The 50,668-nt window shown below is 64.6% G+C and carries 53 protein-coding genes, 2 tRNA genes and 3 pseudogenes; 18 read left to right on the top strand and 40 right to left on the bottom strand.

Going from position 1 to position 50,668, the window contains the following annotated elements; all coding sequences use genetic code 11:
- The first annotated feature begins 206 nt into the window (after positions 1-206).
- The 3 genes from trxB (at position 207) to FKZ61_RS21210 (ending at position 3,470) form a co-directional block, all read left to right on the top strand.
- Positions 207-1,244 (top strand): thioredoxin-disulfide reductase, encoded by a 1,038-nt coding sequence (gene trxB / locus FKZ61_RS21220; protein ID WP_229964345.1) that lies wholly within the window; start codon positions 207-209, stop codon positions 1,242-1,244.
- A 191-nt stretch (positions 1,245-1,435) separates the two neighbouring features.
- The gene (gene murJ / locus FKZ61_RS21215) at positions 1,436-3,055 is read left to right on the top strand and encodes a murein biosynthesis integral membrane protein MurJ (RefSeq protein WP_141612149.1); all 1,620 of its coding nucleotides are present in this window, start codon (positions 1,436-1,438) and stop codon (positions 3,053-3,055) included.
- A 133-nt stretch (positions 3,056-3,188) separates the two neighbouring features.
- The gene (locus FKZ61_RS21210) at positions 3,189-3,470 is read left to right on the top strand and encodes a hypothetical protein (RefSeq protein ID WP_141612148.1); all 282 of its coding nucleotides are present in this window, start codon (positions 3,189-3,191) and stop codon (positions 3,468-3,470) included.
- A 10-nt stretch (positions 3,471-3,480) separates the two neighbouring features.
- Here the strand turns inward: FKZ61_RS21210 and FKZ61_RS21205 are convergent, their stop codons facing one another.
- Positions 3,481-4,245, bottom strand: a complete 765-nt coding sequence (locus FKZ61_RS21205; protein ID WP_141612147.1) for a hypothetical protein — start codon at positions 4,243-4,245, stop codon at positions 3,481-3,483.
- Between the two features lie 426 nt (positions 4,246-4,671).
- On the opposite strand from FKZ61_RS21205, the gene FKZ61_RS21200 reads away from it, so the two are divergent.
- Positions 4,672-4,875 carry a hypothetical protein gene (locus tag FKZ61_RS21200; protein ID WP_141612146.1) on the top strand — a complete coding sequence of 68 codons (204 nt, stop codon included), beginning with the start codon at positions 4,672-4,674 and terminating at the stop codon, positions 4,873-4,875.
- Positions 4,876-4,892: 17 nt separating this feature from the next.
- Positions 4,893-5,924: a threonine ammonia-lyase gene (locus FKZ61_RS21195; RefSeq protein WP_141612145.1), complete on the top strand. Its 1,032-nt coding sequence runs from the start codon at positions 4,893-4,895 to the stop codon at positions 5,922-5,924.
- A gap of 139 nt (positions 5,925-6,063) precedes the next feature.
- Here the strand turns inward: FKZ61_RS21195 and FKZ61_RS21190 are convergent.
- The 7 genes from FKZ61_RS21190 to FKZ61_RS21160 all read right to left on the bottom strand — a co-directional run bounded on the left by FKZ61_RS21190 (position 6,064) and on the right by FKZ61_RS21160 (position 11,787).
- Positions 6,064-6,139: transfer RNA gene (locus FKZ61_RS21190), tRNA-Thr, on the bottom strand.
- Positions 6,140-6,259: 120 nt separating this feature from the next.
- A complete protein-coding gene (gene efp / locus FKZ61_RS21185; protein WP_141612144.1) occupies positions 6,260-6,823 on the bottom strand; it encodes an elongation factor P in 564 nt (187 codons plus the stop codon).
- Positions 6,824-6,989: 166 nt separating this feature from the next.
- Positions 6,990-7,571 (bottom strand): Holliday junction branch migration protein RuvA, encoded by a 582-nt coding sequence (gene ruvA / locus FKZ61_RS21180; RefSeq protein WP_141612143.1) that lies wholly within the window; start codon positions 7,569-7,571, stop codon positions 6,990-6,992.
- A 41-nt stretch (positions 7,572-7,612) separates the two neighbouring features.
- Entirely contained in the window at positions 7,613-8,371 is a 759-nt protein-coding gene (locus FKZ61_RS21175; protein WP_141612142.1) for a response regulator transcription factor, read from the bottom strand.
- Between the two features lie 167 nt (positions 8,372-8,538).
- Positions 8,539-9,102, bottom strand: coding sequence for a crossover junction endodeoxyribonuclease RuvC (gene ruvC / locus FKZ61_RS21170; RefSeq protein ID WP_141612141.1), 564 nt, complete (start codon positions 9,100-9,102; stop codon positions 8,539-8,541).
- Positions 9,103-9,121: 19 nt separating this feature from the next.
- On the bottom strand, positions 9,122-9,889 hold the full coding sequence (locus FKZ61_RS21165; RefSeq protein WP_141612140.1) for a YebC/PmpR family DNA-binding transcriptional regulator: 768 nt from the start codon (positions 9,887-9,889) through the stop codon (positions 9,122-9,124).
- Positions 9,890-10,080: 191 nt separating this feature from the next.
- A complete protein-coding gene (locus FKZ61_RS21160) occupies positions 10,081-11,787 on the bottom strand; it encodes a CTP synthase (protein ID WP_141612139.1) in 1,707 nt (568 codons plus the stop codon).
- A gap of 224 nt (positions 11,788-12,011) precedes the next feature.
- Here FKZ61_RS21160 and FKZ61_RS21155 point away from each other — a divergent pair, with 224 nt between their 5' ends.
- The 3 genes from FKZ61_RS21155 to FKZ61_RS21145 all read left to right on the top strand — a co-directional run bounded on the left by FKZ61_RS21155 (position 12,012) and on the right by FKZ61_RS21145 (position 15,182).
- Entirely contained in the window at positions 12,012-12,947 is a 936-nt protein-coding gene (locus tag FKZ61_RS21155) for a PHP domain-containing protein (protein WP_141612138.1), read from the top strand.
- Positions 12,948-13,045: 98 nt separating this feature from the next.
- Complete coding sequence (gene alr, locus FKZ61_RS21150) at positions 13,046-14,215, top strand: alanine racemase (RefSeq protein ID WP_141612137.1); 1,170 nt, start codon at positions 13,046-13,048, stop codon at positions 14,213-14,215.
- 238 nt (positions 14,216-14,453) lie between these two features.
- Positions 14,454-15,182, top strand: coding sequence for an endonuclease III domain-containing protein (locus tag FKZ61_RS21145; protein ID WP_141612136.1), 729 nt, complete (start codon positions 14,454-14,456; stop codon positions 15,180-15,182).
- Positions 15,183-15,287: 105 nt separating this feature from the next.
- Here the strand turns inward: FKZ61_RS21145 and rpsT are convergent, their stop codons facing one another.
- From rpsT to FKZ61_RS21120, 6 genes and pseudogenes are all read right to left on the bottom strand, one after another.
- Positions 15,288-15,551 carry a 30S ribosomal protein S20 gene (gene rpsT, locus FKZ61_RS21140; protein WP_141612135.1) on the bottom strand — a complete coding sequence of 88 codons (264 nt, stop codon included), beginning with the start codon at positions 15,549-15,551 and terminating at the stop codon, positions 15,288-15,290.
- 262 nt (positions 15,552-15,813) lie between these two features.
- Positions 15,814-16,365: a peroxiredoxin family protein gene (locus FKZ61_RS21135; RefSeq protein ID WP_170200110.1), complete on the bottom strand. Its 552-nt coding sequence runs from the start codon at positions 16,363-16,365 to the stop codon at positions 15,814-15,816.
- A gap of 80 nt (positions 16,366-16,445) precedes the next feature.
- The gene (locus FKZ61_RS21130; protein ID WP_141612133.1) at positions 16,446-16,997 is read right to left on the bottom strand and encodes a hypothetical protein; all 552 of its coding nucleotides are present in this window, start codon (positions 16,995-16,997) and stop codon (positions 16,446-16,448) included.
- Positions 16,998-17,113: 116 nt separating this feature from the next.
- A complete protein-coding gene (locus tag FKZ61_RS24130; RefSeq protein WP_268252104.1) occupies positions 17,114-17,542 on the bottom strand; it encodes a hypothetical protein in 429 nt (142 codons plus the stop codon).
- Positions 17,525-18,349, bottom strand: a pseudogene (locus FKZ61_RS24125) (FAD-dependent oxidoreductase); the annotation flags it as partial. The pseudogene FKZ61_RS24125 and the gene FKZ61_RS24130, both read right to left, overlap by 18 nt.
- Before the next feature lie 12 nt (positions 18,350-18,361).
- The gene (locus FKZ61_RS21120) at positions 18,362-18,496 is read right to left on the bottom strand and encodes an FAD-dependent oxidoreductase (protein WP_141612131.1); all 135 of its coding nucleotides are present in this window, start codon (positions 18,494-18,496) and stop codon (positions 18,362-18,364) included.
- A gap of 451 nt (positions 18,497-18,947) precedes the next feature.
- On the opposite strand from FKZ61_RS21120, the gene FKZ61_RS21115 reads away from it, so the two are divergent.
- Both FKZ61_RS21115 and FKZ61_RS21110 read left to right on the top strand, forming a co-directional pair.
- Positions 18,948-19,274 (top strand): metal-sensitive transcriptional regulator, encoded by a 327-nt coding sequence (locus tag FKZ61_RS21115; protein WP_141612130.1) that lies wholly within the window; start codon positions 18,948-18,950, stop codon positions 19,272-19,274.
- A gap of 607 nt (positions 19,275-19,881) precedes the next feature.
- Positions 19,882-20,757, top strand: a complete 876-nt coding sequence (locus FKZ61_RS21110; RefSeq protein WP_141612129.1) for a cytochrome c biogenesis CcdA family protein — start codon at positions 19,882-19,884, stop codon at positions 20,755-20,757.
- Between the two features lie 10 nt (positions 20,758-20,767).
- Here the strand turns inward: FKZ61_RS21110 and FKZ61_RS24350 are convergent, their stop codons facing one another.
- The 17 genes and pseudogenes from FKZ61_RS24350 to FKZ61_RS21025 form a co-directional block, all read right to left on the bottom strand.
- Positions 20,768-21,430 carry a DUF2085 domain-containing protein gene (locus FKZ61_RS24350; RefSeq protein ID WP_141612128.1) on the bottom strand — a complete coding sequence of 221 codons (663 nt, stop codon included), beginning with the start codon at positions 21,428-21,430 and terminating at the stop codon, positions 20,768-20,770.
- Positions 21,427-21,684: a glutaredoxin family protein gene (locus tag FKZ61_RS21100; RefSeq protein ID WP_170200109.1), complete on the bottom strand. Its 258-nt coding sequence runs from the start codon at positions 21,682-21,684 to the stop codon at positions 21,427-21,429. The genes FKZ61_RS24350 and FKZ61_RS21100 overlap by 4 nt, the downstream gene beginning before the upstream one ends.
- Positions 21,685-21,790: 106 nt before the next feature.
- Positions 21,791-21,886: pseudogene (locus FKZ61_RS24545) on the bottom strand (cytochrome c biogenesis protein CcdA); the annotation flags it as partial.
- A 135-nt stretch (positions 21,887-22,021) separates the two neighbouring features.
- Positions 22,022-22,318 (bottom strand): annotated as a pseudogene (locus tag FKZ61_RS24600) (cytochrome c biogenesis CcdA family protein); the annotation flags it as partial.
- Between the two features lie 579 nt (positions 22,319-22,897).
- Positions 22,898-23,050 carry a CcmD family protein gene (locus FKZ61_RS21085; protein ID WP_141612125.1) on the bottom strand — a complete coding sequence of 51 codons (153 nt, stop codon included), beginning with the start codon at positions 23,048-23,050 and terminating at the stop codon, positions 22,898-22,900.
- Positions 23,047-23,799, bottom strand: coding sequence for a cytochrome c biogenesis protein (locus FKZ61_RS21080; RefSeq protein WP_141612124.1), 753 nt, complete (start codon positions 23,797-23,799; stop codon positions 23,047-23,049). Before FKZ61_RS21080 ends, FKZ61_RS21085 begins: the two co-directional genes overlap by 4 nt.
- 3 nt (positions 23,800-23,802) lie before the next feature.
- Positions 23,803-24,576: a heme exporter protein CcmB gene (locus FKZ61_RS21075; protein ID WP_141612123.1), complete on the bottom strand. Its 774-nt coding sequence runs from the start codon at positions 24,574-24,576 to the stop codon at positions 23,803-23,805.
- Positions 24,573-25,325 carry an ABC transporter ATP-binding protein gene (locus FKZ61_RS21070; protein ID WP_141612122.1) on the bottom strand — a complete coding sequence of 251 codons (753 nt, stop codon included), beginning with the start codon at positions 25,323-25,325 and terminating at the stop codon, positions 24,573-24,575. The genes FKZ61_RS21075 and FKZ61_RS21070 overlap by 4 nt, the downstream gene beginning before the upstream one ends.
- Positions 25,294-25,665, bottom strand: coding sequence for a putative signal transducing protein (locus tag FKZ61_RS21065; protein ID WP_170200107.1), 372 nt, complete (start codon positions 25,663-25,665; stop codon positions 25,294-25,296). The genes FKZ61_RS21070 and FKZ61_RS21065 overlap by 32 nt, the downstream gene beginning before the upstream one ends.
- A 110-nt stretch (positions 25,666-25,775) precedes the next feature.
- Positions 25,776-26,417, bottom strand: coding sequence for a DUF4399 domain-containing protein (locus tag FKZ61_RS21060; protein ID WP_211358675.1), 642 nt, complete (start codon positions 26,415-26,417; stop codon positions 25,776-25,778).
- Between the two features lie 81 nt (positions 26,418-26,498).
- Positions 26,499-27,146, bottom strand: a complete 648-nt coding sequence (locus FKZ61_RS21055) for an MBL fold metallo-hydrolase (protein WP_141612120.1) — start codon at positions 27,144-27,146, stop codon at positions 26,499-26,501.
- Positions 27,143-27,601: a winged helix-turn-helix transcriptional regulator gene (locus FKZ61_RS21050; RefSeq protein ID WP_211358674.1), complete on the bottom strand. Its 459-nt coding sequence runs from the start codon at positions 27,599-27,601 to the stop codon at positions 27,143-27,145. The genes FKZ61_RS21055 and FKZ61_RS21050 overlap by 4 nt, the downstream gene beginning before the upstream one ends.
- A gap of 133 nt (positions 27,602-27,734) precedes the next feature.
- Entirely contained in the window at positions 27,735-30,026 is a 2,292-nt protein-coding gene (locus FKZ61_RS21045) for a glycosyltransferase family 39 protein (protein ID WP_170200105.1), read from the bottom strand.
- Positions 30,019-31,305, bottom strand: a complete 1,287-nt coding sequence (locus FKZ61_RS21040) for a cellulase family glycosylhydrolase (protein ID WP_170200103.1) — start codon at positions 31,303-31,305, stop codon at positions 30,019-30,021. Before FKZ61_RS21040 ends, FKZ61_RS21045 begins: the two co-directional genes overlap by 8 nt.
- Before the next feature lie 88 nt (positions 31,306-31,393).
- Entirely contained in the window at positions 31,394-32,326 is a 933-nt protein-coding gene (locus FKZ61_RS21035) for an SH3 domain-containing protein (RefSeq protein ID WP_229964344.1), read from the bottom strand.
- Between the two features lie 286 nt (positions 32,327-32,612).
- Positions 32,613-34,010 carry an ATP-binding protein gene (locus FKZ61_RS21030; protein WP_211358673.1) on the bottom strand — a complete coding sequence of 466 codons (1,398 nt, stop codon included), beginning with the start codon at positions 34,008-34,010 and terminating at the stop codon, positions 32,613-32,615.
- The gene (locus FKZ61_RS21025) at positions 33,982-34,749 is read right to left on the bottom strand and encodes a DnaD domain-containing protein (protein WP_141612116.1); all 768 of its coding nucleotides are present in this window, start codon (positions 34,747-34,749) and stop codon (positions 33,982-33,984) included. The genes FKZ61_RS21030 and FKZ61_RS21025 overlap by 29 nt, the downstream gene beginning before the upstream one ends.
- A gap of 437 nt (positions 34,750-35,186) precedes the next feature.
- On the opposite strand from FKZ61_RS21025, the gene infC reads away from it, so the two are divergent.
- The 7 genes from infC (at position 35,187) to FKZ61_RS20990 (ending at position 40,454) form a co-directional block, all read left to right on the top strand.
- A complete protein-coding gene (gene infC, locus FKZ61_RS21020) occupies positions 35,187-35,729 on the top strand; it encodes a translation initiation factor IF-3 (RefSeq protein WP_141612115.1) in 543 nt (180 codons plus the stop codon).
- Positions 35,730-36,053: 324 nt separating this feature from the next.
- Positions 36,054-36,263: a 50S ribosomal protein L35 gene (gene rpmI, locus FKZ61_RS21015; protein ID WP_141612114.1), complete on the top strand. Its 210-nt coding sequence runs from the start codon at positions 36,054-36,056 to the stop codon at positions 36,261-36,263.
- 122 nt (positions 36,264-36,385) lie between these two features.
- Positions 36,386-36,745: a 50S ribosomal protein L20 gene (rplT, locus tag FKZ61_RS21010; protein WP_141612113.1), complete on the top strand. Its 360-nt coding sequence runs from the start codon at positions 36,386-36,388 to the stop codon at positions 36,743-36,745.
- Between the two features lie 193 nt (positions 36,746-36,938).
- A complete protein-coding gene (locus FKZ61_RS21005) occupies positions 36,939-37,727 on the top strand; it encodes a TrmH family RNA methyltransferase (protein WP_141612112.1) in 789 nt (262 codons plus the stop codon).
- 134 nt (positions 37,728-37,861) lie between these two features.
- Positions 37,862-38,803 (top strand): helix-hairpin-helix domain-containing protein, encoded by a 942-nt coding sequence (locus FKZ61_RS21000; protein ID WP_141612111.1) that lies wholly within the window; start codon positions 37,862-37,864, stop codon positions 38,801-38,803.
- A 28-nt stretch (positions 38,804-38,831) separates the two neighbouring features.
- The gene (locus FKZ61_RS20995; protein ID WP_141612110.1) at positions 38,832-40,256 is read left to right on the top strand and encodes a hypothetical protein; all 1,425 of its coding nucleotides are present in this window, start codon (positions 38,832-38,834) and stop codon (positions 40,254-40,256) included.
- A 124-nt stretch (positions 40,257-40,380) separates the two neighbouring features.
- Positions 40,381-40,454: transfer RNA gene (locus FKZ61_RS20990), tRNA-Lys, on the top strand.
- Positions 40,455-40,642: 188 nt separating this feature from the next.
- Here the strand turns inward: FKZ61_RS20990 and FKZ61_RS20985 are convergent.
- The 7 genes from FKZ61_RS20985 to FKZ61_RS20955 all read right to left on the bottom strand — a co-directional run bounded on the left by FKZ61_RS20985 (position 40,643) and on the right by FKZ61_RS20955 (position 47,542).
- Positions 40,643-41,860 carry a YibE/F family protein gene (locus FKZ61_RS20985; protein WP_141612109.1) on the bottom strand — a complete coding sequence of 406 codons (1,218 nt, stop codon included), beginning with the start codon at positions 41,858-41,860 and terminating at the stop codon, positions 40,643-40,645.
- A 27-nt stretch (positions 41,861-41,887) separates the two neighbouring features.
- On the bottom strand, positions 41,888-42,553 hold the full coding sequence (locus tag FKZ61_RS20980; protein WP_211358672.1) for a class I SAM-dependent methyltransferase: 666 nt from the start codon (positions 42,551-42,553) through the stop codon (positions 41,888-41,890).
- Positions 42,554-42,592: 39 nt separating this feature from the next.
- Positions 42,593-43,561, bottom strand: a complete 969-nt coding sequence (locus FKZ61_RS20975) for a branched-chain amino acid ABC transporter permease (RefSeq protein WP_211358671.1) — start codon at positions 43,559-43,561, stop codon at positions 42,593-42,595.
- Complete coding sequence (locus tag FKZ61_RS20970; protein ID WP_141612108.1) at positions 43,558-44,469, bottom strand: branched-chain amino acid ABC transporter permease; 912 nt, start codon at positions 44,467-44,469, stop codon at positions 43,558-43,560. The genes FKZ61_RS20975 and FKZ61_RS20970 overlap by 4 nt, the downstream gene beginning before the upstream one ends.
- Positions 44,470-44,472: 3 nt before the next feature.
- Positions 44,473-45,132, bottom strand: coding sequence for an ABC transporter ATP-binding protein (locus FKZ61_RS20965; RefSeq protein WP_229964343.1), 660 nt, complete (start codon positions 45,130-45,132; stop codon positions 44,473-44,475).
- A 41-nt stretch (positions 45,133-45,173) separates the two neighbouring features.
- Positions 45,174-45,956, bottom strand: a complete 783-nt coding sequence (locus tag FKZ61_RS20960) for an ABC transporter ATP-binding protein (protein ID WP_211358670.1) — start codon at positions 45,954-45,956, stop codon at positions 45,174-45,176.
- 392 nt (positions 45,957-46,348) lie between these two features.
- Positions 46,349-47,542, bottom strand: coding sequence for a glycosyltransferase family 4 protein (locus FKZ61_RS20955; RefSeq protein WP_141612106.1), 1,194 nt, complete (start codon positions 47,540-47,542; stop codon positions 46,349-46,351).
- A gap of 362 nt (positions 47,543-47,904) precedes the next feature.
- Here FKZ61_RS20955 and FKZ61_RS20950 point away from each other — a divergent pair, with 362 nt between their 5' ends.
- Complete coding sequence (locus FKZ61_RS20950) at positions 47,905-49,155, top strand: NAD-dependent epimerase/dehydratase family protein (protein ID WP_141612105.1); 1,251 nt, start codon at positions 47,905-47,907, stop codon at positions 49,153-49,155.
- A gap of 137 nt (positions 49,156-49,292) precedes the next feature.
- On the opposite strand, the gene FKZ61_RS20945 is transcribed toward FKZ61_RS20950, so the two are convergent.
- A complete protein-coding gene (locus FKZ61_RS20945; RefSeq protein ID WP_141612104.1) occupies positions 49,293-49,961 on the bottom strand; it encodes a glycerol-3-phosphate acyltransferase in 669 nt (222 codons plus the stop codon).
- 92 nt (positions 49,962-50,053) lie between these two features.
- Complete coding sequence (gene tpx, locus FKZ61_RS20940) at positions 50,054-50,572, bottom strand: thiol peroxidase (protein ID WP_141612103.1); 519 nt, start codon at positions 50,570-50,572, stop codon at positions 50,054-50,056.
- Between the last annotated feature and the right edge of the window lie 96 nt (positions 50,573-50,668).

The raw sequence follows: 50,668 nt of genomic DNA, 5'->3' as shown, positions 1-50,668 counted from the left end.
CCTCTGGGCGCACTCCCTCTGGCGGAAACCATCGGCGAATTTCTGCCGGGATTTACTGAGCCCCGTGGCTGTGCCTTGAAACGCTCCTTACATTCCGCCCAGTTTGACGGGTGTATACTGCGGGCGTATAATCACTATAGATTTTATAGTGAAGGTTTTGCGGCCAGTTAGACACGTTCAGTCAAAAACGTTATGAGGAGCATTCAATGACTACGGTGCAGATGTCTGGAAACGGTGCCGGGAAAGGCGCCAGGCCCGAGGTGGAGAACGTCATCGTCGTGGGCAGCGGACCCGCCGGCTTCACCGCTGGCCTGTACGCGGCCCGGGCCAACCTGAACCCCCTCCTGATCACCGGCAACGATTATGGCGGTCAGGTCAGCCTCACCTATGAGGTGGAAAATTATCCGGGCTTCCCCGAGGGGGTGAGCGGCCCCGAGCTGGTGGAAAAGATGAAGCAACAGGCCGAAAAATTCGGCACCCAGATCGAGTTCGACTATGTGAACGAGATCGTGGTCGACCGCCATCCCTTCCTGGTGCGCACGGCCAACGGCCAGGAATACGCCACCAAGGCCCTCATCCTCTGCACAGGAGCCCGCCCCCGGTACCTGGAAGTGCCCGGCGAGAAGGAATACACCGGCAAGGGCGTCAGCTACTGCGCCACCTGCGACGGCTTCTTCTTCCGGGGGAAGGACGTGGTGGTGGTCGGCGGCGGCGACAGCGCGGTGGAGGAGGGCATCTTCCTGACCAAGTTCGCCAACCGGGTGCGCATCATCCATCGCCGGGACGAGCTGCGGGCCAGCAAGATCTTGCAGAACCGGGCCTTCCACAACGAGAAGATTGAGTTCGTCTGGAATACGGTGGTGACTGAAATCGTGGGCAAGGACGGCAAGGTAGTGGGGGTGAAGACCCGCAACACCGTGACCGGTGAGGAAGGTCAACTGGATACCGACGGCGTCTTCATCTTCATCGGTCACCTGCCCAACAACGAACTCTTCCACGGCAAGCTGGAGATGGACGAAGATGGCCACCTGGTGACGGACCACTTTATGCGAACCAACGTACCGGGCGTCTTTGCCGCCGGCGAAATCATGGACAAGGTCTATAAGCAGGTGGCCACCAGTGTGGGCCAGGGCTGTGCGGCAGCCATGCAGGCCGAGAAGTTCCTGGCCGAGCTGGAGGAGAACGGCTACCCGGGCTTTAAGGATCCCCGGGTCTTCCGCCAGCCGGTGCAGACGCCCGCCTGACCGGGCAACCCGCCCCCAAAACGACACGAAGCACGGCGCTCTGGTGGTTGAGCGCCGTGCTTTTTTGTGGGCCATTTGGCTAAGCCGCACTGGCCCGAGAAGGTCCCGGTCCCCCGCCCCCCCCGAATCAATGCTGCTGCCATCGACCTGTCGTTGCTCCCATCCCCGCCGGCCTGTGCTACAATGGCGCCATGTCTGCTGATGACCTGCTCATGGAAGAACCCGCCAGCCTGAGCACGCCCCAGGAGGGCCTGGCCCGCAGTGCCGGCCTGTTGTCCGTCGGCAATGCGGCCAGCCGCGTCCTGGGCCTGGTGCGGGAGATGGTGATCGCCTACTACTTTGGCGCCAGCGGCCAGGTCAGCGCCTTCCGGGTGGCCAGCCAGGTCCCCACCATGCTGTACGATTTCCTCATCGGCGGCATGCTCAGTGCAGCGCTGGTTCCCGTCCTGAGTGAATATGCCCGGCTACGCCGCCGCAGCGAGTTCTACGCCCTGGTCGGCGCCCTGATCAGCGTCTTTGCGGTGGTCCTGGCCGGGCTGGTACTGCTCCTGGAGCTGGCGGCCCCCTGGCTGGCCTGGCTGCTGGCGGCCGGCCTGGGGGAATGGGACCCGGCCCTGCTGACCCTGACCACCCGGCTGATCCGGCTGGCTGCACCGGCAGTCTGGCTCTTGAGCATGGCGGGCCTCTTCACCGGCATGCTCTACGCCCTCCAGCGCTTCACCTTCCCCGCCCTGGCCACGGCCATCTACAACCTGGGGATCGTGGCCATGGCGCCCCTGCTGGCGCCGCGCATTGGCATCTACGCGCTGGCCCTGGGCATGCTGGCGGGCGGCCTGGTGCAGCTTGCCCTGCTGGCCGGCGATCTGCGGCGGGCAGGCGTTCCCCTGCTGCCGGGGCGAAACTGGTATCACCCGGCCCTGGGCCGGATGTTGCGCCTCTACCTGCCCATTGCGGCCGGGCTGGTGGTCAGCCTGTTGCAGGTGGCCGTGGATCGGCGCCTGGCCAGCGGGACGGGCGCCCAGAGCATTGCCTGGATGAGCAACGCCACCACCCTCCAGCAGATGCCCCTGGGCCTGATCAGCGTGGCCATCTCCCTGGCCGCGCTCCCCCGCCTCAGCCAGCACTTTGCCGCCGGCGACGAAGCGGCCTATCGCCACACCCTGGGCCGGGGTCTGCGGATGGTCCTGCTCCTGATCGTGCCCGCGGCCGTGGGACTCTGGCTTTTGGGGGAGCCCCTGGCCCGCCTCCTCTTTGAGCGGAATCGCTTCACGCCGGAAGATACGCGGCAGGTGGTAGCTGCGCTGAACATCTACGTGGTGGGGATGCTCTTTGCCGCGGTGGATTTTCCCCTCAACTACGCGTTTTATGCCCGACACAACACCTGGCTGCCGGCGCTGGTGGGCGTGGCCAGCGTGGGCATCTACCTGGCCGTGGCCCTGAGCCTGGTGAATTGGGCCGGGTTCCTGGGGTTGGTCTGGGCGGACTCGGCCAAACAGGCGGGCCATGCCCTGATCATGGTGGCCCTGCTGGGCTGGCAGCTCCGGCGGTGGCCCAGGCGGCTGGCCCGCGATCTGGCCGGGATCTTGATGGCCGCCGGGGGGATGGCATTGGCCATGGCAGCGACCCTGGCGCTGCTCTCCCTGGCCCGGCCCTGGCAGCCGGTGGCGGACCTGCTGGCGCTGACGGTGGCCGGTGGAGTGGGCCTGGGAGTCTACGGGCTGCTGCTCCAGCGGCTGGGGATGGCCGAAGCCCAGGTGCTGTATGAGGCCGTAGTCCGGCGGGTGGTCGGCCGCCGGGGAGCCTGCCCGTGATGCCGGTGGATCCCTCCTGGACCTATCCCGGGGAGCCCGGCTGTTTGGTTCCCGCTGCCGGCAGCCTGTATAATACACTCCATCAATGGTCTCTATGGAATGAGATACTCAGGTCAGATTCAGGAGGACCAGCATGGCCACCAGCAAGAGGCGCGGTCGCAAGCGCAGCGTGAGCACGGCCCGACCCCGCAGCTACAGCCAGTATTATCAGAAGTCCGAAAAACGGGGCGAGGCCCAGGCCACGCCCACCCCGACCCCGGCCGCGGCGGTTGACACCGCCAAACGGTCCGAAAAAGGATCGGAAACGGTCAACTGGGCGGAAGAGTATCGCTTTGTGGCCCGGGATCTGCGGGAACTCGTGATTGTCTCGGTTGTCCTGTTCGCGGCCATGCTGGGCGTCGGCTACCTCCTGTAACGCCCCGGCCTCAGGCCGTCCGCCGCCGGGTGGGTTCGTGGCCACCCTCCACCGGTTCAGCCGCCAAAGGGGCAAAGATCAGGCGGATGGCGCCGTGCAGGATCCAGCAGAGCCAGAAGTTGCGGGTGTAGAAAAAGAGGATGGATGTGGTCAGCAGGATCACCCCATCCAGGAGCTTTTGGGAAGCCGACCATCGGCGCCAGAGGATCTCTGGCAGGACGAGCAGGGCTGCCAGCCAGATGGCCCAGTAGCCGGGTAGCTGGACTGGCGTGGGCCACCGTAACAGCAATTCCCACAGCCCCCCTCGCAGGAAGACCCGATAAAATTCCTCGTAGCCGCTGTCCAGGAAGGGCCTGCCCAGCCGATGCCATTCTCCCTGCCCGGCCGCTGCATCCTCCAGGGGGGTGGGTCGGCCCGAACGACTGGGCTGCCGCCCGTCGGATGGATGGCCGGCCTCCAGGGTAATGCGGGCGGCTACCAGCAGCACCCCCACCACGAAGATAAAGAGCAGGCCGAAGCCCAGGCTGGTCGCCCAGTCCAGTTCACTCAGGCCCATCAACCGGGGAGAGAGGCCCCCCAGCAACAGGCCAGCGTATGGGATCAGGAGGTGATGGGCCGGGCGGATCCAGCCACGCCAGCCGGGCGGAGAACGGCGCTCCAACCAGGGTAGGAACGGCAGGGTGGCCAGGGCAGCCAGCAGCCAGAAGGCCGACGCCTGGGGCTGGATGAACGCCAGGAGATCGGCGGCCCAGAACGACGAGGTCTGTTGCGGCACGCCTGGCAAGGATTCTGGGACAGACGTCAGGATCCACATGGCCTTGATTGTAACCGAAAAACGGTCAGAGGCAATTTATGGCGCTACTGCAAAAAGGCCAAATTCGAACGCTGCCCCACGCAGATGAACGCTGATTCGGTTTACTACTACAGTTTGGCGTAAATACCACGGCAGAAATTCCGGGTGCCCTCTGGGCGCACTACCTCTGGTGGAAACGTTCGGCGAAGCCGCGGGCCAGAGGCCCGATCGGCGAAGCCGCAGGCCAGAGGCCCGATCGGCGAAGCCGCAGGCCAGAGGCCCGATCGGCGAAGCCGCAGGCCAGAGGCCCGATCGGCGAAGCCGCAGGCCAGAGGCCTGATCGGCGAATTTCTGCCGGGATTTACTACAGCTTTCACCGAAGAACACAGATTTTCCAAGGTACCGACTATGAACATGCGGCGCTGGCTCCTGCTTCTGCTCATTTTGCTTCTGGTGCTGGTCTACAAACCGCGCGGCCTGTGGCAGGAATTCCGCCGCATCTACTCCCAGCGGGACACCGTGCTGAAGGTCCTGGTTTTCGTGATTGCCATCTACTTTTTATACGGCCTCTATTCCATGTACGAACGGGGCATGTTGCCCTGGTTCGAGTAGGGTGGAAGGAGACGACCATGGCGAATGTCCGCCAGGATTTACCCGCCGAAGCCGGGGACTTTCCCTGGCCGACCCTGGCCGCCATCCGGGCCACCCGAGCCCGGCTTGCCCCCTGGATCCTGGAAACACCTGTCTGGTCCTGGCGAGCCCGGGAGCTGGTGGAGGAGCTGGGGCCCGAGACCCGGGTCACGTTGAAGCTGGAGCTCTTTCAGCACACGGGCACCTTTAAACCTCGGGGCGCGCTGGCTGTCATGTTGGCCCTGGGGCCTTCCCAGCTGGCCCGGGGCGTCACCGCGGTCAGCGCCGGCAACCACGCCATCGCCGTCGCCTTTGCCGCCCGGCTTCTGGGCACCAGCGCCAAGGTGGTCATGCCCCGGACGGCCAATCCCTTTCGGGTGGAACGCTGCCGGGCCTACGGCGCGGAGGTGGTGCTGGCGGACGATGTGAAACAGGCCTTTGAGCGGGTTCAGGCCATTGAGGCGGAGGAGGGGCGCTTCTTCGTCCACCCCTTTGAGGGCCCCCTGACCGCCCTGGGGACGGGAACCCTGGGCCTGGAGCTGGCCACCCAGGTGCCCGATCTGGATGCAGTGATCATCCCCATCGGGGGTGGAGGCCTCTGCGGAGGGATGGCTGCCGCCATCAAACAGATGCGGCCCCACTGCCAGGTGTTCGGGGTGGAGCCCGAGGGGGCCGACACCATGCATCGGAGCTTTGCCGCCGGCGCTCCCCAGGCCATCGAACAGGTGCGCACCATCGCCGACAGCCTGGGCGCCCCCCACGCCGCGCCCTACAGCTTTCAGTTATGCCGGACCTTTGTGGATGACCTGGTGCTGGTGAGCGACGACGAGCTGCGTCGAGCCATGGATCTGCTCTACCGCTCCATGAAGCTGGCGGTGGAGCCAGCCGGTGCCGCGGCCACGGCCGCGCTCCTGGGGCCCCTGCGCGCCCGGCTGCAGGGGAAACACGTGGGGGTGTTGGTGTGTGGATCCAACATCGATCTGGCCACCTTCGCAGGGCTGGTGGGACCGGTCCACAGCGTCGAAAAATAACGAAAAGGTAACCCCATCCACCCGCTCATTCCCCCTTCCCCGGTGTGGAAGGGGGATGAACAGTCACACGAAAAAAGGGTAAAGAAAACGAAAAAGGGTTCGTGTTCGCTTTGGCGAGCGGACACGAACCCCTGCTTGTTGGAGCCGTTGATCGGACTCGAACCGATGACCTGCGCATTACGAGGGCGCTGCTCTACCGACTGAGCTACAACGGCATCCTCAGTGGTAAGTATACTCAATCGGGGGAAAACGATCAAATTTTTCCCCAACCATTGGCGACTGCAACAGGGGGGCGGCCCGGCGGGTCGCCCCCCTGTCGGCGCCAGGGCCGGTCGCTACTTCTGCACCCGGGTGACGTAGCTGCCGTCCCGGGTATCCACCCGGATGATGTCCCCCTCGTTCACGAACATGGGCACCTGCATGCGCAGCCCGGTCTCCAGCTCCACCTGCTTGGTGGGCGCGTTGGCCGTATCGCCGGCCACGGCTGCCTCCGCCCAGACCACCTTCAGGTCCACCGTGGTGGGCAGGCTCACCTCGATGGGTTCACCGTTGTAGGAGAGCAGGGTGACCACCTGGTTGTCCACCAGGTACTCCACAATCCCTTCCAGGGCTTCGGGCGGCAGGGCAATCTGCTCGAAGGTGTCGGTGTCCATGAAATAGTAGAACTGGCCGTCATTGTACAGGTATTGAACCTGCCGGCTGTCCAGCCGCACGTCCTGGACCCGGGCGCCGCTGTTGTAGGTCTTTTCCACGGTGGCGCCGGTACGCACGTTGCGCACCTTCAGGCGAATGGTGGCGCCGCCCCGAGCCATCTTGATGTGCTGATAATCCAGCACCCGCCAGAGCTGATTGTCTTCTTCGTAAATGTTTCCCCGACGCAGGGTTTGTACTTCTGCCATAAAGTTCCGTCCTGAATGTTTTTGGGTGAAATGCCCAACCAGAGGCACGCACCTGAATTTTTAACGACAAAGAAACCGGCCAAATTATATGTGCCGCCTGGAAGCCTGTCAAAGAAAAAGGCCACCAGACATTGCCCAGGCCGCGGCCAACCTGGGCCGGGACAGGTCAGGCGCTGAACTGGCTCAGGGCCAGGCGCAGCCGCTCCTCCACGCCGGTGGCTTCCTTGGGCAGGCGCTGCACGGCGCGTTGGGCCTCCACCACGCTGTAGCCCAGGGCGATGAGGGCCTCGATGACCTCCGCGTCCACATCGGCCACCGCGGCCAGGGCCTCCAGGCCGGCCTGGCTCTCCCGCACCTTGTCCTTGAGCTCCAGGATGATCTTTTCCGCCGTCCGTTTGCCGATGCCCGGCACTCGAGCGATGACAGCCGGCTCATTGTTGGCCAGGGCCAGCCGCAGGGCATCGGGGCTCAGGGCGCTCAGGGTGGAGAGGGCCACCTTGGGGCCCACGCCACTCACCCCCAGGAGCAGCTCGAAGATCTCCAGCTCCTCCTCGGTGGCAAAGCCGAAGAGGTTGAGGGCATCTTCCCGCACCTGCAGGTAGGTATGCAGGACGATGGTGGCTCCAGAGGCGGCCTGGGTACGGGTGGGCTCAGGCACAAAGATCTTGAGCCCCACCGCATTGGCCACCTCCACCACAAGATGGTCCTTGCCATGGGCGATGACGGTGCCCCGGATCAGGCGAATCATGGATCAAATGCGCTCCCGCTGCTCCTGAACGCCAGCTTCGTCTACGCCGGGTTGGACGTCGTCTCCGGCTTTGGGTGAAATTTGTACCCCACGCCGTGGACGGTGACCAGGTAGACCGGGTTGGACGGATCTTCCTCAATCTTTTCCCGCAGGCGCCGCACGGCCACTTCCACCAGGTTGGTGCTGCCCACCATGTCATACCCCCAGACCTGGCGGAAGAGCTCGCTCTTGCTCACCGCCCGGTTAGGCATTCCCATCATGTAGCGCAGCAGCCGATATTCGATAGGCGTCAATTGGACCCGTTGTCCCCGTACCAGAGCTTCGTGGGCGTCTGTGTTCAGCACGATGTCGCCCGTCTCCGGGCGGGACGCCACGGCACTGCGATCCTGCCAGTAGACCCGTCGCAAGATCGCCTCGATGCGTACCTGCACTTCCCGAAAGCTGAAAGGCTTGGTGATGTAATCATCCGCGCCCAGCCCAAACCCCCGCACCACGTCATCGGAGCGGTTCAGGGCGGTCAACATGACAACGGGCACATCCGACTGCTCCCGCAGCGCCCGGCAGACCTCGAAGCCGTCCATCCCTGGCATAATAATGTCTAATAACACCAAATCGATTGAATCCTCTGCAAAACGCTCCAGGGCCTGCCGGCCATTGGTGGCAGTGACCACCGTGTGGCCTATCTTTTCCAGGGAGATGCGCAACAGGTGGCAAAGGGCATCTTCGTCATCGACTACCAGGATCCGGACATGCTTTCGCTCTTGCGGGATCTCCGAAGAATAATTCTGTACATTGGTCATCGTTCTCTGCCGTTAAAAACCATCTCATAAACTCCATACCGTTTCGGCATATCCAGAGAACCGGCCTATGGGGTATAGTGCAATCATCAGTGGAGCCGGCGCATCCCATAGATTAGATGCCGCCAGAAAGAAACCCCAGGCGCCAGAAGTCCACGAATTGGGCGTCCTTACCCGGCCTGAGAGGAAAGGAGATCCTGATACCGGACCGTCTGCAGGTGACACAGGGCCACCGCCACGCCATCGGCGGCGTCGTCTGGCCGGGGGATCTGGGCCAGGCCCAACAGGCGTTGAACCATTTCCTGAATCTGTCGTTTCTCAGCGTTGCCATAGCCGGCAATGGCCTGCTTGATTTCCGCCGGCGTGTACTCGGACACCGGCAGTCCCCGCTTGGCGGCCGCCAGAAGGACTGCCCCGCGAGCCTGTCCCACGGAAATGGCGTTGGTCACGTTGCGGCCGAAGAAGAGCTTCTCCACCGCCATTTCGGTGGGCGAGAACTCATCCATCAGCCCATGGAGATCCTCGTAGATTTCCAGCAGGCGCAGATGCATGGGCTGGCCGGGCTGGGTGCGAATGACGCCACAGGCCAACAGGACCAGGTCGCCGTCGGGTGACTGGGCCACCACGCCGTAGCCCGTGGTGGCCGTGCCTGGGTCAATGCCCAGGGCCACCCGATCCCACTTCCCCTGGATCTCGTTGGCCTGCGCCGCTGCCTGTCGGGCCTTTGCCGCCATGGGGATGAAACCAACGGGGTCAGGCCAGCTGGGCCATGACTTCGTCGGTCAGCTCCAGGTTGTGGTAGACGTTGTTGACGTCGTCCAGCTCTTCCAGGGCTTCGATCAGGTTCAGGACCGTGGTCGCCTCGTCGGGCTCCAGGGCGATGGTGGTGTTGGGCCGCATGATGAGCTTGGACTCGTCGGGCTCGAAGCCCGCCTCGGTCAACGCCTGGCTGACCTGGGCCAGGTCGTTGCGCGCCGTGTAGACCTCCACCGCGTCCTCGCTGACGACTACGTCTTCAGCGCCTGCCTCCAGCGCGGCCATGAAGATAGCCTCTGGATCCAGGTCGCGCGGCTCACCGTCATCGGTCTGGCGGTTAAAAAGGATGTAGCCCACCTCTGTGAACTGCCAGGCCACGGATCCCGGTTCGCCCAGGTTGCCGTTGGCCCGGGTGAAGCAGCGGCGGACTTCAGCAATGGTGCGGTTGCGGTTGTCGGTCAGACAGTTGACCAGGATGGCGATACCGTGGGGACCGTACCCTTCGTAGGTCACCTCTTCGATGTCGTCCACCTCTTTTTCCAGCCCGGCCCCCCGGCGGATAGCCCGTTCGATGTTCTCCTTGGGCATGTTTTCCATGCGCGCCCGCTCCACCGCCAGGCGCAGGGTGAAGTTGGTGGCAGGATCCGCGCCGCTGCGGGCAGCTACCTGGATCTCCCGGGCCAGCTTGGTGAATAACTTGCCGCGCGCAGCGTCGTTGGCGCCTTTTTTGCGCTTAATGGTTGACCATTTGGAATGTCCAGACATACCTTTTTACACTCCTGTTTGCAAACGGCCTGTTCATCTGCCTTCATTATGGCACAGAAATGCCATGCCGCCAACTGCACCGGATCCCAGGGGTGTGCCCCCCATTTGGGGACTCACGGAAGAAGCGCCCCAGGGAAATCCGTTCCCATGCAGTGGCGGGTTACCCTGGGGATGCCCGGAACCGGGGGCAGCTATGAAGCAGGGGAAAAGGCATCCCCCCGAGCGGCGGCGGCTTCTTCCTGCCCATCTACCGGCTGATGTTCTGGGGTCCGATGATTTTCCGCGTAGCGCCGGGCCGCCTTGACCAACCCCAGGAACAGCGGGTGGGGACGGTTGGGCCGGCTTTTGAATTCGGGGTGGAACTGGCTGCCCACCATGAAGGGATGGTCGGCCAGCTCCGCGATCTCCACCAGGCGGCCATCGGGCGAGAGGCCGCTGAAGACCATGCCGTGGGCTTCCATGTCCGCCCGGTAGTGGTTGTTGAACTCGAAGCGGTGACGATGGCGCTCCTGGATCACGTGGCCGAAGCCCATGGCGGCGTAGGCTTCCGCGGCCCGGGTGCCAGGCTTGAGCTGGCAGGGGTAGATGCCGAGACGCATGGTGCCGCCCATATCGGCGATATCCCGCTGGTCCGGCATGAGGTCAATGATGGGGTATTCGGTGCTGAGGTCGAATTCGGTGCTGTTGGGCTCGTCGCTGTTGAACACGGCCCGGGCCAGCTCAATGCACATGACCTGCATGCCCAGGCAGAGGCCCAGGTAGGGGACCTGGTGCTCCCGGGCGTAGCGGGCGGCGACGATCTTGCCTTCAATGCCCCGGTACCCAAAGCCGCCGGGAACCACGATGCCATCCACCGTTTCCAGCAGCTCCAGGTTGCGCCCCTTTTCCAGATCCTCGGAGCTGATCCACTCAATGTGGACGTCGTAGCCGATGGCCAGGCCTGCATGGAGCAGTGCCTCCTTGACGCTCAGGTAGGCGTCCTCCAGCTCCACGTACTTGCCCACCAGGCCGATGCGCAGGCTGGGCTTGGGCCGCCGGATCTCCTGGACGAAGCGCTCCCAGTCGGCCAGGCCAGCCTGGGGATCCCGGGTGACGGTCAACTGCAGCTGCTGGACCAGCCAGTCGCCCAGGCCGGCTTTCTCCAGGCTGAGGGGGACGGCGTAGATGGTGTCTGCCGTAACCAGGGGGATGACCGCTTCCTGCTCCACGTCGCAAAAGAGGGCTACTTTGGCCAGCACATCTTCGTCCACCGGGTGGTCGCTGCGCAGCGCGATGACGTCCGGCTGGATGCCGATGCCCCGCAGCTCCCGCACACTGTGCTGGGTGGGCTTGGTCTTGAGTTCTTTGCTGGCGGCCAGGTAGGGGAGCCAGGTGACGTGGACGTAGAGGGTGTTGCGGCGGCCCACATCTTTGCGCATCTGGCGGATGGCCTCCAGGAAGGGCAGGCCCTCGATGTCGCCCACCGTACCGCCGATTTCCACCAGCACCACGTCGGGGTTGTTGGTGCGAGCCAACAGACCGATGCGCCGCTTGATCTCGTTGGTCACGTGGGGGATGACCTGGATGGTGCCGCCCAGGTAGTCGCCCCGCCGCTCCTGGTTGAGCACGTAGTTGTAGATCTGGCCGCTGGTGACGTTGCTCAGCTTGCTGGTGTTCTCGTCCACAAAGCGCTCGTAGTGGCCCAGGTCCAGGTCGGTCTCGGCGCCGTCCTCGGTGACGAAGACTTCGCCATGTTGGTACGGGGACATGGTGCCGGGGTCCACGTTGAGGTAGGGGTCGAGCTTCATGGTGGCGACCCGTAGCCCCCGGGCCTTGAGGATCCGCCCGATGGAGGCCACGGTCACGCCCTTGCCCAGGCCGGACAGGACGCCGCCGGTGACGAAGATATACTTGCTCATATGTGTCTCTGTGGTGGCCATAAAATTCCCTGTTTCTGCTTCAAGTATATCACGAACATCCCGATCCGGCGCCATGCAATTCCGTCTGGCCGTATCAACGGCAGCCATTTCCCCGTCAACTTCACCCATGGCGCCCGATTCGTGTATGATGCGGAAGCACAAAAGGCTATGCTAACACAAGGTGATGCGGAGCCGAAAAACTCGAGCACGAAAGGGTACGTACCATGTCGACACAGGGTGGCCCCACAGCCCCGTTTCCGGTGGATCTCCAGCTCCACAGCACCTGTTCCGACGGCACCGAGACGCCGACGGAGCTGGTACGCCACTGCGCCCGCCTGGGCATCCGCGTCATGGCCCTCACCGACCACGACAGCGTCCTGGGGGTGGAGGAGGCCCTGGCCGCCGGCCGGGAGCATGGGGTGACGGTGGTGCCCGCCATCGAATTCAGCACGGCCGGCGAAGCGGAGCGGGATTTCCTGGACATCAACATCCTGGCCTACGGCATTCGCCATCGGGATCCTGCGCTCCTGGACGCGCTGGAGCAGATCATCGCCAGCCGGGTGGAGCAGAAGATCCGCCAGATCGAACGCCTGCAGGCCTACGGTCTGAATGTTCCGGTGGATGAGGTGCTGGCCCTGGCCGGCGGCGTGCCCGGCCGGGTTCACATCGCCCGGGTCGCCCTGGCCCACCATCCGGAGCGCTTCCGCACCATCCAGGATGTCTTTGACCAGTTCCTCTCCGGCGACGCCGTCCATTCCACCTATGTGCCCCGGAGCTTCAGCCTGCGGGTGGAGGAGGCCATCGAGCTGGCCCACACGGCCGGCGGCGTGGCCGTCCTGGCCCACCCCGGCAGCTACACCCGGGTTCGGGATGTGGAATCGGTGATTCGGCGCCTGCATCAGGCCGGCCTGGATGGGCTGGAGATCCGCTATCCCTACGCCCAAAATCGGGGCCATCGAGGCGCCGATGAAGCCCAGGTGGCTGCCCTGATCGCGGGCTTTGATGCCCTGGCCGATGAGCTGGGCCTGCTCAAAACAGGCGGCAGCGACTACCACGGCACGACCAAGCCCGGCATCCAACCCGGCCAGGCCGGCCTGACCTGGGAGGAGTGGGTGGCGGTGCGTCCGTACCTGCTGCCGAAGGCGGGATTGGGGGATTAGGGAATTAGATGATTAGGGGATCTGGTTGGGAAATTGGGAACAAGTGAGTGTGAACGTAGATGGCAGAGAACATGAATGCAGCACGAGGAGAGCCTTTGATGCAGGGGAACGTACAGGTCAGCCGGTTCGGTGATGGCGTGGGGCGGCCCACATGGATCGAAATCCAGCGGGAGGCCCTGGTCGAAAATGTGCGCCAGATCCGCCGCCGCATTGGTCCGGAGCGCCTGCTCATGGCAGTGGTGAAGGCCAATGGGTACGGCCACGACGCCAGCCTGGTGGCCCCCATCTTCCTGGAGGCTGGCGCCGACCGCCTGGCCGTGGCCACCCTGGCCGAAGCCGTTCCCCTCCGCCAGGCCGGGGTGACCGCGCCCATCCTGATCCTGGGCTATACCCCGGCCTGGCAGGCGGAGGCAGCCGTGCGGCTGGAGCTGACCGCCACGGTGTATGACCTGGAGACGGCCCGCGCGCTGGACCAGGCCGCTGCCGCCCTGGGGCGCCGAATCCCAGTCCACGTCAAGGTGAACACCGGCATGAACCGCCTGGGGCTGTTACCGGAGGCAGTGCCGCCCTTCCTGGCCGCGCTGCAGATGTATCGACACCTGGACGTGGAGGGCATCTTCACCCATTTCGCCACGGCGGATGCCGAGGACAAAACCTTCGCCCACGAACAACTGGGGCGCTTTCAACGCCTGCTGGCCGAGTTGGAGGCGGCGGGGCTGCGCCCCCCCCTGGCCCACGCGGCCAACTCCGCCGCCACGTTGACCCTGCCCCAGGCGCATCTGGACATGGTGCGCTGCGGCATCGCGCTCTACGGACTGGATCCCGATGTGGACGAGTGTCCGCTGCCGCCGGGCTTCCGGCCGGCCCTGAGCTGGAAGGCCCAGGTGGCCCACGTTATGGCCCTCCAACCTGGCGATGGCGTGAGCTACGGCCACGAGTTCGTGGCCTCTCGCCCCATGGTGGCCGCGGTAATCCCCGTGGGCTATGCCGACGGCTTCCCCCGCGCGCCCCTCCACTGGCGCAACGTCCTCATCCACGGTGCCCCCGCGCCCATCCTGGGACGAGTCTGCATGGATCAGACCATCGTGGACGTGACCGACATCGTGGCCAGCGCTGGGCCCGTGCGCCAGGGGGACGAGGTGGTTCTGATCGGTCGCCAGGGCCGCCAGGAGCTCTCCGCCGAAGAAGTGGGTCGCCGTCTGGGCACCATCAACTACGACGTGGTCAGCCGGATCCTGGCCCGGGTCCCCCGGGTGTTGGTGGGTTGAGTGGATTGGCGCCACAGATTTCACAGTCACCCGCCCGTCGCCAGCCGTGAAAGAGCGCCGGTTTGCGGTAGGGGCGGCTCCCAGCCGTCCGATGGTGCCAGCCCCAGGCGGGTGAGGGGAGGGCGACGAAGCGCCGCTACGAGCGGCGCCTACGACGGGACGACCATTGTGGATCGCATCTGTAAATTGAAAAAGTGCAAAGATTGTGGATTCTTGAATTCAGGAGGCGAAGAGCCTGATGGATCGACAGGAGAAGGCGCGGCAGGTCTATGAGCGGCTGCGGGCAATCTACGGCGAGCGCACCTGGTCACCCCATGGGGACCCGGTGGACGAGCTCATCGGGACCATCCTCAGCGCCAACACCAACGACGTGAACAGCGGCCGCGCCTTTGACCGGCTCAAGGCCGCCTTCGGTGAAGATTGGGAGGCTGTCCGCACCGCGCCCCTGGAGGCCATCAAGGAGGCCATCCGGCCGGCGGGCATGTACAACCAGAAGGCGCCCAACATCGTGGCCACCCTGACCCGCATCAAGGAAGATTGGGGGGAGTATCGGCTGGATGCCCTGGCGGAGATGGACGTCAAAGAGGCCCTGGCCTATCTGACCAGCCTGCCAGGCGTGGGCCACAAGACGGCCAGCATCGTCCTGCTTTTCTGCTTTAACAAGCCGACCTTCCCAGTGGATACCCACGTTCAGCGCATCAGCCGGCGCCTGGGCATCAGTAGCCGCAAGGCCAGCGCCGAAAAGGTAAAGGCCGATTGGGAAGCCCTGCTGCCGCCGGAGACCTTCTACACCCTGCACCTCAACCTCATCCGGCATGGGCGGGAGATCTGCCATGCCCGGGAGCCCCGCTGCGAAATCTGCCCCCTCCAGGATCTGTGCGACTACTACAACCAGGAGGGCGATTGGGCTCCCACACCTCCCGGCCAACAGCCCCATTCTGGCCACAACAAAAAGCCACCGACCTGAGGGTACGGTGGCGGGAAAAAACAGCGCTCTGGATGATGGACGCCCACCCCAAAACCAGGATCTCCCTGGCTGGCAGAGGGTGGGCGGCGTAACCGCGCGGCTAGTTCAGGCCAGCGCCTTCTGCAGGGCCCGATAGAGGCGACTCTTGCGCCGGGCCGCGTTGTTGCGGTGGATGACGCCCTTGGCGGCGGCCCGATCCAGGGCCCGCTCGGCCAGGCGCACCAGCTCCGCCGCGTTGGGATCGCCGTTGGCAATGGCGAGGCGAGCCTTCTTCAAAGCCGTGCGAGTGCGGCCGCGTATCACCCGGTTGCGAGCTTCCCGCTTCAGACGCTGACGATTTCGTTTCTCGGCAGATTTAATATTGGCCATGCCAGATTTGCTCCCCAAACAGAACTTGAATGGCTCTCTATCTCCAGCCAGTTTCGATATGCACTATCTTTACAAATTTGTCTCGATCCACAGACTTTACAGATGAACACCGATTTTTATCCAGCCCTATCTGTGTAATCTGCGGCTGTAAATAGGCCCCATTGGCTGCAATCACAGCGTAACAGTATAACCGAGCCCGGATGATTTGTCGAATTTAGCCAGGGCCAAAGGCAGAACTGACCAACGCCCATTCCAGGCAGTTTTATAGCCACTTCAGAATTTCTGATTCAAGGGTCTCCAGTGGGGTCAGGGAATCGTCGGTGTAGGCGATTCGCCCGGCCCGGTCGATGATGATGGTGCTGTCCAGAGCCCGGACACCGTAGCGTTTCACCACCGCGAATTCGCTGTCGAAAGCCCAGGAATAGTCCGCGTCGTTCGCCATCTGGCGAAAACGCGCAAGCTCCTGGACCGGTCTGCCCGGCTCTACATTGATAGCAACCACCGTCAGCCCCTGGTCTTTGTACTGCCGATACAGTTGGTCGAGGGCTCGGGCTTCGAGCAGGCAGGAGCTACACCAGGAAGCCATGAAAAACATGACCACCACCTCGCCCCGGTGGTCGGCCAGGCGAAACTCACCGCCATCCAGGGTCTCCAACACCCAATCCGGCGCCTCCGGTCCATCAGAGACGTTGACCTCGACGGCTACTTTCTGCACCGGACGCCCGGATGCCGGGCCTGCCGATGCCGTACAGGCGCCCAGCGCCAGCATCAGGGTCAATGCCATGAACAGGGAAAGGTATCTGACTTGTGCCATGCTGGCCGTTCCTCCATCACTGGCTGACACCGCGAATCCGCTTTCCATCCCGGTCACCGCCCACGAATGGAATCAATCCTTTAATCATCCACCATTTCCGCGATAAAGGAGGCCCGGTTGATGGCCGCCGCTATGGCGTCGGGATCAGCCACCGCCGGATCATAGTGCACCAGCAACTGACCATCGGCGTTTATCTCCGCCGCCAGGACCCCGGGCACCGCCTGCGCCGCCTGAACCGCCTGGTCAGGCGTAGGGGCAGGGCAGCAAGGCGCAGCCAGGGGCTGAAGTCGAAAGATCACCAGAACCCCACCCGAAGCGGCATTTTCCGAATCGTGGGCGCCACTCTGTTTCTGTGCCCGCTGTGTTGTGGCCTCTACCCTGTCCCCGTTGCCTATGTAGCCCTGGGCAGGAACCGCTGCCAACTGCTGCGCGGCGGGTGCATCTTCCACCTGATCTTCCACCTGTGCGGGCAGCTTTGCGACCGCCCTTCTCGAGGTTGGCCCCAGGGCACTGCTCTGATAGACAAGCCAAGCCACGAACAAAAGCACCAACAGGGCAACCAGTAGAGCTGCTCGTTGCCCCCACACCCAGGTCGCAGGCAGCACGGGCCGATGTGGCCGGATGGTGGACATGGTTCACAAACCTCCGCTGGCAGAACGAGCGAATACCGCGTGTCTTATTTGTCTTATCAAGAGGCAGCCGGTTCCTCCCGGTGACCGCCTGTCCGGTATGGAAACCGGGCCCACTGCTATCTGGCCGCACGAGCGGCAGCCTTCACCAGCTCGCTCAGGGTGGGGTGGACGTGGATGGAACGAGCGATGCGGTCGATGGTGCCATGGTCGTACATGGCGGCCACCGCTTCGTGGAGCAGGTCGTCGCCGTGGGGCGCCAGGATGTGGAAGCCCAGGATCTGGCCATCGTCCGCCTTGACGATGGCTTTCAGCCGGCCTCGGGTATCCCCCATGGCGGTGGCCCGGCCGCCCACCGCGGGAACCGAGCCCACCTTCACCTCGTAGCCCTGGGTCCGGGCTTCCTCTTCGGTGAGCCCCACCGCGGCCAGGGTGGGGGAGCTGAAAATGGCCCGGGGTACCACCCGGTAATCCACCGTCCGGCCCAGTTCCTTCACCGCATTCAGGGCCGCGATGGGGCCGTCGTAAGTGGCCACATGGGTGAACATCCAGCCCCCCTTGACGTCGCCGATGGCCCAGATGTGGGGTTGGGAGGTCCGAAGCTGCTCATCCACCGAAATGAAGCCCGTCTTTGCATCTCGGGTTACGCCGGCGGCATCCAGGTGCAGGCCATCGGTGTTGCCGACCCGCCCGGTGGCGATGAGGAGGGCATCGCCCCGGAAGTCCCGCTCCTGGCCCTCGATTCGGGCGGTGACCACCTTCTCGTTCCCCTCCTGGCGGACCCGCAACACAGGCGCATCGGTGTGAACGTCGACGCCCTCTTCCCGCAGGTACTCGGCCAGCAGCTGGGCCAGTTCCGGCTCCTCGCCCGGGGCAAGCTGGCGGTTGCGCCCCAACAGGGTGACCCGGCTCCCGAAACGGGCGTACATCTGGGCAAACTCGATGCCCACGTAGCCGCCGCCCACCACCATCAGGTGATTGGGAAGCTCATGGAGCTGGAGCGCGCTGCGGTTGGTCAGGTAGTCCACATCGGCCAGCCCCTGGATGGGGGGAACCGCATTGCGGGCGCCCGTGGCGATGATGGCCCTGGCGAAGCTGAGCCGGCGGTCGCCTGTGTCGACCTCGTGGTCATTGAGGAAACGGGCCTGGCCCCGCAGGAAGGTAATGGCCTCCCGTCCCTGGAGCCCTCGATAGATGCCGTCCAGAATCCCCTGGACGATGGTATCCTTACGTTGGACAGCCCGGCGCAGGTTGAAGCGCACCGTGCCGTCGATCTCCACCCCGAATTCGGCCGCCCGCCGGGCGACCAGGTGCATCACCTCCGCCGACCAGATCAGCGTCTTGGTGGGGATGCAGCCTTCATTGACTCAGGTGCCGCCCACCTCCCGTTCCTCAATCAGCGCCACCCGGGCCCCCAGGTTGGCCGCCATGTGGGCTGCAGGCAAACCACCCTGGCCCGCGCCGATCACCAAAATGTCGTAGTCGTAGTGCTTCGTCGTCATCTGCCAATGGCCCTTTCCTGTCTGTGCCGTTGAAATATCGTTAAAACGTAAAAACGAACAGTCTGCACCTTTTGCAATTGACTTGCATCCCGCAGCCCCCCATACACTCCGTACCCTACTGTACACCCTGTACCATGCTTGAAGGTCAACCCTGAATTTTTATCCTTTCCGTCTTTGGGGGAGATTGAAGCATTGTAACCATTCACTCCCCTCCCCGACGGGGGGATGGGGCCAGGGGGATGAACAGTTGCGAAGAAGGATACGAAGAATTGATGCTTGACATGTTGGTTGGAAAATTATAAAGTAGTTCAACAGCATATCCCCCCCGGGGGGATATACCTGGGATGATTTGGGTGTTCAATCCTGACATCTTAGCCGTTTATCCACTGCGCCTCGCGTGTGACAACAACCCGATAATGCCAACCTGAACCCACATGGGAGGAAAACTGTAATGGCCCAACTGGACGAAGTCGGCGCCCCGACGGGGGCTCCTTCACCTGAAAAATACCTGGATCCAGAACTGGTGCGGAATTTGCAGCATCGCCTCAACCGCATTCAAGGACATGTACGCGGCGTGAGCCGGATGCTGGACAACCAGGAAAGCTGTGAGGATATCCTGATCCAGCTCGCGGCCATTAAAGCGGCCATTAACCAGGTAACGGTCAAGCTGTTGGAAGGGCACATGGAGACCTGCGTCAGCGAATGCGTCTCCGCCGGGGACGTAGAAGCCTTGGATCGTCTGAAGCGTGCCCTGGCCCTGGTGTTGAAAAAAGTGTAGACATCTCTATTCCAGGAGAAGACCCATGCAAACGATTAAGGGAGTAGCGGCGAGTGTCATCGCCCTGATCGCCTGCCCCTGTCATCTGCCCTTGACGATCCCTCTGCTGCTGGCGTTGACCAGTGGCACGGCCCTGGGCCTCTGGCTGGCCAGCAACCAGTGGCTGATCTGGATGGCCTCGTTCGTCCTGTTTCTAGGCGGCCTGCTGCTGGCTGTCAATTGGCTGGGCCAAGGCGAGCAATCAGCCCAGTGCCAGTTGCCGGCTCCGCCCTCGTCTGCCCATCGCAGGAAGGCGACGCCCACAAGCAATGGACATATCCAAAAGAGGATGAGCGGAGCGGGTGCGGGTACTGGGGGGCCCACAACCAATGGGCACATCCAAAAGAGGGTGAGCACCCCTCCCGCAGAAGGTCAAAAGACGCCCCCCCGCTGACCGACTTCTCCCAATCAGACGGGACAAATCAGGCGGGACAGCCACCATCATTGAAATGGAATGACCCTGGAGGAATTCACATCGATGAAACACCCACAGAGGATGGCGCCGGGCAGAGACCTGCCTGGGGCGAATGAGACCATACCGCTCCAACCGTCCCCGGCGGACAGGACGATGGGAGAGCGGCGAAGCTGGCTGCTCTCCGGGGGCCTGGCATTCATCGCACTGGCCGTGGCCGTCGCCGCCAGCCTGGCCACTGGCCCCAATCTTTCGACCCTCACCGGTGGTGTGGAGAGACTCTCCGCGGCTTCCACCTCGCTGTTGGGGCGGCTGGGCGATCTGCTTCCCCTGGGCTATGCCTTCGGCGCCGGTATGGTGGCGGCGGTCAACCCCTGCGGCTTCGCCATGTTGCCTGCCTACATCGGGCTCTTCCTGGGCAGCGGCGACGGGCACGTGGGCACCGGTTACATGGACCGGCGCCTGTACCAGGCGTTGTTGGTGAGCCTGGCGGTCACCTTCGGTTTCGTGTTGTTGTTCGGCGCCGTTGGCCTGCTCATCAGTGCCGGTGCACGCGTTTTAATCGGCATCTTCCCCTGGATCGGCCTCCTGATCGGTCTGCTGCTGATCCTGGTCGGCGCCTGGGTGTTCGGTGGTGGCGGCCTGCATACCGGCGTGGGCGACCAGCTTGCCGCCCGGGTCGGCTATACCCGACAGAAGAGCGTGAAAGGCTACTTCCTCTTTGGGCTGAGCTATGGCCTGGCCTCCCTGAGCTGTACCCTGCCCGTCTTTCTGGTGGTGGTGGGCACCACCGTCGCGGTGAGCGGCCTGGCCGGCGCCTTTCTTCAGTTCATTCTGTACGGACTGGGAATGGGGTGGGTGCTCTTCCTGTTGACTACCAGCATGGCCCTGTTCGAAGGCGCCATGGTGCGGTATGTGCGCAACGCCCTACCGTATCTTCAGCCTGTGAGCGCGCTGCTGTTGGTCCTGGCCGGGACGTTCATCGTCTACTATTGGTTGACGTTGGGGGGACTGCTGGGTGCATGGGTGTAAAAGACTTCGTTCACCCGGCGTCAACGGAGCGCTCCTCCACCCCTGCCATGGCCTCCTCCACGTACGGGTAGGCCAGCCACACGGTAGCCACCCCGAAGAGGGCACCCGTCACCGTGCGCAGCCACCAGTTGCTCTCCCGCAGGCCAACCAGTTGGGTCAGGCCGTCGATGGCCATGGGGATAATCAACAGGAGGTACACTCGCCAGGGCAACGGCGCCAGCCGGCGGCGCAGCAGGACAAAGAGCAGGCCGGCCAGCCAGATGGACCCGTAAATGGCCACGTCCCGTTCACAGATGGCCACTTTATAGCCAAGCGCCGGGTTGCCCACGAAGCGACGCTGTTCCCACAGGCTCAGGCCCGGCGCCATGCCGCCAGCCTGGAGCTCGGGCTGCAGGGGCGTGGGATGGGCGCCGAACAGGAAGTAGCTGTGGTCGGGCAACTGGTGGCAGACGAAGGAGTAGAGGCTGTAGAGGATCTGGGCCGGCCCCACCAGGCCCAGGTGCATCAACACCGGCGCCAGCAGCGCCAGCCCCAGGTACAATCCCCAGGCCATGTTGAAGAGGGCCAGCCAGTGGCGGGCGATGGCCGCCACCAGCCATTCCACAGTGGCGACGACCCGGGATTCCCGGGCCACTGCCACCGCCTGCTTGGGGGACTCGTCCTGAAGGGTCACCGTGTATTCCCACTTTCCTGCGCGGCCAGCAGCGCCTCCCGAAGCTGTCCACGATCGTGGGGCGGGTAAAGGAGGGGACCGTTGGGGATTTCCAGCACGGGGATCAGATAGCGGAAGCGCTCGTAGAGCGCTGGATCCTCCAGGATGTTGCGCTCCACCCACGTAAAGTCTACCTCCGCCTGCAGCACTGCCAACTCCGCCTTCAGCTCGTCACAGAGGTGGCAGTCCGGCTTGCTGTACACGAACACTTGCATAGCTGTGAGTGAAGCCTCCCCCGATACGAGATGGTCCTGGGCCATCAGGCATTGAGGAGATACTTTTCCCCAGACCGGATTAGGAGCGGGAGCCGCCCACCGCGGCGCCGCTCAGGTAGCCGATGTAGGCCGGCACCAGGGGCAACACGCACGGGCTCAGGAAGCTGATGATGCCGGCCACGAAGGCCAGGGGAACACCCACCGAGAGGCTGGCCCCGATGATGTTGCCGCCCACGCCGGAAAGGGCCGAGACCTGTTCCTCCAGGGAGAAGACCCAGTCGTTGAGGAAGGTGAAGCGGGTGGTCAACAGCACCAGGCTGTCGGTCCACAGCAAATAGGCCACGTAGAAGAGGAAGAGACCACTGGCAATACTCACCACGTTGGCATGGCGGTTGATGCGCCGCAGCAGCCGGGTGGCCGAACTGAAGGCGGCCCCCGTCACCAGAAAGGGGATGCCCAACCCCAGGCTGTAGACGGCCAGGAGCAGCGCCCCCTGCCCCACCGTGGCGCTGTCCCCGGCCAGGAACAGAATGCCGGCCAGGATAGGGCCGATGCAGGGCACCCAGCCAGCGCTGAAGGTCACCCCCAGGAGCAGGCTACTGGCATAGCCCCAGCGGGGGTTCACCTGGTGCATGCCGGCAATGCGCCGCTCGTTGTAGAGCAGGGTGTTCAGGCCATCCAGCAGGCTGACCAGGGCGGCGGCGGCCGGATTTTGGTCCAGATCCACCCGCTGTCGGATAAAGCGACTCAGCCAGCCGACAAAGCCGATGGTGGTCAGGCCGAACAACATCAGCAAAATCGCGCCCAGCCGGGCAATCCCGGGCATGTAGGGCTCCAGGCCGTAGCCCAGCAGGCCCGCAGCCGAGCCCAGGAAAGTGAAGACCGCGCCAAAACCCAGGACAAAGGCCACCGCGTGGAAAAAGACGACCAGGCGACGCCCTTCCCCCACGACAGGACGGGCACCGGCCGGCTCCACGGCCACGTCAGCGCTTCGACCCTGTCCCGTTACAATCTGTGCCATGCCATACTCCTCTGTCAACCACCAGGCCGCACATTATCCTGGCTCCGCTACAGAACCACAGCCTTGGACTTGGACCGATGATTGAAATCACCGGCTGATACTTGCATCGTCACTCTACCCCGCCTGCCGCTTCGCTGCCGTAAGCCCCCCTACGGCCAGGGGACTTCCAACGCCGTCTATCCGCCGGCAGGCTCAGGCAGAGGGAGCGTTTCGTCGTCCCTCGGCCAGGCGCTCCTCCAGCATGCGTAGCTCTTCCTCCAACGCCCGTTGCCGCTGGCCCACGTAGACCAGGTAGAGGGTGACCAACAGCCAGACCCCGATCATGGCAGCCGCCAGGTAGGTCATGTCTCCAATTCCTCCCGTAGTTCTTCCAACCGATCCGCCAGCCGCAGTTGGCGCCAGCGCAGCCACATCAGGGCGACGTACAACACCAAAAAACCCACCATGGCGATGCTCAGGGTCTGGGACATGGTGGGGCCGATGGTCTCAAAATCACCCTGGGCCTCGGGATTACTGCCGCCAAAGACCACCGGGTGGATGGAACGAAACCAGCGGGCGCTGTAGTAGGTGAGGGGCACGCTGAGGAAGGCGAAGACGGCGTAGATGCTGCCGAAGCGTGCCCGGGTGTGCCGGTTGTCAATGCCGTTGCGGAAGAGCAGATAGGCCACGTAGAGCAACACCGTGATGGTCGCCGTAGTCAGCCGTGGATCCCAGGTCCAGTAGGTGTTCCAGGCCGGTTTCGCCCAGAAGATCCCCGTCAGGATGGTGCCACAGCCGAAGAGGGTCCCCACTTCCACCCCGGCCTGGGCCACCCGATCCCAGTCCAGGCGACGGGTGAAGAGATAGAGCCCACTGCCCACCAGGGAGCAGAGGAAGCCGGCCAGGGCGCCGATGTTGCAGCCCATGTGGATGTAGAAAATGCGCTGGGCGATCTGTTCATCGCCGGCCAGGTTGACCGCCGGGCGGGCGTACAACAGCGCCGCCCACATGACCAGAGCCATGGCGCCCACGGCGGTCAGGTTCAGCAACAGGGCCGCCACATCCCAGCCGGTCAGGCGGCGGCGCATGGTTTTGGACGCGGTAACGGTGCCCACAGGTTATGCATCCTCCCAGATCAGGTCAAAGACCACAAACGCGAGGGTGAGAAATATCATATCGTAGATGGCCAGAATGGCCAACCAATGTCGATAGTCGGCAAAACTGCGTCCATCCAGGCTGGCCACGGTCAACCCCACCCCGGCCACAAAGACCGGCACCATCACCGGCAGCAGCAAGATGGGCAGCATGGTCTCCCGGGAACGGCTGCTGGCCGTCAGCGCGGCGAAGAGGGTGCCCACCGCCACATAGCCCAGGGTGCCCAGCAACAGCCCGGCCAGGATGCCCGGCCGAAACAGGTTCACGTCGAAAATGACCAGCATGACCGGCAGGAGCATCCCCTCGGTGGCCAGCAGAAAGGCCAGATGAGCCAGCACCTTGCCGAAATAGATGGCGCTCCGATCCACCGGCGCCAGCAGCAGCCCGGCCAGGTTTCCCCGATCCACCTCGCTGCCAAAGCTGCGATGCAACCCCAGCACCCCCCCGAACAGGAGCACACCCCACAACACGCCCGGCACCACCATCTCCGCTTGGGGCACGCGCAGGTCAAAGGCCAGGCCAAACACCAGCACGGCCAGCACACTGAAGGCCGACATGGTGCTGAAGATCTCCTTGGCCCGCACCTCTGCCCGCAGATCCTTGTGGGCAATGGCCCAGACCTTGCGCCAATAGGCCGCCACGCCGCCGCCGACCCGCATCTGGACCGGGCGCAGGGAGACCGTAGCCTGGGAAGCTACGTCGGGGTGGGTTTGTTGAGGCGGTGCAGAGACGTTCATGATACCTGGTGGGCACGCCGGTACAGCTGCCGGAGCCTGGCCCCGTCCAATGCAGCGGTCGATTCCTGGAGCACAATTTTACCACCGGCCAGCAGGCTGACAGAATCGGCCCACTCCACCGCGCGGTCCAGGTTGTGGGTGGAAAGGAGGATGGCCCGATTGGTGGCGCCCAGGCGCCGAATCAGGCTGTGGAGCATCTGGGCGCTCTCCTGGTCCAGGCCAGTGTCTGGCTCGTCCAACAAGAGCACCGGGGGATCGTGGAGGATGGCCCGGCCGATGGCCAGCCGCTGGACCATGCCCCGGCTGTAGGTGCGCACCGGATCCCGCCGCCGGGGCCAGAGGTCCACGGCCCGCAACACGGCCTCGATGCGCTCGGCGGGCTGGAGCAGGTCGTACATGCGGGCAAAGAATGTCAGGTTCTCTTCGCCGCTCAGATGTTCGTAGAGAAGGGGCGCATGAGTGACCAGGCCGATGTAGCGCCGCAACTCGTGGCCAGCCTGGCGCAGGGAGACGCCGCCCAGGATCACCTCGCCCTGCTCCGGTTTGGCCAGGCCGCTGACGATGCGCATGAGGGTGGTCTTGCCCGCGCCGTTGGCGCCCAGCAGGGCCATGACCTCGCCCTCGGCCACCGACAGGTCCACACCCCGCAGGACCGCCTTGCGACCAAAGCGTTTGTGGAGGTTGCGCACCTGGATCAGGGGAGCGGCATCCCGACCGCTAGACGTCGGCGCGGCCATCGTCCCCCTCATCCCAGGCGCTCTCCTCCGCCAGGATGGACCGGGCCCGCTCGGCCAGGGGTGCCGGTACCAGCACCTTGCTGGCCGCGAGCTCTCCCGTGGTCAGGCCATAGATGGTGCCCAGGGCTTCGCCCCGGATGATGGCGGGGATTCCTTCGCTCTCCAGGCGTCCCTGGACTATCTGGGCTTCCATGCGGTTGGCGGCCTCCCAGACCACCACCGGTTCCTGCTCCGAGCCACCCCCGGTGGTGGTACCGGCCGTTTCTGCAGCGTCCAGGGGCTCCGCTGGCCTTTGCCATCCCTGGCGCAATTTTTGCAACCACCCGGAGAAGAATCCCGCATCTGTGGCCATGGTTTTTGTGTCCGCTCCCATCCTCGCATGCGCAGCCCCAGGAGGAAGCCCACTGGAGCTGCGCATCGTGCCCATGGGTTGTCCGGTCGACAACCCGCGACTCAACAGTCCTACTCAACGGTGACGGTGATCTCGTCCCGGTATTGCTCGCCCTCCAGCGCCCGGTGGGCGCCATCGGCGAACTGGAGGCGCAGCACATGTTCACCCGGCTCCAGGGTCAGCTCCGCCTCCAGGGAGCCATCGCCGAAGTGGAGATGGTGCTCGTCGCTGGGGATCACCTCCCCCGCCGGGATGAAGTCGGTGTCGATCAGGATATGCATGTGGCCGGCGCCCGGCACCACTTCACCCGCAGGCTGGACCTCCAGCCCCTCCACCCCCATCACCACGGTGAACGTCCGGGGCACGACGGCGTGATCGGCCGGTTCCACGAAGAAAACCCGCCCCGTGGCTGCTTCAGGGGTGGCCGTCGCCTCCGGGGTCGACGCCTCGGTCGATTCAGATGCGGCCGTGTTCCCATGGCCGGCATCCTGGGCGGGTAGGGTCGTGGGCGTCGCCTCGGAGTTCGGGTTCAGGGCATTTGATTCAGGGAAGGCCAGGGTCGGGATCGCCGTGGGCGTGGCCAGGGGTTTCCGAACGCCCAGGCCGCATCCCCCCAGCAAGAGCGCCATGACCGCGACGAGGAGGACGCTCAGGGGGCGGTGGATGCGGCGATGGATGTTGTGGTTGCGACGATGATAGGACAATGTCAACATGCTCATGATCCTTCTACGTGGGGCCGATTCCCGGCGCGCCAAAGCCACGGCTTGACGCCGGGCAGGGACGGGTCGGCCGAACTATGAATGAAACGCTTTTTCTCCCACAAACGGATTGAAGACTCGCTCGGTTCCGATGGTGGTCGCGGGGCCATGGCCCGGATAGACGGTGTAGTCGTCCGGGAGGGTCAGAAGCTGTTCCCGGATGCTCCGGAAGAGGGTGGGGCCATCGGCGCCGGGCAGGTCATAGCGGCCGATGCTGCCCTGAAAGAGGGTATCGCCCGCGAAGACCTGCCGGTTCTTGTGGTCCACAAAGACCACATGGCCGGGCGAATGGCCAGGGGTGAAGCGAACTTCCAACTGCTCTTCGCCAAATTCGATGAGCTGGCCATGTTCCAGGAACCCGTCGGGATCGCCGATGGGGTCCACCTCGGAATCCAGCCAGAGGCGGGCCCGCTCTGGCACGTCCCGCAACACCGGCAGGTCGGCCTGGTGAAGGTAGAAGGGGGCACCGGTGGCCTCCCGCACCGGGTCCACGGCCAGCACGTGGTCCAGGTGGGCGTGGGTGTTGATGATCTTCTCGATGGTCAGGCCCGCTTCCCGGACCAGACGCAAAATCGCCCGAGCATTGTCGCCCGGGTCCACAATCACGCCGCGGTGGGTCTTCTCACAGCCCAGGATGTAGCAGTTTTCCTGCAACAGGCCAACGGTGAGTCCTTTGACGATCATGATTGGTTGCAATCCTCGGCGGGTACGGCGATGGATGAAACGGTGGCAGAAGCCCGGGCGCGACGGCTCTCCGGCCCACAGAGCCAGCGGTTGCTCCAGTCGATGATGGCCTCGATGACGTCCCGCAGTTCACAGCCCATTTCGGTCAGGCTGTATTCCACGTGGGGCGGGATGGCACTCACCTGAATCCGCCGCACCAGGCCTTCCTCCTCCAGCATCTTGAGGCGGCTGCTCAGGGTGCTGGGGTTGACCCCGCCCAGCGCCTCCTGAAGCTCGCAGAAGCGCCGGGGCTCACAGTCCAACAGGTGGTGGACGATCTGTAACATCCACTTCTGGCCGATGATCCGTGCCGCCTCGTCTACCGGGCACGGCATGGGCTCTTCCTGCAATTCGCTTCCCTGGCCGCAGCCCTCGATCTCAGCCTGGATGGTTGTCCTGTCGTTTGATGTTGCCACGTCTGATGTCGCCACGTCAGCCCTCGTTTACCCAACATCTCTGATTCGAAACACTCTTCAAAAAATATGCTATATCAAACGTAGTACTATGTCAAACTGAAGCGCACCCCTGCCCATCCAGCCGCCGGGCAATTCAGCGGGGCAGTGGGCTCAACCGGTAGAGGTCGCCGGCCACGGTCAGGATGGGGCGTTCCCGGCTGCCGTCGTAGGGCAGGTCGAACTCCCCGCGCACCAGCTCACCGGCCTGCCACTGGCCGGTGGGATACAGGCCGCCGGCCAGGGGCGCGGTCAACACCTGCTCCCCGAGCCGAAGGGTGAACTGGAGGTCCGCCGGCCAGTCCGCCGGCAGGGGCGAAGGTGCCTGCCAGAGGAACGTAAAGTGCACCAGATCCCCCGGCTGGATGGGCGCCTCCGGCTGGTGGGAGAAGCCCTTGCGGTGCAATCCATAGCCCACCAGCCGGACAGGGCCCAGGACGATGTCGCTGCGATGTTGCACCGGCAGGATATCCGACGGGATGGGCCGGGCCGCCCGCTGCACGTGGACCTCGCCCAGCGCCATGTGGTCGCCCTGGGGGCCGGCCAGCCGCCGGCCGGTCGCCGGGTCATACATGGCCACGATGAGCCGATAGACCCCTGGCGGTGTCCCCGGGGGGATGGTCAGGCCGTGGTTGTCCACGTAGGTGGTGCCCGGTTGCCAGGTGTCGGTGGGCTGAGAGCCGCCGGCCGGTTCACTGTCATGCTGGGCAATGACCTGGCTGCGCGCGTCCAGAAGCTGGACCGTTACCTTATAGCGGGCCGCGGGCGGCGCTTCGGCCTGCCAGCGCAGCCCCACCAGCGCGACGTCCCCGGCGGCCACCTGCTGGGGGACCTGGGGCTGGCAGAGGCCCGTCAGGGTGATGCCCCCTTCCAGGGCAGCCGGCGGCTGAAGGGCAGTGCAGGTCAGGCGGTTGGGCAGGGTGTAGACGACGAAACGCAGGTTGCCCTGCCAGCTCTCCAACCCTTTGAACGCCTGTTGATCCAACCAGCGCTCCACCAGGCCATCGGGGTCGGCCTCATCGGTGGCCCAGAAGAGGGCGAAGACCTGCCGGCGATCCGCCACGGCTTCCGCCAGGGTGGCCAGGGTAGCTTCCGGGTCCGGCGGACGCTGCTGGGGCAGGGCCAGGACGGGAAAGCCCGGGTCGTAGTAGGCCCACACCTCCTGCTGGCCAGGCGCGTCCAGCAGGACCAGGTCCTGGGCTGGATCGCCCAGGGCAGCCACGTAGCGGGCCACGCCCGCGTAGTTGTCCCGGGCCGTGGGGTCGCGATAGTAGCCGGGCAGGGTGAGGGCGGCCAGGGCCAGCCCGCCGGCGGCCAGCAGGGCCATCCCCGGCCCAGGTCGGCGGGGCAGGAGCCAGGCTGCCGCCGCGGCCAACAGGCACCAGGCCGGCGCCATGGTGAGGAGAAACTTCAGAAAGGCCTCGCTGAACAACCCCAAGCCGAACATCAACGCAGGCGGTGCCGCCAGCCAGAGGCCCAGGGCCACAGCCTGCTCCCGCCGTCGGAGGGCCCACAGCCCCAGGAGGGGCAACAGGCCGGCTGCAACGAGCCAGGGCCAGGTGGGTTCTGGCGTCTGGCGCAGGGGGCCAAACAGCAAGGTTTCCAGCAGCATCTGCAGGCCCTCGCCCAGGCCGATGGGCACACCGCCTTTGGGCCACTGGCGGACCCGGCTCAGGGCTGTGGGTAGCCAGGGCAAGAACAGGGCCAGGACAACGGCGTTGAGCCCCACAAAACGGCCCAGATCTTGCCAGCGCCGGGGCGCTCCTTGCCACCAGTGCCAGAGGTAGGCCAGGCCGGCCGCGGCCAGGAGCACGGGAAAGCTGTAGTGCAGCCACAGGCCGATGGCGCCGGCGGCCACGTACCCCAGGGCCACAGCCCGGGGGGACCCCCTGCCCGCCGGTGCAGCCATCAACACCAGGAGCGCCCAGAAGAGGCCGGTGCCGGCCAGGGCCAGGGCCATGTACATGCGAGCTTCCTGGCTGTAGTAGACCAGGAATGGGTTCAGCGCGGCCAAAAGGAGGGCCAGCAGCCCCAGACGGCGCCCCCCCAGCAACACGCCGATCCGGTAGATCCCGTAGAGCAGGAGCGTCCCCGCCAGCGCGGAAAAACTGCGCAGGCCGATCACGTCCGCCCCAAAGGCCAGGGTCCACAGCTTGAGCAGCCAGTAGTAGCCCGGCGGGTGGATGTCCGCGGCGGCGTCCTGGGCAATGCGGGCAAAACTGCGCCCCATGAGGGCCCAGGTGTTGCCTTCATCACTCCACAGGCTGGAAGCATCCAGTCGATAGAAGCGCAGGCCGGCGCCCAACAGCAGCAGGAAAGCCAGCAGGGCGGGTTCCAGCCAGGCCAGGCGTGGGCGGGACCGGCCGGCGCTGGCTTGCATCTCAGCCATCGGGCACCGTGCCATTGTGGATGAAATCCTTCATGGCCTGGTAGACAGGCTGGGGGGTAAAGTCCGGGGCCAGGAGCTGGAAGTAGGCCTCTGGCTGGCGGTTGGCCAGCCAATCATCGCTGGCCCGCTTGAGATACCAGGTGGCGGCCACGCCGATCCAGGGCCACTCTTGAATCACCCGGCGGTAGGCCAGGGGCAGGTAACGGGCCTGCTGCGCCAGGCTGACCCGGCCGTAGCGGGGTTCCACATCGGGCGGGGCCGCATTCCAGTTCATCTCCGAGATCCAGATGGGCTTGTGGGCGTCGCCGTTTTTGACCATCAGATCTCGGATGTAGAGGTGGCGGCTGATGTTGATGACCCGGGGGTGCATGCGCCGGTCGGTGGGGCCAGACCAGAGCCCGTAGCCCTGGACGGCCATGATGTCGAAGTAGGGCGCAGCGCCCGCGTCATACATGCGCTGGAGGAAGAGGAGGTCGCTGAAGTTACGGCCGGCGTGGACGGTGCCGTCCAGGTCGATGGTAGCGGCCAGTGCGCCAGCGATGATCACCACGTCCGGGTCCGCCGCGCGGGCGGCCGTGGCCCCGGCCTTCAGCAGCTCGGTGTACGCTTCTGGGCTGACGGGCTGCTCGCCCCATTCGGGATAGATGTTGGGCTCATTCCAGAGCTGGTAGTAGCGGACCCGGCCCTTGTAGCGGCTCACCACTGCGTAGACGAAATCGGCAAAGTCCTGGACATCGTCGGGAGGGGCGTAGGTGCCCACGGCGTCCCCTGCGGCCCGGGTCCAGGCCGGCGGGTTGCTCAGGCGGACGATGAGCTCCATGTGGTATTTTTCCGCTAGATCCACGATGTGGTCATACTTCTCCCAGGCCGAGCGGTAGGGTTCGTGGCGTCGGTCCTGGAAGTCGCCCTTGCCGTGGATCTCGATGTCCTCCCAGGGGAACTCCTGGCGCAGCCAGTGGTAGCCGGCGGCGGCGGCCATGGCCACGGCCTGTTCCCGCTTGGCCGGCTCCACCTCCTGTTCCAGGAAGACGTTGATGCCGAAGGGGTTGACATCCGTGTGGTCCATGGGTGCATCTGGCGCCAGGGAGAGCCGGGGCCGCAGCCAGCCCCCCGCCAGGTCGGTCAGCCCTTTGACCTGCGCGGTGAACGCTTCCTCTCCAGTCTGGTACCAGAGCCAGGCCCGCACCGGCGGCAGCTGGAGGATCAAAAGGGTCAGCCCACCCAGAAGGAGCAGGCTGACCCACAGGATGGCCGTCTGTTTGACCGCGTTTTTCATCATCAGCGTTCTCGGCAACCCGGTCGTGCCAAGATGCGAGACCTGGGTCACTGGAGCCGAATTTCGGCCGAGGTATTTGCGCCCGGCTGCCCTACGAGTCGAAGTCGATGACCGCCTGCTGACACTTGCCGTCACCGGCCTCGCCGTCGGTGTGGACGTGGGCGATCTGGGAGATACGGTTGCCGCTGGCGTCCACGATCCAGAAGTACCAATCGCCCTCCCGGGGGCCGTCGGCCTTGAGGATGTGGGAGTAGAAGCCGGTACGCCAGCCTGGATACCCCTCGTGGGGACCGGACTGAACCGTGGCCACGATGGGCCCATCCGGCGCGTAGCTGAAGGCAACCCGGTAGCCGTTCACCGGCTGGCCGTTCTTGTAGGTGGTGCCCTCCACGTAGGTCACGCCAGCGTTGGGCGCACATCGCTGCAAAATGGCCCGGTTGAACTCATAGGTTGGCTGGGGCGGCGCCTGGGGCTGAGGCACCGGCGTGGGCGTCGGCGGTGGCGGCACCGGCGTGGGCGTCGGGGGCGGCGGCGCGGGGATGTTGGCCGCCACCGCGACGCTCTCGGCGTTCTCGGCAGTCACCAGTTCTCCGAAGACCCAGCCGTTCTGGCCGTTGTAGTTGATCTGCCACCAGGTACCCTCTGGATTTTTGCCGGTGATGGGGTATCGCTCCCCCGAGTTGGCAGTGCCGATGATGTTGTAATTGATGCCGGGCCCACCCCGCACATTCATGTTAGTGCCGATCACTACCTCGGCAGGGCGGGTGGGCGGGGGCTCCGGCGTGGGTGTATCGGTGGGCGGCAGCTCGGCCGGCGGCGGCGGTTCTTCCACCGCCGGTGTGGTGGCGACGGGCGCGGGATTGGGCGCATTGGCTACCGGCGGCGCCGCTGGCGTTGGCGTGAAAGTGGGAGCCGGCGTCCGGGTAGGCAGCGGCGGTTCTGCCGGCTGTCCACATCCGGCCAATATCCAGGTCAACAGGAGTACAGCTCCCCACCCAATTGTCTGTCTCACTTTGCTGCTCATGACCATCCCCTGGCATATCCCCCTACCGGGGCCAATTCCAAATTGTGCTCGTTATAGGCTCTCGCAAGTTGCGGAGTATAGCATACTAAAGTTGGACGACCAAACCGGCGGGGGAGTTCCGGACGTATCCAGGCCCGCGGCCAGGCTTGCCGCCGCACGGCCTCGACAGACAGACAGCTCCATGGCTAAGACATAACCGACCGGGCGCGGGAAAAAGCTGCGCCAACCAAAGCCCGGGTGCGGATATCCTGGGCCGTGGTATACCCGGCGGCGGATGATCGCGCCCTCAGCGGCTGCGACGGCCCCGCCGCTGGGCACTGCTCTCCTGCTGGCTGCGGCTTCCCCGGTAGCCGGGGGCGATGATGCCGCAGAACTGGCACCGCTCGGTGTCGAACATGCGGGTGCGCAGCCAGGGTTCGATCCGCTCCGGCGGAGAACTGGTGGTGATCACCGTGGGCAGCAGCGCGTTGTAGCGGTAGTTCAGGAGCTGGAAGAGCTTCTCCCGGGCCCAGGGCGTGGCGCTCTCCGTCCCCAGATCATCCAGGACCAACATGGGAACCTTTTTGATCTCGTCAAAACGGCGGTCGTAGGGGGTGGTGGATTGGGGGCTGAATGCGGCCCGCAGATGGTCCAGCAAGTCCGGGACCACGATGAACATCACATCGCCCTGGGCGTGCTCCACCTGATAGTTGGCAATGGCCGCGGCCAGGTGGGTCTTACCACAGCCGTAGGTGCCGGAGAGGACCAGCCACCCCCGGGGCTCCTGGGCATAGTTCTGACAGATGGCGAAGACCTTCTGCAGGTTGAGCCGCTCTTCGCCGCTCAGGTCATTGCGCCGGGGGTCAAAATTCTCAAAGCGCTGATCCCGGTGGAGGTTGAGGGTGCTCAGCTCGCTCTGGCTGGCGTTCCGGCCCGTGCGGAAGTCCGGGGCCAGGATGTGAAAGTGCTTGACCAGGCTGGGGTCGGCCAGCCGGCTGCGCAGCCGGGGCTCCAGCTCCTCCAGCCGCTGGTTGGTGGTGATCACGGTGGGCAGTTGTGCGTTGTAGCGGTAGTTCAGGAGCTGGAAGAGCTTCTCCTGGGCCCACGGCGTGCTGCTCTGGGTGCCCAGGTCATCCAAAATCAGCAGGGGCACCGTGCGCAGCTGCTCGAAGAGGCTGTCGTAGCTGACCTCACTCTGGGGGTTGAAGGTGGCCCGCAGGTGATCCAGGAGGTCCGGCACGATCATGAACAGGACCGCTTCCCCCTGGGCCAGCCGGGCATTGGCGATGGCCGCGGCCAGGTGGGTCTTGCCGCAGCCGTAGGTCCCCGTGAGGAGCAGCCAGCCTTCCGGGTTTTGGGCGAAGTAGACACAGGTGTCGTAGGCCCGACGCAGGTTAAAGACCTTGTCCGGCGGCAGGTGGGCCGGCTCTGGAATGAAGCGCTCAAAGGTCAGGTGCTTCAACGCAGCCAGGTTGCTGGTGGTCTGGAGGCGGCGCAGGCGCTTTTCCAGGCGGGCCTGGGCCTGGCAGCGACAGGGCACGGCCTTACCAAAATCCGGGTGGCCGATAGGCAAATCCGGCACCACGTAGCCGGTCCCCTTGCAGATGGGGCAGGCGTCCTCCTGGGTTGCCGCCGGACGGCGCGACCGGGAGGTGGCCGGCTCCTGGCCGGACGATTCAGCCGAGGATGATGTCGGAGTATTCATCGGGGATGTAGTTCTGCCGCCGCTGTGCTTGAGAATCTCGGCCAGAGACTTCATGGCGCTCGTTATCCTTCCCTTCCGTCGCCCACCGCTTGAGGATGGCCTGAATGTAACGCAGGTTGCGTTTGTTGCGGCCGATGGCGATCTCAAAGGCCTCGTGAATCCAGTCGGGCGGGTAAGTTTTCTCCAGATCCCGCAGCTGATCGGCCAGCAAGGGGGTGAGCATCCCGATATTCTGCTCGTAGAGGACGAAGATATTGGGTCGCTCCACCTGGAGGCGGGCCTCCTCGGGAATGGCCGATTTCAATTCGTGCAGGCGCCCCTGGCGGATGAGCGCGATGGCCTGCCGGCCCTTGACGGTGTTCATGAAATACCAATCTTCGGTCAGAGTCTCCCCCTGGCTGTCCCCTTCGTCCAGGTCGGTGACGATTTCCAGGCGCAACAGGGTGTTGCGGGCCACGCAGCGCTCCAGGGCATCCTCCAGCGCGGCCAGGGGAGAGCGGAGGTCCGAGTCCAGGTTGAGGCTCTCCAGCAGGACGGGATCCCGGCGCAGGTCATCGCCTCGCAGGTAGCGGTACTCGCCCTGTTGTTCGTTGAGCAGCCAGAAGCAGTGGAGGGTCAGCTTCAACTCGGCCAGATCATCGATCTGGGGCAACAGGTCCGTGAAGAAAAAATCCGGGATCACCACCGGCCGCATTTTGGCATCGGGAAACCCCACAAAGCCGCTTGTCTTCTCCGCCATGACGGCTCGTCCCCCTCCTCAAGCGTCCGAATCATCCAACATGTCATCCAACAACATGTCATCCAACAACATGTCACCCAACATGGTGCCACTTTTCGCGATGGAAGCATTATACCCCGTTTTCAAGCTGTCGGGAAGCGGCTCGGATTTTCGGCAGATTTTCAAAAGACTTGACGCAGGCACTGGTGGAATGCTATACTTGCACATGCCTGGACCACACTGGACTCGACTGGCTTTACTCGACTGGCTTTGAAGTGTCCCCTGCTGGAATCCAACGTACAATCGATGAGGCGCAATCGATGAAATGCCATGCAGCGCCGAATGTGAAACGCCGCCCCGGTGGGGCGGCCAGTGTGTGTCGGAGGTCCGGGCACCAGATTCGTTCAACGGCTTACCGGACAACGATTTACCGAACCAAGTAGCGAAGGAGTTGCAAGATCGCGCGCAGGACATTTTACAAAGACTCTGCACAGGATTCGACGCGTGTTAACCGGGCCATCCGTGCCCGGGAAGTACGCGTGATTGGCCCCGATGGGCAGCAGCTGGGCATCATGTCCGCCCGGGAGGCGATAGCCCTGGCGGAAGAGCAGGAGCTGGACCTGGTGGAGGTTGCGCCCAATGCGGACCCGCCCGTCTGCCGCCTGATGGACTACGGCAAGTACCTGTATGAACGCCAGAAGCGGGAGCGAGAATCTCGGCGGGCGCAAAAGCAGATCGAGGTGAAGGAGGTTCGCCTTCGCCCCAAGACCGACGAGCACGACATCCAGGTCGTCCTGTCCAAGATCCGAAAATTTGCCAAGGAAGGCGCCAAGATCCGGGTTCGGGTCCGCTTCCGGGGACGAGAGATCTACCACCCAGAGGTGGCCCAGCAGCTCATGGAACGGATTGCCCGGGACGTGGCTGACGTGGTCACCGTGGAATCCCGGCCGGTCCTGGATGGGCGCAGCATGGTGATGGTCCTGGCACCGACGACCTCGTGATGTCTGGGCCATCTTGCCCGGTTTCAGCTCAGGCAGATACCCCGGAGTTTTGTGCTGGGGCATGACGCGGCTGCCAGGGGCAGGTAACACCCGGCAGCTCCCAGCCTGGCTGCAGATCGGGCAGTGTCCAATTTGGGTTTTGTCGAGCGATCCTGTACAATGAGAAAGATTGTCAAAAACGGGCGCTTGCCCGTTTTTGTGTTGTCTTTTTGTGTTGTGCGTCTGGTTCGCGGTCTTTACCTGTCAGCCAGGGTCCCAGCGAACTCTCTCAGCGAAATCACCGCCGGCTCAGACGGCGAGTTTGACTGAAACCAGGAGGCCATCATGCCAAAGATGAAGACCCACAAGGGTGCAGCCAAACGTTTCCGGCTCACCAAGCGGGGCAAGCTCATGCGGATGAAAGCGGGCCGCAGCCACCTGCGCCGCAAGAAAAACAGCAGCACCATCAGCGACTATCGGCACACTGTCCCCAGCACGGTCAAGAGCCAGATCAAACTGGTGAAGACCGTGGCCGGGAAGGCTGCCCAGGAATAAATTCAGGGGTCTCAGGCGTGAACCCAGTCTTTTGGCCTGTGTTTCACGCCTGAGCCAGTACGTGACCGGCTCCCAAAGCGACCGCCCGTCTGCGCGGTCCGCCATCACGGAAGGAGATCAAGATGCCACGCTCACGACCGAAGGTTTATGCCCACCGACGGCATAAAAAAGTTCTGAAATTCACCAAAGGCCAGTTCGGCACCCGCTCCCGGCTTTTCAAGCGGGCCAACGAGGCCATGCTCAAATCCCTGTTTTACGCCTACCGGGATCGCCGCAATCGCAAGCGGGATTTCCGGCGTCTCTGGATCGCCCGAATCAACGCCGCCGCGCGGCTGAACGGCCTGAACTACAGCCGCTTCATCCACGGCTTGAAACAGGCCAACGTCCAGGTGGACCGCAAGGTACTGGCCGACATCGCGGTCCGGGATCCGCAGGGCTTCAGCCAACTGGCAGAACTGGCCAAGGCACAACTCCAGGCCTAAATTCCACGTGCACCTTCCGGCGGATGGACGCCGGGAGTTCCAGGCGACATGGCTGACAGACAAACGGCGGCGGGAGCATTTCAGCTCCTGCCGCTTTTTTTGTCCCCCTGCGCCAGGGATGCACGGCCTGGATGTCGTCACCAGCTTCCTCTCCAACAAGGTATCTCCAGCACCGAAAACGCGCCACCATCCCATGATCACCAGCACCAGCAATCCACGCATCAAGGAAATTCGGAAGCTGCACCGACGCCGCCACCGCCATGAAAGTGGCCGCATCCTGCTGGAAGGTGTCCGCCTGGTGGAGGACGCCACCCAGGCCGGCGTGCGCCCCGAGATGGTCCTTTACGTCCCAGAGGCGGTCGCCGGACAAGAACGGGCAGCCAGACTGCTCCAGCAGCTCCAGGAGCAGGGGGTGGAATGTCTGGCCTGCAGCCCCGAAGTCTTCGCCTCGGTTTCAGACACGGTCACCCCCCAGGGGATCCTGGCGGTGGTCCCCCTGCCCCACCGTCCCCTGCCTTCACAGCCTACCCTGGTCCTGATCCTGGACCAGGTGCGGGATCCAGGCAACGCCGGCACGCTGCTGCGCACCGCCGAAGCAGCCGGGGTGGACCTGGTCCTCCTGGCGCCGGGCACGGTGGATCCCTTCAACGAGAAGGTGATCCGGGCCGGGATGGGCGCCCACTTCCGACTCCCCCTGCGCATCTGCGAATCCTGGGAGCAGCTGGCCCAACAATTGCCCCCCGAAATGATCCTCTACCGGGCAGAGGCCGAGGCCCAGACGCCATACGACCAGGTGGACTGGCGCCGGCCTGCCGCGCTGGTCATCGGCGGTGAAGCGGCTGGCCCCAGCGACGCAGCCCGTCAACGGACCCACGCTATTGCCATCCCTATGCAGGGACAGGTGGAATCCCTCAACGCCGCCGTGGCCGGTGCCGTGATCCTCTTCGAGGCAGCCCGCCAGCGGCGGCACGGGGACGGATAGACCGGGCATTGACACCGTCGCCCGCTCCAGTGTATGATCCCAGCCGCAAAGATTGCCCACGCCGACCCCGTCGGCTGTCACCCGCCAACGACCTGTCCGCATCCAGCAACAACCCAGGATTGGATCTGCACGGCATGACAAAGAGAGGCTCGGTGCGCATGCAACTGGAGATGCTGTGGTTTGTCCTCGCCGGTTTCGTGCTCGGTTTCGCAACCTCCACCCTCTGGGAATGGTATCACTTCCGGCGGGAACGCCTGCGCCTGCGGGATCGGCGCGTCCAGGAGCTGGAGGAACAGCTGCGCAGGACACGGGCCACCCTGTCATCCCAGGCCAACGAGAACGCCACGCCCCAGACGCCCACCTTTACCTACCGCAGCCCCGGCGTCTTTCTGGATGCCGAAGCCCGACGTCAGCAGGAAGCCGAGGAAGCGGCCACGGAAGCGCCTGTATCGCCGCGGCCGTTTGCCAGTGAAGCCCAGACAGCCCCACCCCCCCGGCCTGAGGAAGAGACGCCTGAACCCCTGCTGGCTCCATCAGCGCCCACGCCGATGGCCGCGCAGCCGACCCAGGAACCGTCCTCCCCTCGCTCTACGGAGCGGGCGACCGTCCCCCCACGGACAGACGGCTACCCCGACGATCTGGCCAAGATCAAAGGCGTGGGCCATGCCTACAAGCAGCGCCTGTACCAGGCCGGCATCTACACCTGGCGGCAGGTCGCCGAGACCGACGTGGAAACCCTGCGGGCAGCCGCCCGGGCCAACCAGGGGGCCAATGTGGAAGAGTGGCCTGCCCAGGCCCGAGCCCTGGCCGAAAAATACGGCCGCCAGAACGCCACCTACACCGGCCCGCCGCCCGACGACCTCACCCGCATCCGCGGCATCGGGCCGGTGAACGAGGAGGCCCTGTACCGGGCCGGCATCTGTACCTTCGAGCAACTGGCCAACGCCTCGCCCCAAGAGCTCCGCAGCCTGCTCCCCCCGCCTGTGGCAGGCGAGGAACCCGACGTGGAAGATTGGATCCGGCAGGCAGCCAAGCTGGCCAACGCCCGCAGCCGGCGGCCCTGGGCCGCCCCATGACCACCACCAGCCCAGCCCGTTGCATGCCATGAGTCAGCAACCCTTCGACCGCCCGCCCTACCTGGACTGGTCCATCGACCGCTGGAAAGTCGGCCTGGTGGTGGTCCTGACCCTGCTGTTGGCCGTTACCGGGCTGGCGCAACCCTGGAGCCAGCCGTCCACGCCGGCTGAACCGCCCCTTCAACCCCTCGAGCCGCTGCCCCAGGTAGCCGTCAGCGAGGCGGTGGCCGCCCCTACCCTGCCCCTCACTCTGGCCCATATTCCCCCCAACGCGGTGCTGCCTGCCCGGGGGCTATCGACCCTGGCCGGCACCGCAGCCCCCGCCAGCCAGGTGGAAATCCGGCTCACCCGCCTGCCCATACCCGGCGACGGTCCGGAGTTGGAAGCGCGCGGGCCGGCCCAGGAGCTGGCCACCATCACTGCGGATGGGGCCGGGTTCTGGCAGCTGCCCCTGGAAACGCCCTTGCCTGCGGGCGTCTATCTCATTGAACTGCGGGAATTGACGGCAACAGGGGAAGAACGGGGCAGCCTGTCCGTGGTGGTCACCGTGCTGGCAACGGGAAGCGAGGGCCCCATCGCCCTGGCCACCCCGGTCATCCAGGCCCCTGCCATCGGTGCCCGCCTGCCAGGCGATGGGCCCCTTCGATTTACGGGCAGCGGCCTGCCGGGCATGCGGGTGCGCCTCTACATCAACGGGCGGCAGATGGGAGAAGCCCTGGTGGATCATCAGCAGATGTGGCAGATCGAGCTGGCTGCTCCTCTGCCTGCGGCCGGGTATGTGGCGCGGGCAGCGGCCCTGGGTCCCCAGGGGCAGCTCCTGGCCGAATCGGCGCCTGTGGCCCTGGTGGTGGAGCCCCCGGCGAACGGCATCCCGGCCGCTTTTGGCCCTGCGCCTGCGGTGCCGTTACAACTATCCCGCTGGGGTTTCAGTGACAGCGAGCGGCGTCTCCTGCTGCTGGAGGGCATGGCCACTCCCCTGGCCACCGTCACGGCCTGGCTGGATCAGGTGCCCCTGACTGTGGTCAACGCGGGGGTGGACGGCCGCTGGCGGCTCTGGCTGATCCCGCCGGACCAGGGGCCAGGGCAGGTGGCTGTGAGCACCGACCTGGGCGAACGGGTGGAAGTCTTCACCCTGGCGGAGGTGCGTCAAACGGAGGCAGCCACCGCGCTGACCCTGCCGCCCCCGGTGATCCTCTGGCCGCGGCCGGGCCAGGATCTGGCCACCCGGCGCCCTCTGGTCCAGGGCCTGGCCGTGCCGACCGGCCAGGTGAACCTACAGGTGAATGGGATCACGGTAGCCCGCATTCGGGCGGATGCCTGGGGCCAGTGGGCCTACCGACCTGCGGAGGCACTTCCCCAGGGTCCGGTCACCCTGCAGGCTGAACTCCAGCGGGAGGGGCTGCCCCATCCCCGCTCCGAACCGGTGCGGGTGACCATTCCGCCGCGGCTGTGACGGGCACCGGCGCAGGCCTTTCCTCGCCCCTTAACGGGGCCAGGCCGAGTTGGCATATGGCCCTCTGGTTTTGCCTGAACCGTCCCCATTGTGGTATATTGATGGTGCGCGCTGGTGTGTCCATGGGTCCCTAGCTCAATTTGGCAGAGCAGCGGCCTTTTAAGCCGCGGGTTCTGGGTTCGAGTCCCAGGGGGCTCACACAGAAATTACGCCGATAATTTTCATATCCCGATACGTTTGTAACAAGCCGCGGCCGATGCAGCCGCGGCTTTGCTTTTGGGTAAAAGAAAGGGGAGGGCCGGCTGCCCCTATTGGTGCCTTGAGAAATCCGCGCGACAGGGCTGGGGTTATTCCCGGCGAGCCCGGGAGAACGCCCTCGGGGGAGTTTAGTGGTGATGGTGCCCATGGCCGTCCCCCAGGGTGAGGGGGCCCAGCAGCGGGCGCAGACGGCCCAGCCGGCCATGCTGGAGGGCAATCAGGCAGGCCAGGCCGGTGGTGATGGGCACAGCCGCAATGAGGCCCAGGGAGCCCACCAGGGTGCGCACAATCTCCTCGGTGACGAACTCCCGGTTGATGAAGGTGCCAAAGGATTCGCCGGCCTGGGTCACCAGGAGCAGGAGGGGCAAGGCCGCGCCCGTGTAGGCCAGCACCAACGTATTGACCGTGGCCGCCACATGGTCCTGGCCGATGCGCATGGACTGGCGGTAGAGACGGCCAAAGGGCAGGGACGGGTTGGCCAGGTGCAGCTCGAACACAGCCGACGCCTGGGTGATCACCAGGTCATCCAGCACGCCCAGGGCACCGATGAGGATGCCGCTCAAGACCAGCCCCCGCAGGTCCACCGTTCCCATGGCCTGCTGGCTCAGGAACATGGCTTCCTCGCTGCCAAAGCCGGTCAGATGGGTCAGGCGGATGAAGAGGTAGGCCAGGCCGCCGGTGAGCCCCAGGGCCAACAACACCCCCAACACCGCGGCGTGGGTCTTCAGGGTCCAGCCATAGACCACGTAGAGGGTCACCGCCAGGATGACGAAGGCGCCGGCCGTGCTGACCGCCACCGGGTTGGCGCCGGCCAGGATCTGGGGCAGGATGAAGAAGACGATCACGGCAAAGCTAAAGAGCATACTGGCCATGCTGCGCACCCCTTTCCAGCCGCTGAGCAGGATGCTGGCCAGCACGAAGAGGCCCAGCAGCCAGATCAACGCCCGGGTGCGCACGAAGTCCACAAAATAAGCCTGCCAACGGCCGTCCGCCGTCTGGGTCAGCCCCACCAGCACCCGATCCCCCACGGCCAGGGAGACCCCCGGGGCGGAGAGGGCCGTCCGCCCGTAGTCGAGGATGAAATGCTGGCCACTCCAGGGTTCAGACAGGGGCTCCACCTGGAGAATCTGGTAGGGACGCACGGCCCCCATCTCCGCCACGGTGCCTTCCTCCAGAATGGCCACCACCCGGGCCACTACGGTGTTCTCGCCAGAGGAGGTCGGCCGGGGCTGGAGCCACAGGCTCAGCGCGTCCACGAAGCCAGGCGCCAGGTAAATCAGCACGGCAACGATCAGAAGGTCGATGAGGAGGATGAGGTAACGGGGCAGGGATGACGATCGCTTCATGCCTTGATCTCGTGTCTGGACGCGGGGTCAGGGGCCTTTGACGGCCACCCCCGCAATGTGGGGGCTGGCCAGGCCCAGGGGTAGGTGAAAGCGCTCCAGCTCCACCCAGGCAAAGCCGGCCCGCTGGATGGCCTGGTCCGTCTCCCGGTTGGGATGGCAGCCGTCCGCCACAAAGCTCCAGGCGGGCTGCAGCCAATCCTGGAACCGGCGCTGCCAGGTGTGGGGCGGTGCAGCCACGTGCTCCAGGAAGACGAAGCGGCCGCCGGGCTTCAGCACCCGGAGGACCACGGCCAGGGCCTGCTCCAGGTCGTCCACCGAGCAGAGGGTCAGGGTGCTCACCACCCCGTCCAGGCTTTCCGGCGGCAGATCCAGGGTTTCAATGGTGCCCACCCGGATATCCACGGGCCGGCCCGACTGCCGGGCCGCCTGCTCCAGGTAGGGATGCATGTGCAGGTTGGGCTCCAGGGCAATCAGGTTGACCCCATCCGGAAGATAGGGCAGGTTGGCGCCGCTGCCCGCCCCGATCTCCAGGACGTCCCCGGCGAGGGTGCGGAAGAGCTCCCGCTTACGGGCAGCCACCAACCGGTCGTATTCCGGTACACCCCGGGCATGAACCCAGGCAAAGATACGCCGCCGCAGCCCCGTGCGGCCTGGAGGCCTGCCGGCTGCGGACGGCGCTTCCCGGTCTGTCACAGTCCGTTGTTCCCCTTGTTTCCTGCTGCCATGGGCTGCCTACTGGAGGCGCGAGACCTCCTTCTCCTCGCCCAGGATCCCCTGGGGACGCAGGAGCAGGATGAGGATGAGCAGCAGGCCGATCAGCATCAGCCGGATGTAGGGCGCCTGGGCCATGTATTCCACCGGCACCATCCGGCGCACCATCACGTTGGTGCCCGACCAGATGCCCCAGACGATGAAAGCCCCCAGGATGGCGCCCCGGTTGTTGCCGCTGCCCCCCAGGATCAACATCACCCACACCAGGAATGTCCCGAATAAGGGCTCGAAGACGGTGGGGTCGATGGCCCGGGTAAAGTGGGCGTAGAGCGCGCCGCCAATGCCCATCACCACCGCGCCCACCACAAAGGCCTGCATCTTGAACCAGAAGACATCCTTGCCCATGGCTTCGGCCACCACCTCGTCCTCCCGGATGGCCCGCAGCACCCGGCCCCAGGGCGAGCGAATGCCCCGCTCGATGGCGATGTAAACCAGGATCAATACCACCACCACGATGGCCAGGTAGATCCAGTTGTAACGGGCCGGCGGCACCAGGCCCTGGAGGGGCTGGGGAATGCCCACCAGCCCCCGGGCGCCGTTGGCCAGCCAGCGCTCGGTGTTGAAGATGAGGCGGATGGTTTCTGCGATGCCAATGGTGCTGATGGCCAGGTAGTCGTCCCGCAGGCGCAGGGTGGGAAAGCCGATGAGAAAGGCAACAATGCCTGCCATCAGGCCGGCCGCCAGGAGGCCCACCACGAAGGGCTGGCCCAGGGCCACCACCTGGTTGATGTACTGAGCCTGCTCCCCCGTGGCGGGACTCATGGTCACCAGGGCCGAGGTGTAGGCGCCCACGGCAAAGAAGCCGGCCACGCCGATGTTGAAGAGGCCGCTATAGCCCCAGTGGACGTTGAGGGCCAGGCTGAAGATGGCGTAGATGGTCGCTACCACGGCGAACTGAACCAGAATGGCGAGGATACCGGCCAGCGTCATTGTTTGCTCCCTCCCAAAATGCCCTGGGGGCGAATCAACAGGACCAGGATCAAGATGATGAAGGCCACGGCAGGCTTATAGGAGGGGGAGAGGAACGCGGTAGACACCTGCTGGACGATGCCCAGGAGCAGGCCGCCCACCAGCGCGCCGTAGATGTTCCCCACGCCGCCCACGATCACCGCGGCGAAGAGGGGCAACAGGAAGGTCCAGCCCATTTCCGGCCACACCTGGGAGTCGATGCCCAGCATGATGCCGCCCGCCGCGGCCAGGCTGCCGCCGATGAACCAGGTCAGCGCCACCATGCGCTCGGTGGCAATGCCACACGCCCGGGCCAGGTCCGGGTTGTCGGCCATGGCCCGCAAGGCCTTGCCGGTGCGGGTCCGGTGCAGGAAGAGGTAGAGGCCGATCACCAGCGTCCAGGCCAGGATGAAGATTACCAGCTGGTCGGGCCGCAGGCGAATATCCAGGGGAAGCCGCCAGGTGGTGCGCAGGCCCTTGGCGTAGAGGTAGAAGTCGGCGCCGAAGGCCAGGTAGATCACGCTGCGCATGATAAAGGCGACGGCCAGGGAGGCGATGGCAATCATCACCGAACGTACCCGCAGGGCCCGCAGCCGGCTGTAGACCAGCCGGTCGGCCACAATGGCGATGAGGCCGGTCAGGAGCATGGCGGGGATGATGGCCAGGAGGGTCACCCAGCCGAAAGAGAGGGGCGACAGGGGCGTCTCCACGATGCCCAGGGCCGGCAGGGCCGCGGTGACCAGAAAAAAGACGATGTAGGCGCCCAGGGTCATGAGGTCCCCATGGGCAAAGTTGGCGAAGTTCACGATGCCGTAGATCAGGGTCAGACCCACGGCGCCCAGGGTGATGATACTGCCCAGGATGATTCCGTAGACAATCAATTCGGCCATGGCTTATCCTCCCAGGAACAGTCGGCCGATTTCTTCGTCTGCCAGCAGTGCCTGCCCCGGCCCATCCAGCCGGTTGCGTCCATCCACCAGGATGTAGCCCCGGTTGCTACAGGCCAGGGCTTTCCGTGCATTTTGCTCCACCATGAGAATGGTTACCCCCTCCTGATTGACTCGTTGAATGGTTTCAAAGACCAGATCCACCACCATGGGCGCCAGGCCGGCCGACGGCTCGTCCAACAGGAGGAGTCGGGGCTCGGACATGAGGGCCCGGCCAAAGGCCACCATCTGGCGCATGCCGCCGCTCAGCCGGCCGGCAGGGGTCTTACGCCGGGAGGCGATCTCGGGGAAGAGCCCGTAGATCCACTCCGCCTGGCGCTTAAATGCCTCGGGGCGCAGGTAGGCGCCCAGTTCCAGGTTTTCGTCCACGGTGAGGGAGGGGAAGATGTTCTCCACCTGGGGCACGTAGGAAATGCCCCGGCGGACGATCTGCTCTGGGGGCAGCCGGGTGATGTTCTGCCCTTCGAAGAGAATTTCCCCCTGCCAGGTGGCCAGCAGACCGAAAATGGTCTTGATCAGGGTGGATTTGCCGGCGCCGTTGGGGCCGATGATGGTGACGATCTCCCCTTGCTGCACCTCCAGGGAGACCTGGTGCAAGATTTCCATTTCGCCGTATCCGGCGACCACATCGCGCGCAATCAGGAGACTCATCGGTTTTGCCCCCCCAGGTAGGCTTCGAGGACGGCTGGATTTTGTCGCACCTGGTCGGGGGTCCCTTCGGCCAGCTTCTGCCCGCTGCTCATCACCACGATCCAGTCGCAGACGTTCATGACCAGGTCCATGTCGTGTTCGATCAGCAAGACGGTGATGCCCCGGTCCGTGGCCAGGCTGCGGATGTAGCCGGCGATGCGGCGCATCAGGGTGGGGTTGACACCGGCGCCGGGCTCGTCCAGCAGCACCATTTGGGGATCGGCCATCATGGTCCGAGCCAGCTCCAACAGCCGCTTCTGGCCTCCTGAGAGCCCGGCGGCATACTCGTTTTGTAGATGGGCCAGGCCCACAAACTCCAGGATCTCCAGGGCCTTGGCCCGCAGGGTCCGTTCCTGAGCCCGCACCTGGCCGGGCAGGAACCAGGAGGCAAAGAGGTTCTCCCCCTTCTGGCCGGCTGGCACCAGGAGCAGGTTCTCCATCACCGTCATCAATTTTAATTCCCGGGAGATCTGAAAGGTCCGGCAGAGGCCGTGATGGAAGACCCGGTGGGGGGGCAGGCCATCGATGCGAGCCCCGTTGAAGAGGACCTGGCCGGCATCGGGCCGGTAGAAGCCGGAGATGATGTTGAAGGTGGTGGTCTTTCCCGCGCCGTTGGGGCCGATCAGGCCGGTGATCTTTCCCCGTTGAACCTGAAAGGAGACGCCGTTCACCGCCTTCAAACCGCCGAAGTGTTTGTGCACGTCCTGTACGCTCAGGATCACCTGCTCTTGTCCATTCAAATTCATTCCCTCCTGCAATGGCTGGCATCCATCACCGACCGGACAGATGGCAACAATGATGACAATTCGATCTGGCCCATTGTAACAATTTTGCAGGAGTAGGCAAGTAGCGGTAAACCTGGGGTGTATCTCAATGTCGTCCGGGGGCAGGGCCATAGGTCCGGTTTCCATACGGGGCAGCGTCCGTGCAGTATGGATACCACCGCTGAAGCGAGGAGAGTTCGCGCTGCATGCGGCCGTGGCCGGCTTGGGCCGATGATTTCAATCATCGGCTGGCACACCCCAAGTGCGTTAAAACGCCCTCAACGGGGTGAATGGCCCCTGGCTCATCCATTCAGTGGAGCCTGCTGACCCAGGGGCAACACCGGCGAATCCGGAGCCCGGCAGAGGGACTACCCGGCTGGCTGGCCGTGGAGGGTGGGGCGAATCCGGGTGCGCATCTGCTCCTGGCGGAAGACGCGGATGGCCTTGCGGTAGTATTCCACCAGCTGGTCCATGGTGGCCCGCCAGGAGCGGCTGCGGGCGTGGGCCAGGCCGTTTTCGGCCAATTGCTCCCGATAGTCCGGGTTCTCCCGCAACCGGCGCACCAACACGCCCATCTGCTCGGGCTGGTCTGGATCAAAGAAGAGGCCGTTGATGCCGTCCACCACCGTATCCACCACGCCGCCGCTCCGGGCCGCAATGACCGGCACCCGGCAGGCCATGGCTTCCAGGGCCACCAGTCCAAAGGTCTCGGTGGTGGAGGGGAAGAGAAACGCGTCGGCGGCGCGGTAGGCCGCCACCAGCTTGTCGCCCTTCAAATAACCGGGGAAGACGGTGGGCGTGCCCCGGAAGTGCTCTTTGAGCTGCTCGTGGCTGGGGCCGCCGCCGATGAGGGCCAGGCGCAGGCCCGGCTGGGGGAAGAGGTGATCCCGCAGCTCTTTCAGGCCCTTCTCCGGCGAGTGGCGTCCCACGTTGATGACCAGGAAATCATCGGGGTGACCGTCGGTCAGGCGGGCCCGCATGGCCGGATCCCGCGGGCCAGGGCAGAAGCGGTCGGTGTCGATGCCCCGCTTCCACCAGCGCACCCGCCGGAAGCCATGTCGCCGCAGCTCCTGACGCACCGCGGTGGAGGGGCAAAGGTTCACATCGGCCTGGTTGTGGAGGGTGCGCATGTAGCGCCACAGCAGAGGGGCCAGGATACCGGCCCCGTAGTAGCGGGCGTAGCGGGCCACATCCGTATGAAAGGAAGCCAGGGTGGGCACCTGCAGCCGCCGGGCGTAGGAGAGGCCAAAGGGCCCCAGGAAGAAGGGGTTGACCACGTGGATCAGGTCCGGCTGGAACTGGGAGACCCGTTGCCAGACCCGGCGACGAGGAATGTTGATGCGCAGCTCCGGGTAGAAGGGGAAGCGGGGGCCGCCCACGCCCACCACCTCGGTGCCTGCGTACTCCGGCGGGCCGCCGGGCGGGCCGAAGAGGATGGCCTGGTGGCCCAGCTCCTGGAAACGCTGCAACATCAGGCAGAGAATGCTGACGATGCCGTCGATCTTGGGCAGAAAAGTTTCGGTAAAAATCGCAATCTTTAAAGGCCGATCCTCGCCGTACATGGCCAACCACCTCGCTGGGTAATCATTCTTCCGGCCGTGCGCCCACGGCCGCCACCCCATTCTACCACAGGCCAACTGTGGTCCCTGAATCGCGAGGATGGGCGCCAGTATTTGGCCAAATGTCGCGCATGCTTTATCCTCTACGTGATGTAATACGGCACGTAATACGGCACGTGGTGTAATACGGCATGGAATCCAACATCGGCTGCCGAGCACGGCAGGGATGCACGAGTTCCTGGTACAGTTTGGCGTAAATACCACGGCAGAAATTCGACGGCATGACCTCTGGCGGAGAGCTTCGGCGAATTTCTGCCGGGATTTACTAGGTGAACCTGGCCTTTAGAGAAGGAGACACAAGCAGTATGAGCGGCAAAGGGAAAATTATCGTACTCGGTGGCGATGGCTTCTGTGGATGGCCCACCAGCCTTCGCCTGTCCAACGAGGGCTATGACGTGACCATCGTGGACAACCTGTCCCGGCGTAAGATTGACGTGGAACTGGGCTGCCAGTCTCTCACCCCCATTGAGACCATCGAGCATCGGCTTCAGGCGTGGAAGCGGATCACGGGCAAGACCATCGGCTACGTCAACCTGGATATCGCCAAGGACTACCACGAGCTGGAAGAGCTCATCAGCGACCTCAAGCCTCAGACCATCATCCATTTCGCGGAACAGCGGGCCGCCCCCTACTCCATGAAGTCCCCCCGGCACAAGCGCTACACCGTGGACAACAACGTCAACGGCACCCACAATGTCCTCTGTGCCATTGTGGAGTCGGGGCTGGACATCCACCTGGTACACCTGGGCACCATGGGTGTCTACGGCTACGGCACCGCAGGCATGACCATCCCCGAGGGCTACCTCAACGTGCGGGTCAACATCGACGGCCAGGACCGGGAGATCGAGATCCCCTACCCGCCCCACCCGGGCAGCATCTACCACATGACCAAAACCCTGGACGCGCTGCTCTTCTACTACTACAACAAGAACGACGGCGTCCGCATCACCGACCTGCACCAGGGCGTGGTCTGGGGTACCAACACGGAAGAGACCATGATGGACCCGGCCCTGATCAACCGGTTTGACTACGAGGGCGACTACGGCACCGTGCTCAACCGCTTCCTGGTCCAGGCTGCGGTGGGCCACCCGCTGACGGTCTACGGCACGGGCGGCCAGACCCGGGCCTTCATCCACATCCAGGACTCGGTGCGCTGCATCTCCCTGGCGGTGAGCCACCCGCCGGCCAAGGGCGAACGGGTGAAGATCTTCAACCAGACCACCGAAACCCACCGGGTGCGAGAGCTGGCCCAGATCGTCTCCCGGCTCACGGGGGCCGAGATCCGCTACTACATCAACCCCCGCAACGAATCCCTGGAAAACGAGCTGGTGGTGCGCAACGATCAGTTCCTGGCCCTGGGCCTCAACCCCACCACCCTGAACGAAGGCCTCCTGACCGAGGTCTACGAGGTGGCGGAACGCTACAAGGATCGCTGCAACGTGGAAAAAATCATCAGCGATTCCCGCTGGCGGGCCGACATTCCCCTGGACCGCACCGGCGCAGCCGAGCCGGTGGCCGTCCACCCGACCCAGGCCAAGGCCATGGAGCCGGCCTGAGCCGTCCCACACGGCTCCGGACACGGCCAGGCGACCAAACGGCGCAAGTAACGGGCGGGGCCGCTGCCAGATGGCAGCGGCCCCGCCTGCGCGTTCGGGCCAGGCCCGGTCGTCTTCAGGTGAGACGGAGATGGGGGTCACCAGAGGGTGATCACTCGCTCGTTGCCTTCCTTCAACCGTTCCCGGTTGGGCCGCAGCGCAACCAACACGGCAACCAGCACGATCACGCCGTAGAGGACGTAGGGCCAGTAGGTGATCCAGTCCTCCACCGCCAGCATCAGGAAGATGGCAAAACTGCTCACCCCTACAGCAAAGGTGCCGATGGCGGCGATCCGACTCCACCAGATGAGAAAGCCGCCGATGAGCCAGACCATGCCCCCCACGGGCGGGTAGAGGGCCATGGTGGTGGCCGCGGTGGTGATGCCACCGGCGCCCCCCTTGAAGCCCAGGAAAATGGACCAGTTGTGGCCCACCACAGCCAGCCCACCGGCCAGGGCCTGGGCCAGATGCAGGGCCATCAGCCGCTGGATGGCCAGGTCCGGGGCCATGGTGGCCGGCTCGGGGAAGAGGAGGCCAAAGAGCCAGGTAGCCAGGCCGATGGCCACGGCGCCCTTCACCGCATCCCCCACGATGGTGGGGATGGCCGCCTTCAAGCCGGCAGCACGCCAGGCATTGGTGCCGCCGATCCGGCCGCTACCCACCTGGCGAATGTCCACGCCGTAAAGCCGGCAGACCAACAATCCCACGGGAATCGAACCCAGCAGATAGCCGATCAGAGCGGCGGCCGGTGCAAACAGCCAGATCATGGTGCGTGACTCCTTGTTGGCTGGTCAGAGTTGGCTGGTCCGATTGGGCGAGGATGAACCCCATCGTCCAGGGAAGGCAGGGGCAGCCTGCTCTAGAGCAGGGCCTGCAACGCCTGCAGGGCGCCGTCGTAGTCCGGGTGCTGGGCGATCTCCGGCACATACTCCGCGTAGCGCACCGTGTCCTGGGCATCGATGATGAAGATGGCCCGCTGGTTCAGGCGCAGCTCCTTGACCCAGGTGCCGTAGGCCTGGCCAAAGGCCATCTCCTTGTGGTCAGACAACATGCGGACACGCTCCACACCGGCGGCACCGCACCACCGGCTCTGGGCCATGGGCAGATCGGCACTGACCGTCAGCACCACCACTTGCTCGCCCAGCCGGGCCGCCTCTTCATTCATGCGCCGGGTCTGGGCATCACAGATGCCGGTGTCGATGCTGGGCACCACGCTGACCAGTCGAATCTTGCCGGCGCTGTCGGCCAACAGCCGGGCGCTGGTGGTCATGCCTGTGGCCAGGGTCACTTCAGGCGCCTGCTCCCCCACCTGCACCGGCGTTCCCAACACGGTCAGGGGGGTTCCCTTCAAGGTGACAGCTCCAACTCGTTCCTGCATGGTTGTGTTCCTTCTGCTCGATGTAAGGTGCGATTACAGGTAATGGGCGATTACAGTCTGGCGTAAATACCCCGGCGGAAATTCCCGGTGCCCTCT

This window comes from Litorilinea aerophila (genome assembly GCF_006569185.2).
Lineage (GTDB): Bacteria > Chloroflexota > Anaerolineae > Caldilineales > Caldilineaceae > Litorilinea > Litorilinea aerophila.
Note: the sequence above shows the minus strand (reverse complement) of the source record. Positions and strands in the feature narration are given on the sequence as shown.

What these genes read in the sequence shown, in the direction of transcription:
- FKZ61_RS20950 (WP_141612105.1), top strand. Translation starts at nt 47,905, where the DNA reads ATGAGCGGCAAAGGGAAAATTATCGTACTCGGTGGCGATGGCTTCTGT.
- FKZ61_RS20985 (WP_141612109.1), bottom strand. Translation starts at nt 41,860, where the DNA reads ATGAAGCGATCGTCATCCCTGCCCCGTTACCTCATCCTCCTCATCGAC.
- trxB (WP_229964345.1), top strand. Translation starts at nt 207, where the DNA reads ATGACTACGGTGCAGATGTCTGGAAACGGTGCCGGGAAAGGCGCCAGG.
- FKZ61_RS21035 (WP_229964344.1), bottom strand. Translation starts at nt 32,326, where the DNA reads ATGAGCAGCAAAGTGAGACAGACAATTGGGTGGGGAGCTGTACTCCTG.
- FKZ61_RS21200 (WP_141612146.1), top strand. Translation starts at nt 4,672, where the DNA reads ATGAACATGCGGCGCTGGCTCCTGCTTCTGCTCATTTTGCTTCTGGTG.
- FKZ61_RS20975 (WP_211358671.1), bottom strand. Translation starts at nt 43,561, where the DNA reads ATGACGCTGGCCGGTATCCTCGCCATTCTGGTTCAGTTCGCCGTGGTA.
- alr (WP_141612137.1), top strand. Translation starts at nt 13,046, where the DNA reads ATGCAGGGGAACGTACAGGTCAGCCGGTTCGGTGATGGCGTGGGGCGG.
- FKZ61_RS20945 (WP_141612104.1), bottom strand. Translation starts at nt 49,961, where the DNA reads ATGATCTGGCTGTTTGCACCGGCCGCCGCTCTGATCGGCTATCTGCTG.
- FKZ61_RS21135 (WP_170200110.1), bottom strand. Translation starts at nt 16,365, where the DNA reads ATGGCACAAGTCAGATACCTTTCCCTGTTCATGGCATTGACCCTGATG.
- ruvC (WP_141612141.1), bottom strand. Translation starts at nt 9,102, where the DNA reads ATGGCGGCAAAGGCCCGACAGGCAGCGGCGCAGGCCAACGAGATCCAG.
- FKZ61_RS21155 (WP_141612138.1), top strand. Translation starts at nt 12,012, where the DNA reads ATGTCGACACAGGGTGGCCCCACAGCCCCGTTTCCGGTGGATCTCCAG.
- FKZ61_RS20970 (WP_141612108.1), bottom strand. Translation starts at nt 44,469, where the DNA reads ATGGCCGAATTGATTGTCTACGGAATCATCCTGGGCAGTATCATCACC.
- FKZ61_RS20965 (WP_229964343.1), bottom strand. Translation starts at nt 45,132, where the DNA reads ATGGAAATCTTGCACCAGGTCTCCCTGGAGGTGCAGCAAGGGGAGATC.
- FKZ61_RS21040 (WP_170200103.1), bottom strand. Translation starts at nt 31,305, where the DNA reads ATGATGAAAAACGCGGTCAAACAGACGGCCATCCTGTGGGTCAGCCTG.
- FKZ61_RS21075 (WP_141612123.1), bottom strand. Translation starts at nt 24,576, where the DNA reads ATGAACGTCTCTGCACCGCCTCAACAAACCCACCCCGACGTAGCTTCC.
- FKZ61_RS21195 (WP_141612145.1), top strand. Translation starts at nt 4,893, where the DNA reads ATGGCGAATGTCCGCCAGGATTTACCCGCCGAAGCCGGGGACTTTCCC.
- FKZ61_RS21070 (WP_141612122.1), bottom strand. Translation starts at nt 25,325, where the DNA reads ATGAGGGGGACGATGGCCGCGCCGACGTCTAGCGGTCGGGATGCCGCT.
- FKZ61_RS21160 (WP_141612139.1), bottom strand. Translation starts at nt 11,787, where the DNA reads ATGAGCAAGTATATCTTCGTCACCGGCGGCGTCCTGTCCGGCCTGGGC.
- FKZ61_RS20995 (WP_141612110.1), top strand. Translation starts at nt 38,832, where the DNA reads ATGAGTCAGCAACCCTTCGACCGCCCGCCCTACCTGGACTGGTCCATC.
- FKZ61_RS21005 (WP_141612112.1), top strand. Translation starts at nt 36,939, where the DNA reads ATGATCACCAGCACCAGCAATCCACGCATCAAGGAAATTCGGAAGCTG.
- efp (WP_141612144.1), bottom strand. Translation starts at nt 6,823, where the DNA reads ATGGCAGAAGTACAAACCCTGCGTCGGGGAAACATTTACGAAGAAGAC.
- FKZ61_RS21110 (WP_141612129.1), top strand. Translation starts at nt 19,882, where the DNA reads ATGGGAGAGCGGCGAAGCTGGCTGCTCTCCGGGGGCCTGGCATTCATC.
- FKZ61_RS21120 (WP_141612131.1), bottom strand. Translation starts at nt 18,496, where the DNA reads ATGACGACGAAGCACTACGACTACGACATTTTGGTGATCGGCGCGGGC.
- FKZ61_RS21000 (WP_141612111.1), top strand. Translation starts at nt 37,862, where the DNA reads ATGACAAAGAGAGGCTCGGTGCGCATGCAACTGGAGATGCTGTGGTTT.
- FKZ61_RS21130 (WP_141612133.1), bottom strand. Translation starts at nt 16,997, where the DNA reads ATGTCCACCATCCGGCCACATCGGCCCGTGCTGCCTGCGACCTGGGTG.
- FKZ61_RS21025 (WP_141612116.1), bottom strand. Translation starts at nt 34,749, where the DNA reads ATGGCGGAGAAGACAAGCGGCTTTGTGGGGTTTCCCGATGCCAAAATG.
- FKZ61_RS21100 (WP_170200109.1), bottom strand. Translation starts at nt 21,684, where the DNA reads ATGCAAGTGTTCGTGTACAGCAAGCCGGACTGCCACCTCTGTGACGAG.
- FKZ61_RS21085 (WP_141612125.1), bottom strand. Translation starts at nt 23,050, where the DNA reads ATGACCTACCTGGCGGCTGCCATGATCGGGGTCTGGCTGTTGGTCACC.
- rpsT (WP_141612135.1), bottom strand. Translation starts at nt 15,551, where the DNA reads ATGGCCAATATTAAATCTGCCGAGAAACGAAATCGTCAGCGTCTGAAG.
- FKZ61_RS24130 (WP_268252104.1), bottom strand. Translation starts at nt 17,542, where the DNA reads ATGTTCACCCATGTGGCCACTTACGACGGCCCCATCGCGGCCCTGAAT.
- FKZ61_RS21060 (WP_211358675.1), bottom strand. Translation starts at nt 26,417, where the DNA reads ATGTTGACATTGTCCTATCATCGTCGCAACCACAACATCCATCGCCGC.
- FKZ61_RS20955 (WP_141612106.1), bottom strand. Translation starts at nt 47,542, where the DNA reads ATGTACGGCGAGGATCGGCCTTTAAAGATTGCGATTTTTACCGAAACT.
- tpx (WP_141612103.1), bottom strand. Translation starts at nt 50,572, where the DNA reads ATGCAGGAACGAGTTGGAGCTGTCACCTTGAAGGGAACCCCCCTGACC.
- FKZ61_RS21065 (WP_170200107.1), bottom strand. Translation starts at nt 25,665, where the DNA reads ATGGCCACAGATGCGGGATTCTTCTCCGGGTGGTTGCAAAAATTGCGC.
- FKZ61_RS21165 (WP_141612140.1), bottom strand. Translation starts at nt 9,889, where the DNA reads ATGTCTGGACATTCCAAATGGTCAACCATTAAGCGCAAAAAAGGCGCC.
- ruvA (WP_141612143.1), bottom strand. Translation starts at nt 7,571, where the DNA reads ATGATTCGCCTGATCCGGGGCACCGTCATCGCCCATGGCAAGGACCAT.
- FKZ61_RS21175 (WP_141612142.1), bottom strand. Translation starts at nt 8,371, where the DNA reads ATGACCAATGTACAGAATTATTCTTCGGAGATCCCGCAAGAGCGAAAG.
- FKZ61_RS21030 (WP_211358673.1), bottom strand. Translation starts at nt 34,010, where the DNA reads ATGAATACTCCGACATCATCCTCGGCTGAATCGTCCGGCCAGGAGCCG.
- rpmI (WP_141612114.1), top strand. Translation starts at nt 36,054, where the DNA reads ATGCCAAAGATGAAGACCCACAAGGGTGCAGCCAAACGTTTCCGGCTC.
- FKZ61_RS21210 (WP_141612148.1), top strand. Translation starts at nt 3,189, where the DNA reads ATGGCCACCAGCAAGAGGCGCGGTCGCAAGCGCAGCGTGAGCACGGCC.
- FKZ61_RS21115 (WP_141612130.1), top strand. Translation starts at nt 18,948, where the DNA reads ATGGCCCAACTGGACGAAGTCGGCGCCCCGACGGGGGCTCCTTCACCT.
- murJ (WP_141612149.1), top strand. Translation starts at nt 1,436, where the DNA reads ATGTCTGCTGATGACCTGCTCATGGAAGAACCCGCCAGCCTGAGCACG.
- FKZ61_RS21045 (WP_170200105.1), bottom strand. Translation starts at nt 30,026, where the DNA reads ATGGCTGAGATGCAAGCCAGCGCCGGCCGGTCCCGCCCACGCCTGGCC.
- rplT (WP_141612113.1), top strand. Translation starts at nt 36,386, where the DNA reads ATGCCACGCTCACGACCGAAGGTTTATGCCCACCGACGGCATAAAAAA.
- FKZ61_RS21145 (WP_141612136.1), top strand. Translation starts at nt 14,454, where the DNA reads ATGGATCGACAGGAGAAGGCGCGGCAGGTCTATGAGCGGCTGCGGGCA.
- FKZ61_RS21055 (WP_141612120.1), bottom strand. Translation starts at nt 27,146, where the DNA reads ATGATCGTCAAAGGACTCACCGTTGGCCTGTTGCAGGAAAACTGCTAC.